This is a genomic window from Nonomuraea dietziae (assembly GCF_014195505.1).
In the GTDB taxonomy this organism is placed as follows: domain Bacteria; phylum Actinomycetota; class Actinomycetes; order Streptosporangiales; family Streptosporangiaceae; genus Nonomuraea; species Nonomuraea roseola.
In genome coordinates, this window is the sequence record NZ_JACIBV010000001.1 from 1,674,229 (window position 1) to 1,730,734 (window position 56,506).

At 70.5% G+C, this 56,506-nt stretch carries 52 protein-coding genes and 3 pseudogenes (2 of these 55 running past the window's edge); 26 read left to right on the plus strand and 29 right to left on the minus strand.

The features are described 5' to 3' along the window. The 3 genes in view from FHR33_RS08185 to FHR33_RS08195 are tightly spaced (each overlapping or abutting the next) and all read right to left on the minus strand, a layout consistent with a single transcriptional unit that may run on beyond the window. A protein-coding gene (locus FHR33_RS08185; RefSeq protein WP_183645375.1) for a dipeptide/oligopeptide/nickel ABC transporter permease/ATP-binding protein crosses the window boundary here: on the minus strand, positions 1 to 899 show its 5' end (the start). It extends 997 nt beyond the left edge of the window; 899 of the gene's 1,896 nt are visible here — the first part of the coding sequence; the start codon lies at positions 897 to 899; the stop codon falls past the left edge of the window. Beyond that, the gene (locus FHR33_RS08190; protein WP_183645376.1) at positions 899 to 1,858 is read right to left on the minus strand and encodes an ABC transporter permease; all 960 of its coding nucleotides are present in this window, start codon (positions 1,856 to 1,858) and stop codon (positions 899 to 901) included. The genes FHR33_RS08185 and FHR33_RS08190 overlap by 1 nt, the downstream gene beginning before the upstream one ends. Then, positions 1,855 to 3,459 carry an ABC transporter substrate-binding protein gene (locus FHR33_RS08195; protein WP_183645377.1) on the minus strand — a complete coding sequence of 535 codons (1,605 nt, stop codon included), beginning with the start codon at positions 3,457 to 3,459 and terminating at the stop codon, positions 1,855 to 1,857. The genes FHR33_RS08190 and FHR33_RS08195 overlap by 4 nt, the downstream gene beginning before the upstream one ends. Positions 3,460 to 3,574: 115 nt before the next feature. Here FHR33_RS08195 and FHR33_RS08200 point away from each other — a divergent pair, with 115 nt between their 5' ends. Then, entirely contained in the window at positions 3,575 to 4,264 is a 690-nt protein-coding gene (locus tag FHR33_RS08200; protein WP_221241001.1) for an FCD domain-containing protein, read from the plus strand. Positions 4,265 to 4,279: 15 nt separating this feature from the next. Here the strand turns inward: FHR33_RS08200 and FHR33_RS08205 are convergent, their stop codons facing one another. Beyond that, the gene (locus FHR33_RS08205) at positions 4,280 to 4,450 is read right to left on the minus strand and encodes a hypothetical protein (protein ID WP_183645378.1); all 171 of its coding nucleotides are present in this window, start codon (positions 4,448 to 4,450) and stop codon (positions 4,280 to 4,282) included. Positions 4,451 to 4,487: 37 nt separating this feature from the next. Between FHR33_RS08205 and FHR33_RS08210 the strand changes: the two genes are divergently transcribed. From FHR33_RS08210 to FHR33_RS08220, 3 genes are read left to right on the plus strand one after another with little or no spacing between them, the layout of a single operon-like run. Then, positions 4,488 to 4,862, plus strand: coding sequence for a BlaI/MecI/CopY family transcriptional regulator (locus tag FHR33_RS08210; protein WP_183645379.1), 375 nt, complete (start codon positions 4,488 to 4,490; stop codon positions 4,860 to 4,862). After that, positions 4,859 to 5,800, plus strand: coding sequence for a M56 family metallopeptidase (locus FHR33_RS52480; RefSeq protein WP_183645380.1), 942 nt, complete (start codon positions 4,859 to 4,861; stop codon positions 5,798 to 5,800). Before FHR33_RS08210 ends, FHR33_RS52480 begins: the two co-directional genes overlap by 4 nt. Before the next feature lie 43 nt (positions 5,801 to 5,843). Then, positions 5,844 to 6,593, plus strand: coding sequence for a hypothetical protein (locus FHR33_RS08220; protein ID WP_183645381.1), 750 nt, complete (start codon positions 5,844 to 5,846; stop codon positions 6,591 to 6,593). Between the two features lie 204 nt (positions 6,594 to 6,797). Here the strand turns inward: FHR33_RS08220 and FHR33_RS08225 are convergent, their stop codons facing one another. The 7 genes and pseudogenes from FHR33_RS08225 to FHR33_RS08255 form a co-directional block, all read right to left on the minus strand. Further along, positions 6,798 to 7,073, minus strand: coding sequence for a GlsB/YeaQ/YmgE family stress response membrane protein (locus FHR33_RS08225; RefSeq protein WP_183645382.1), 276 nt, complete (start codon positions 7,071 to 7,073; stop codon positions 6,798 to 6,800). Between the two features lie 234 nt (positions 7,074 to 7,307). Continuing rightward, on the minus strand, positions 7,308 to 8,201 hold the full coding sequence (locus FHR33_RS08230; RefSeq protein WP_183645383.1) for a PD40 domain-containing protein: 894 nt from the start codon (positions 8,199 to 8,201) through the stop codon (positions 7,308 to 7,310). Beyond that, complete coding sequence (locus FHR33_RS08235) at positions 8,198 to 9,379, minus strand: MFS transporter (protein ID WP_183645384.1); 1,182 nt, start codon at positions 9,377 to 9,379, stop codon at positions 8,198 to 8,200. The genes FHR33_RS08230 and FHR33_RS08235 overlap by 4 nt, the downstream gene beginning before the upstream one ends. Before the next feature lie 3 nt (positions 9,380 to 9,382). Beyond that, complete coding sequence (locus tag FHR33_RS49955) at positions 9,383 to 10,117, minus strand: metallophosphoesterase family protein (protein ID WP_246451709.1); 735 nt, start codon at positions 10,115 to 10,117, stop codon at positions 9,383 to 9,385. A 100-nt stretch (positions 10,118 to 10,217) separates the two neighbouring features. Beyond that, a pseudogene (locus tag FHR33_RS53200) lies at positions 10,218 to 11,054 on the minus strand (discoidin domain-containing protein); the annotation flags it as partial. Between the two features lie 165 nt (positions 11,055 to 11,219). After that, entirely contained in the window at positions 11,220 to 12,806 is a 1,587-nt protein-coding gene (locus FHR33_RS08250) for a Na+/H+ antiporter (protein WP_183645385.1), read from the minus strand. Between the two features lie 133 nt (positions 12,807 to 12,939). Continuing rightward, positions 12,940 to 13,515, minus strand: coding sequence for a TetR/AcrR family transcriptional regulator (locus tag FHR33_RS08255; RefSeq protein WP_312895419.1), 576 nt, complete (start codon positions 13,513 to 13,515; stop codon positions 12,940 to 12,942). A 111-nt stretch (positions 13,516 to 13,626) separates the two neighbouring features. Here FHR33_RS08255 and FHR33_RS08260 point away from each other — a divergent pair, with 111 nt between their 5' ends. Beyond that, on the plus strand, positions 13,627 to 14,415 hold the full coding sequence (locus FHR33_RS08260) for an SDR family oxidoreductase (RefSeq protein ID WP_183645386.1): 789 nt from the start codon (positions 13,627 to 13,629) through the stop codon (positions 14,413 to 14,415). A 153-nt stretch (positions 14,416 to 14,568) separates the two neighbouring features. On the opposite strand, the gene FHR33_RS08265 is transcribed toward FHR33_RS08260, so the two are convergent. Beyond that, positions 14,569 to 15,387, minus strand: coding sequence for a PIG-L family deacetylase (locus FHR33_RS08265; RefSeq protein ID WP_183645387.1), 819 nt, complete (start codon positions 15,385 to 15,387; stop codon positions 14,569 to 14,571). 160 nt (positions 15,388 to 15,547) lie between these two features. Between FHR33_RS08265 and FHR33_RS08270 the strand changes: the two genes are divergently transcribed. The 4 genes from FHR33_RS08270 (at position 15,548) to FHR33_RS08285 (ending at position 19,328) form a co-directional block, all read left to right on the plus strand. After that, positions 15,548 to 15,973, plus strand: a complete 426-nt coding sequence (locus tag FHR33_RS08270) for a DUF485 domain-containing protein (RefSeq protein WP_183645388.1) — start codon at positions 15,548 to 15,550, stop codon at positions 15,971 to 15,973. After that, positions 15,970 to 17,637: a monocarboxylic acid transporter gene (locus FHR33_RS08275; RefSeq protein WP_183645389.1), complete on the plus strand. Its 1,668-nt coding sequence runs from the start codon at positions 15,970 to 15,972 to the stop codon at positions 17,635 to 17,637. The genes FHR33_RS08270 and FHR33_RS08275 overlap by 4 nt, the downstream gene beginning before the upstream one ends. 57 nt (positions 17,638 to 17,694) lie before the next feature. Beyond that, positions 17,695 to 18,609, plus strand: a complete 915-nt coding sequence (locus FHR33_RS08280) for an IS982 family transposase (protein WP_183643426.1) — start codon at positions 17,695 to 17,697, stop codon at positions 18,607 to 18,609. A gap of 92 nt (positions 18,610 to 18,701) precedes the next feature. Further along, positions 18,702 to 19,328, plus strand: coding sequence for a class I SAM-dependent methyltransferase (locus FHR33_RS08285; RefSeq protein ID WP_183645390.1), 627 nt, complete (start codon positions 18,702 to 18,704; stop codon positions 19,326 to 19,328). Between the two features lie 218 nt (positions 19,329 to 19,546). Here FHR33_RS08285 and FHR33_RS08290 read toward each other — a convergent pair whose 3' ends face one another. Next, complete coding sequence (locus tag FHR33_RS08290; RefSeq protein WP_183645391.1) at positions 19,547 to 20,098, minus strand: dihydrofolate reductase family protein; 552 nt, start codon at positions 20,096 to 20,098, stop codon at positions 19,547 to 19,549. A 105-nt stretch (positions 20,099 to 20,203) separates the two neighbouring features. Continuing rightward, a complete protein-coding gene (locus FHR33_RS08295; protein ID WP_376773114.1) occupies positions 20,204 to 20,593 on the minus strand; it encodes a hypothetical protein in 390 nt (129 codons plus the stop codon). A gap of 648 nt (positions 20,594 to 21,241) precedes the next feature. Between FHR33_RS08295 and FHR33_RS08300 the strand changes: the two genes are divergently transcribed. Further along, the gene (locus tag FHR33_RS08300) at positions 21,242 to 22,570 is read left to right on the plus strand and encodes a CHASE3 domain-containing protein (protein ID WP_221241003.1); all 1,329 of its coding nucleotides are present in this window, start codon (positions 21,242 to 21,244) and stop codon (positions 22,568 to 22,570) included. Positions 22,571 to 22,640: 70 nt separating this feature from the next. Then, on the plus strand, positions 22,641 to 23,003 hold the full coding sequence (locus FHR33_RS08305; protein WP_183645393.1) for a response regulator: 363 nt from the start codon (positions 22,641 to 22,643) through the stop codon (positions 23,001 to 23,003). Here the strand turns inward: FHR33_RS08305 and FHR33_RS08310 are convergent. Beyond that, complete coding sequence (locus tag FHR33_RS08310) at positions 22,993 to 23,652, minus strand: response regulator transcription factor (RefSeq protein ID WP_183645394.1); 660 nt, start codon at positions 23,650 to 23,652, stop codon at positions 22,993 to 22,995. The two genes, FHR33_RS08305 and FHR33_RS08310, sit on opposite strands and share 11 nt — an antisense overlap. 501 nt (positions 23,653 to 24,153) lie before the next feature. Here FHR33_RS08310 and FHR33_RS08315 point away from each other — a divergent pair. Continuing rightward, positions 24,154 to 24,870 carry an alpha/beta fold hydrolase gene (locus FHR33_RS08315; protein ID WP_183645395.1) on the plus strand — a complete coding sequence of 239 codons (717 nt, stop codon included), beginning with the start codon at positions 24,154 to 24,156 and terminating at the stop codon, positions 24,868 to 24,870. A 34-nt stretch (positions 24,871 to 24,904) separates the two neighbouring features. Then, the gene (locus FHR33_RS08320; protein WP_183645396.1) at positions 24,905 to 25,867 is read left to right on the plus strand and encodes an alpha/beta hydrolase; all 963 of its coding nucleotides are present in this window, start codon (positions 24,905 to 24,907) and stop codon (positions 25,865 to 25,867) included. Between the two features lie 614 nt (positions 25,868 to 26,481). Here FHR33_RS08320 and FHR33_RS08325 read toward each other — a convergent pair. The 3 genes and pseudogenes from FHR33_RS08325 to FHR33_RS08335 all read right to left on the minus strand — a co-directional run. Beyond that, positions 26,482 to 27,108: pseudogene (locus FHR33_RS08325) on the minus strand (IS256 family transposase); the annotation flags it as partial. A gap of 63 nt (positions 27,109 to 27,171) precedes the next feature. After that, positions 27,172 to 27,378 (minus strand): DUF418 domain-containing protein, encoded by a 207-nt coding sequence (locus FHR33_RS08330; protein WP_183645397.1) that lies wholly within the window; start codon positions 27,376 to 27,378, stop codon positions 27,172 to 27,174. A 41-nt stretch (positions 27,379 to 27,419) separates the two neighbouring features. Further along, positions 27,420 to 27,624, minus strand: a pseudogene (locus tag FHR33_RS08335) (hypothetical protein); the annotation flags it as partial. Between the two features lie 108 nt (positions 27,625 to 27,732). On the opposite strand from FHR33_RS08335, the gene FHR33_RS08340 reads away from it, so the two are divergent. Continuing rightward, a complete protein-coding gene (locus FHR33_RS08340; RefSeq protein WP_183645398.1) occupies positions 27,733 to 28,530 on the plus strand; it encodes an SMP-30/gluconolactonase/LRE family protein in 798 nt (265 codons plus the stop codon). Positions 28,531 to 28,542: 12 nt separating this feature from the next. Here the strand turns inward: FHR33_RS08340 and FHR33_RS08345 are convergent, their stop codons facing one another. Beyond that, complete coding sequence (locus FHR33_RS08345; RefSeq protein WP_246451710.1) at positions 28,543 to 29,664, minus strand: methyltransferase; 1,122 nt, start codon at positions 29,662 to 29,664, stop codon at positions 28,543 to 28,545. 61 nt (positions 29,665 to 29,725) lie between these two features. On the opposite strand from FHR33_RS08345, the gene FHR33_RS08350 reads away from it, so the two are divergent. From FHR33_RS08350 to FHR33_RS08395, 9 genes are all read left to right on the plus strand, one after another. After that, entirely contained in the window at positions 29,726 to 30,478 is a 753-nt protein-coding gene (locus FHR33_RS08350; protein WP_183645400.1) for an SDR family oxidoreductase, read from the plus strand. 25 nt (positions 30,479 to 30,503) lie between these two features. Continuing rightward, positions 30,504 to 31,787 carry a 2'-5' RNA ligase family protein gene (locus tag FHR33_RS49045; RefSeq protein WP_221241006.1) on the plus strand — a complete coding sequence of 428 codons (1,284 nt, stop codon included), beginning with the start codon at positions 30,504 to 30,506 and terminating at the stop codon, positions 31,785 to 31,787. Positions 31,788 to 31,898: 111 nt separating this feature from the next. Then, on the plus strand, positions 31,899 to 32,237 hold the full coding sequence (locus FHR33_RS49965) for a methyltransferase domain-containing protein (RefSeq protein ID WP_221241007.1): 339 nt from the start codon (positions 31,899 to 31,901) through the stop codon (positions 32,235 to 32,237). Between the two features lie 69 nt (positions 32,238 to 32,306). Continuing rightward, complete coding sequence (locus tag FHR33_RS08370) at positions 32,307 to 33,452, plus strand: thiolase family protein (protein WP_183645401.1); 1,146 nt, start codon at positions 32,307 to 32,309, stop codon at positions 33,450 to 33,452. 7 nt (positions 33,453 to 33,459) lie between these two features. Then, the gene (gene pcaH / locus FHR33_RS08375; protein WP_183645402.1) at positions 33,460 to 34,200 is read left to right on the plus strand and encodes a protocatechuate 3,4-dioxygenase subunit beta; all 741 of its coding nucleotides are present in this window, start codon (positions 33,460 to 33,462) and stop codon (positions 34,198 to 34,200) included. Then, positions 34,197 to 34,733, plus strand: a complete 537-nt coding sequence (pcaG, locus tag FHR33_RS08380) for a protocatechuate 3,4-dioxygenase subunit alpha (protein WP_183645403.1) — start codon at positions 34,197 to 34,199, stop codon at positions 34,731 to 34,733. Before pcaH ends, pcaG begins: the two co-directional genes overlap by 4 nt. Beyond that, positions 34,720 to 36,246, plus strand: a complete 1,527-nt coding sequence (locus tag FHR33_RS08385) for a lyase family protein (RefSeq protein ID WP_183645404.1) — start codon at positions 34,720 to 34,722, stop codon at positions 36,244 to 36,246. Before pcaG ends, FHR33_RS08385 begins: the two co-directional genes overlap by 14 nt. A gap of 103 nt (positions 36,247 to 36,349) precedes the next feature. Next, complete coding sequence (gene pcaDC / locus FHR33_RS08390; protein ID WP_221241658.1) at positions 36,350 to 37,441, plus strand: bifunctional 3-oxoadipate enol-lactonase/4-carboxymuconolactone decarboxylase PcaDC; 1,092 nt, start codon at positions 36,350 to 36,352, stop codon at positions 37,439 to 37,441. Positions 37,442 to 37,772: 331 nt separating this feature from the next. Next, entirely contained in the window at positions 37,773 to 40,670 is a 2,898-nt protein-coding gene (locus FHR33_RS08395; RefSeq protein WP_183645406.1) for a hypothetical protein, read from the plus strand. A gap of 204 nt (positions 40,671 to 40,874) precedes the next feature. Here the strand turns inward: FHR33_RS08395 and FHR33_RS08400 are convergent, their stop codons facing one another. The 4 genes from FHR33_RS08400 to FHR33_RS08415 form a co-directional block, all read right to left on the minus strand. After that, complete coding sequence (locus tag FHR33_RS08400; RefSeq protein ID WP_183645407.1) at positions 40,875 to 41,897, minus strand: LacI family DNA-binding transcriptional regulator; 1,023 nt, start codon at positions 41,895 to 41,897, stop codon at positions 40,875 to 40,877. A gap of 67 nt (positions 41,898 to 41,964) precedes the next feature. Further along, positions 41,965 to 42,834, minus strand: a complete 870-nt coding sequence (locus tag FHR33_RS08405) for a carbohydrate ABC transporter permease (protein ID WP_246451711.1) — start codon at positions 42,832 to 42,834, stop codon at positions 41,965 to 41,967. Then, on the minus strand, positions 42,831 to 43,784 hold the full coding sequence (locus tag FHR33_RS08410) for a carbohydrate ABC transporter permease (protein ID WP_183645409.1): 954 nt from the start codon (positions 43,782 to 43,784) through the stop codon (positions 42,831 to 42,833). The genes FHR33_RS08405 and FHR33_RS08410 overlap by 4 nt, the downstream gene beginning before the upstream one ends. Beyond that, positions 43,781 to 45,187 (minus strand): ABC transporter substrate-binding protein, encoded by a 1,407-nt coding sequence (locus FHR33_RS08415; RefSeq protein WP_183645410.1) that lies wholly within the window; start codon positions 45,185 to 45,187, stop codon positions 43,781 to 43,783. The genes FHR33_RS08410 and FHR33_RS08415 overlap by 4 nt, the downstream gene beginning before the upstream one ends. A gap of 190 nt (positions 45,188 to 45,377) precedes the next feature. On the opposite strand from FHR33_RS08415, the gene FHR33_RS08420 reads away from it, so the two are divergent. From FHR33_RS08420 to FHR33_RS08430, 3 genes are read left to right on the plus strand one after another with little or no spacing between them, the layout of a single operon-like run. After that, positions 45,378 to 47,768, plus strand: coding sequence for a glycoside hydrolase family 2 protein (locus tag FHR33_RS08420; protein ID WP_183645411.1), 2,391 nt, complete (start codon positions 45,378 to 45,380; stop codon positions 47,766 to 47,768). 5 nt (positions 47,769 to 47,773) lie between these two features. Beyond that, positions 47,774 to 49,585, plus strand: coding sequence for a DUF8769 domain-containing protein (locus FHR33_RS08425; protein ID WP_183645412.1), 1,812 nt, complete (start codon positions 47,774 to 47,776; stop codon positions 49,583 to 49,585). Between the two features lie 44 nt (positions 49,586 to 49,629). Next, positions 49,630 to 51,195, plus strand: coding sequence for a Rossmann-fold NAD(P)-binding domain-containing protein (locus FHR33_RS08430; RefSeq protein ID WP_183645413.1), 1,566 nt, complete (start codon positions 49,630 to 49,632; stop codon positions 51,193 to 51,195). A gap of 65 nt (positions 51,196 to 51,260) precedes the next feature. On the opposite strand, the gene FHR33_RS08435 is transcribed toward FHR33_RS08430, so the two are convergent. The 6 genes from FHR33_RS08435 to FHR33_RS49970 all read right to left on the minus strand — a co-directional run. After that, on the minus strand, positions 51,261 to 51,902 hold the full coding sequence (locus FHR33_RS08435; protein WP_312895420.1) for an SDR family NAD(P)-dependent oxidoreductase: 642 nt from the start codon (positions 51,900 to 51,902) through the stop codon (positions 51,261 to 51,263). A gap of 65 nt (positions 51,903 to 51,967) precedes the next feature. Continuing rightward, the gene (locus tag FHR33_RS08440; RefSeq protein WP_221241010.1) at positions 51,968 to 52,519 is read right to left on the minus strand and encodes a TetR/AcrR family transcriptional regulator; all 552 of its coding nucleotides are present in this window, start codon (positions 52,517 to 52,519) and stop codon (positions 51,968 to 51,970) included. A gap of 287 nt (positions 52,520 to 52,806) precedes the next feature. Next, positions 52,807 to 54,567 carry an ABC transporter substrate-binding protein gene (locus tag FHR33_RS08445; RefSeq protein WP_183645415.1) on the minus strand — a complete coding sequence of 587 codons (1,761 nt, stop codon included), beginning with the start codon at positions 54,565 to 54,567 and terminating at the stop codon, positions 52,807 to 52,809. A gap of 10 nt (positions 54,568 to 54,577) precedes the next feature. Next, entirely contained in the window at positions 54,578 to 54,853 is a 276-nt protein-coding gene (locus FHR33_RS08450; RefSeq protein WP_221241011.1) for a DUF2160 domain-containing protein, read from the minus strand. Positions 54,854 to 54,855: 2 nt separating this feature from the next. Then, a complete protein-coding gene (locus FHR33_RS08455; protein WP_183645416.1) occupies positions 54,856 to 55,659 on the minus strand; it encodes a carbohydrate ABC transporter permease in 804 nt (267 codons plus the stop codon). Next, positions 55,656 to 56,506 carry the 3' portion of a carbohydrate ABC transporter permease gene (locus FHR33_RS49970; protein WP_221241012.1) on the minus strand. Its footprint extends 85 nt past the window's final position, so the window shows 851 of its 936 coding nt (coding positions 86-936); its start codon lies beyond the right edge, outside the window — the gene reads right to left on this strand; it ends in the stop codon at positions 55,656 to 55,658. Before FHR33_RS49970 ends, FHR33_RS08455 begins: the two co-directional genes overlap by 4 nt.

Consider the following 56,506-nt stretch of genomic DNA (forward strand, 5'->3'; position numbering starts at 1 on the left):
TCGCCAGGGGCGGCCTGCTCGAACGCCTTCCTCGTGGACGGCCGCGCGCGGGCGGCAGGAGCGGCCCACGCGTCCGAGACGCCCTCGGAGAGGATGTTGAGCGCGAGCACGGTCAGGAGGATCAGCAGCCCGGGGAAGACCGTCGCCCACCAGCCGCCGAGCAGCACGAGGTTCTTGCCGTCGGCGATGACGCTGCCCCACGAGGGGTTGGGCGGGCGCACGCCCGCTCCGATGAACGACAGCGACGCCTCGAAGACGATCGCGTCGGCGACCATGACCGTGCAGAACACCAGCACGGGCGCGGCGCAGTTGACCGCGACGTGCCTGATCAGGATGTACGGCGTGCGCGCCCCGATGATCCGCTCGGCCGCGACGTAGTCCTCGCCGTACTGGGCGAGCACGTTGGCCCGCACCACCCTGGCCACCGACGGCATGTACAGGAAGGCGATCGCCATCACCAGCACGGGGACGCTGCCACCGAAGACCGCCACCAGGACCGCGGCCAGCGCGATGCCGGGGAAGGCCATGATCACGTCGAGGATCCGCATCACGGTCTCGTCGACGGCCTTGCGGGAGGTGGCGGCGAAGGCTCCGATGATCGCCCCCGCCACCAGGGCCAGGGCGGTCGCGCCCAGCCCGATGAGGAGCGACCAGCGCGCGCCGTGCAGAAGCCTGGACAGGATGTCGCGGTTGGCGCTGTCGAGGCCCATCCAGTGCGCCGCCGAGGGCCCGCCTCCCGCGGCCTGCTGGAAGTACGGCGAGTGCGGCGCCAGCCAGGGCGCGAGCACCGCGGCCAGGACGACCAGTGCGAGCACGCCCAGGGCGGCCCACGACAGCGGTGAGAGCCTGCGGAAGGCGACGCCGGGGCGGGACAGCCGTTCGGTGAGTCCGTTTCTCATCAGCCCGCGCTCCTGAGCCTGGGGTTGACCAGCAGGTAGAGGACGTCCACGGCCAGGTTGACGACCATGAAGCCGACCGCGATGGTCAGCACGACGCCCTGGACGACCGCGGGGTCTCCGTCGCGCACCGCGTTGATCATGAGCTGGCCCATGCCGGGCAGGCCGTAGATCTGCTCGATGACCACCGCGCCGCCGATCAGGTAGCCGATGCGCAGGCCGAGCACGGTCAACGGGTTGATCAGCGCGTTGCGCAGCACGTTGCGGCCGACGACCACGACGGGAGGCAGGCCGCTGCCGATCGCGGTGCGCACGTAGTCGCGGTCGAGCTCCTCCACCATCGAGGTGCGGATGATCCTGGTCAGCTGGGCGGCCACCGGCAGCGACAGCGACAGGGCGGGCAGCGTCATCGAGCGCAGCCATCCCGGCAGGGAGTCGGCGGGGTTGATGTAACCGCCGGTCGGGAAGAGGCCCTCCCCCACCGACAGCCACTGGATCATCAGCAGCGCCAGCCAGAAGGCGGGGGCGGCCACGCCGATCAGCGACACCATGCGGATGACCTGGTCGGGCCAGCGGTCGCGGAACAGCGCGCCGGTGACGCCGAAGACCAGCGCGAGCACGATCGCGACGCCGAGACCGAGGAAGGTGAGCTGCAGGGTGAGCGGCAGCGCGGTGACGACCGACTCCAGCACCGGCTTCTTGGTGAGCACGCTGGTGCCGAGGTCGCCCTGGACCAGGTCGCCGACGAAGCGCACGTAGCGCAGCGGCAGCGGGTCGAGCAGGCCGTTCTCCAGTTGGAACTGGCGGATCTGCTCGGCGGTCGGGTTGGCGCCCTGGAAGTAGGCGTACTCCGGCTTGTTGTTGGAGAAGCGCATCACGACGAAGACGAACGCGATCACGCCGAGCAGCAGCGGGATCAGGATGAGGACGCGCCGCGCCAGCATCCGCAGGACGACGGTCATGCCCGCCTGGCCTGCAGCAGGCTGATGCCGGGGTAGGCCTGCGCCCTGATGCCCGAGAGCTTCTTCGGGTCCCACGCGGTCATGAGCTCGGTGTGGACGACCGGGTAGAGCACGGCCTGCTCGGCGATGACGTCGAGGTAGGAGTGGATCAGTTCGCGCCGCTTGGCCTGGTCGAGCTCCCTCGTCGCCTGGTCCATGAGCGCGAACAGCTTCTTGGCGTCGTCGCTCTCGGCCCACTTGGTGTACTTCATCCACACGCCGCCTGGCACGTAGTTGTAGTGCAGGATCAGGTCGGCGTCCATGCCGAACTGGTTGGGGTTGGACGCTGCGGCGACGACCTGGTAGTCCTGCGACTGGTCCATCTTGGTGAAGACGGCCGTGGTCTCCTGCGGCTCCAGGGTGGTCTTGACGCCGATGGCCTCCCACGAGGCGGCGATGGTCGGCAGGCAGTCGACGATCCAGCTCACGTTGACCGACATCAGGTTGATCGACAGGTCCTTCACGCCCGCCTCCGCCAGCAGCGCCTTGGCCTTGGCGGGGTCGTGGTCGTAGACGGTGGCGGCCCGCCGGTGGTCGGGGTGCTGCTCGTTGAGGAAGGAGCTGGAGGCGCTGCCGTGACCCTTGAGCGCCACCTCGATCATCTTGCGTTTGTCGATGGCGTAGTGGAGCGCCTGCCGTACGCGGACGTCGTCGAAGGGTTTGGTGGCGGTGTTGAACATCAGGAACATGTGGTTCATGCCCTTGCCGCCCTCGACGGTCAGGCCCTGCTGCCTGAGCTGCTCGATGTTGGCGTAGGGGACGTTGTCGGCGATCTGCGCCTCCGCCGACGAGCCCGAGATCTTGGCGACCCTGGCCGAGGCGTCGACGATGGTCAGCCAGTTCATCTTCTTGGCCGTGGCGGGCCTGGGCCCGTTGTATCCGGCGTAGGCCTCGAAGGTGGTGTTCGACTTCGGGTTGTGCGCGGTCTGCCGGTAGGGCCCCGAGCCGACGGCCTTGCCGCCCTTGGCGGCGTCCCACGCTCCCGGCTGGGAGAAGACGTGCTTCGGCATGATCTTGGCGATCGACAGTCTCGGCGCCGCGTCGGGGAAGGGGAACTTGAAGACCAGCTCGACCGTGCGGTCGTCGACCTTCTTCACCTCCTCAAGGAACGGCCTGAAGAACGAGCCGGTCAGCACGTTGGCCTCGGGGTCGAGGATGCGCTGGAAGGTGAAGACCACGTCGTCGGCCGTGACGGGCTTCCCGTCGTGCCAGGTGGCGCCCTGTCTGAGGGTGAAGGTCCAGCGCGTGGCGTTCACGTCGGACGGCAGCGCGGTCGCCAGCGCGGGATAGGGCTCCCTGGTGATCGGATCGGTCTCCAGCAGGCCCTCGTAGATGTGGTTGTTGGCGGCCATGGCGAAGGCGGAGGCCGTCTGCGTGGGGTCCCAGCTGCCGTCGTTGCCGTAACCGATGACGGCGGTGATCAGGTCGGTGTCGGAGCCCGCGCCCACCGATCCCGTCGAGGCGGGACCGCCGGAGCAGGCCGCGACCGTGGTCGCGATGAACGCCGCGGCGCCGGTCGCCCCGCTGTAGCGAAGGAAGTCGCGACGGCTCAACCTGGACATGGGCGTCTCCTCTCCTAGGACGTGGGACGTCCTACCAATAAGGTAAAGTGGAGGTTAGGCTCCATGAAGGTTCCGGTCAAGAGAAGGTTTCGCCAATGTTTCCTAGGATGCACGCGTGAGACTGAGCCGCGCGGTCGAGGTCCAGCAGGCCGTCAAGGAGATCATCCTGAGCCGCAGGCTCGCGGCGGGCGATCCGCTGCCCACCGAGACCGAGCTCATGGAGGAGCTGGGCGCCAGCCGCAACTCCGTGCGTGAGGCGCTCAAGGCGCTGCAGGCGGTCGGCATCGTCGACATCCGCCATGGCTTCGGCATGTTCGTGGGCCGCATGTCGCTCAACGGCCTGGTCGACGAGCTCGCCTTCCACAGCCGCATCAGGATGCACGACGACGGCCCGCGCCAGCTCGGTCATCTCGTCGAGATCCGCGAGGTGCTCGAGGCCGGGCTGGTCGAGCGCCTCATCGACCTCGGCGGCGAGGCCGACCTGTCTCCCGTGGCCGAGGTGATGGCGAGGATGAGCGCCGAGGCCGAGGTGGGGATCATCTCCCCCGAGACCGACAGACTCTTCCACGACGTGCTCTACAGGCCGCTGGGCAATCCGCTGGTGGGGCAGCTGCTCGGCGCGTTCTGGGACGTCTACCACCAGCTGCGCGACCATCTGGGCGCGCCGGACGAGTCGCCCGCCGACCTGGCCAGGCGTCACCGCGACATCTACACCGCGGTCGCGGCGGGCGACAGGGCGGCGGCGGTGGCGGCCGTCCACGCCCACTTCGAGGGTGTCCGCAACCGCCTGGCCAGGCTCACCTAGCCAAGCCCGCGCGCATCACACCCGCGCGGATGCAGCCTGCGCGTAGACGGGCCTCAGCCTGGCGGCGATGAGGCGGTGGGCCGCGATCAGCCTCGCCCTGTCATCGGCGCCCCGCACCTGGGCGGCGAGCCGGGCGACCAGGGGGTGGCCCCAGTCGAGGATGGGGGTGGCCTCGAGGGTCTTCACCCCTCGATTGTCCTACGATCGCAGGTAGCATGAGCCCATGGTGCGCGCTCTGGGTGACCTCGAATCCACGATCATGGACAGGATGTGGTCCTACCGCCGCCCCGCCTCCGTGCGTGACGTGCTCGAAGACCTGAGGCGCGAGCGCGAGATCGCCTACACCACGGTCATGACGGTGATGGACAAGCTCCACAAGAAGGGCCTGCTGCGCCGTCACCCCGTTGGCAAGGCCTACGTCTACGAGACCGTCAGCAGCAAGGAGGCCTACACCGCGGGCCTCATGCGCGAGACGCTGGCCAGCGGCGGCAACCAGGCCGCCACGCTCGTCCACTTCCTCGAGCGGCTGAGCCCCGAGGAGGCCGCCGCCCTGGAGTCGGCGCTGCGCGTCTACCCGCCGAAGGGCCGTCAGGAGTGACCGACGCCCTCATCCTCGCCGTCTACACCGTCGCCGCCTGCGCGCTGCTGGCGCGCCCGCTGTCGGCGGCGCGCTGGGCCGAGCGGGCGCCGCGGCTCGCGATCGCCATGTGGCTGTCGGCCTGCGCCTCCGTCGTCGGCTCCGCGCTGCTGGCCGTGCTGACCGCCACCGTGCCCGCCGACGCCGTCGGCCACGGGCTCGCCCGCCTGTTCGAGCTGTGCACCATGATGCTGGCCGAAGGGCCGGGGGCGTCCGCGTGGGCGGCGCTCGGCGTCTGCGCGATCACGCTGTCGCGGCTGGCGGCGAGCCTCGCCGCGGTGCTGGTGCGGGCCAGGAGGGAGCGGGGCAGGCACGCCGCGATGCTCGCCCTGCTGGGCCGTCCCGACAGGGCGCTGGGCGCGATCGTCGTCGACTACGCCGAGCCGCTGGTCTACTGCCTGCCGGGGCGCGCCGCCAAGACCGTGATCACCACCGCGGCGCTCCGCTCGCTCAGCACGTCCCAGGTGGCGGCGGTGCTGGCGCACGAACGGGCGCACGTGCGCGGCAGGCACCATCTGGTGCTGGCGGCCGGGGAGGCGTTCGCCAGGGCCTTCCCCTTCGTCCCGCTGTTCGACGTGGCCAGGCGGGAGGTGGCGCGCCTGATCGAGTTGCGCGCCGACGACGTGGCCGCCCGCCGCCATCCGCGCGCGCAGATCGCCGCCGCGCTGGTGGGCCTGGCCACGGGGCGGGTGCCCGCGTTCGTGATGGGCGCCGGCGGCCAGAGCGCGCTCACCAGGGTGCGCCGCATGCTGCGCCCCGCGGCGCCCCTGGCCAGGGGCGAGCGGCTGGCGGGCCTGGCCACCGTGGCGCTGCTGCTCGGCGGGCCCGCCGTCGTGGCCGCCGCGCCCGCGATGAGCGCGTTCATCGCCCACCACTGTCACGCGCTCTCCCTGCTGTGAACTACGATCCTTCGTCGTAGCTCCGTCTCGACGAAGGATTCACATGCACGACGTGTTCGCCAGGCTCGACGCCTTCGGCGAGCGTTACCGGCTCGAGCGCGGCCTGATCCCCCACGACGACTGGATCGACTGCTCGCGCCTGCTCGACCCCGGCTCGCCTGAGCTCACCCGCGTCCTGGAGGCGGAGCGGCACGCCAGCGGCCAGGTCTCCGACCACGCCACCGCGCTGACCGTCATCGCCGTCTACGCCGGCAGGGTCACCACGGCGGCGCTGCTGGCGTGGGCGCTGGAGGGCGTGCTCCTGGACATGCGCCCCTCGAACGTCGCCATCCGCCTGTCGGAGCACCACGGGTTCGAGGCGGTGGGCCTGCGGCAGCCGTCCGCCGTCGAGGGTCCGGTGGAGACGCTGGTCGCGTGGGTGCTGGAGGAGCACCTGCTGCCGCTGGCCGACGCGCTGCGCTCGCGCACGAGGGCGGGGCTGCGGCAGCTCCACGGCGGCATCGCGTACGGCTGCGCGGCGGCGTTCTGCTCGGCCAGCCTGCGCGGCGGCGACGTCGACCTGCTGGAGGCGGCCTACCACCGGTTCATGGCGGCGGCGGGCGGCGGGCTCGACCGGCTCGGCACGGTGGTGCGGCTGAGAGAGGGCGCGCGTGAGGGCCTGTTCTACCTGCGCGACACCTGCTGCCTCTACTACACCTCGGCCGAGAAGACGCTGTGCGCCAGCTGCTGCCTGGACACCAGCCAGGACAGGATCGCCGCCTACCGGGCGGTGCTGAGCGATCTGAGCCGATAGGGCCCCGGTCGGCGAGCCTGTCCAGCGGCGCGGGCTCGGCCACCACGCCGAGCACGGCGCCGCTGAAGACCTTCTCGCGCCTGCCGCGCCACACCTAGGTCTCGGCCACCGCTCTCCGTGACGTCGGCCGAGACCCCGCCCCGGTACGGTCCCGGGACGGGGCAGATGATCCGTGGACGCCGGCGGGTCAGGCCGCGGGACGGGTCATCGGTTCAGGCCGCGCCTGCCGTACACCCCGGCGGTGACGAGGACGGCGACGGCGGCGACGATCACCTGCAGGACCAGCTCCATCCAGTCGACGCCGCGGGTCTCGGCGAGGCCGAAGGCGCCGGCGATGGCGGTGCCGACGAAGGCGGCCACGATGCCGACCACGATGGTCAGCCAGATCGGGATGTTCTGGCGTCCTGGTACGACCAGGCGGCCGAGCGCGCCGATGATGGCGCCGATAACGATGGCGGTGATGATGCCCGTAACCGTCATGTGCGGCTCCTTACTCAGCTCCGAATGGGGGGTGAAGCTGATCGCCGTGTGCCCGGCAGGAGCGGATGCACACCTCATCGCCGCCATTCGGTATCCACGCCGGCGGCGTTGCGCCGGCCGGACCGGACGGCCGGCACCTGTCCACCGAGGTCGCCCCCCGGCCCCCGAGCAGCCCGCCGCCATCACGGGCGCCAGGAGCACGGGCACTGAGCGCATGCGGCGAATGTACTCCGGTCAGCGGACGACGGTCGGCGATGAGGCGTTCGCGACCAGCAGGCGGGGGGCGCCCGTGCCGTCGGCGGGCACCGCCCACACGTCGGGGCCCTTGGCGTACATGACGGTGCGGTCGTCGAGCCAGGCGGCCTGGTCGTCCACGTGGGCCGGCTCGGCGAGCGGGGTCTCCTTCATGCTCGCCAGGTCAAGGCCGTGCAGCCGCCACCGCCCTCCCGGCATGAGCTTCTTGAACACCAGCCGCCTGCCGTCCGGGGAGAGCGAGGGGCACTCGGCGTTCTCGCGCAGCACCCGCGCCTGCCACCTGCCGTAGTCGCCCTCCACGAGATAGGTTCTGCCCCGGGTGGAGACGGTGGCGTAGAAGCGGTTGTCGTCGCCGGCGAAGGTGACGCCCCAGTAGTTGACGTCGGCCGAGTGGTAGCGGCGGCCGTCCTTGGTCAGCGGGATCTCCTCCATGTTGGTGATCGCGTAACCGGTGCGGTTGTCGAGAATGCCGGTCCAGGTGGAGAAGCCGCCCTTGTTGTAGGAGTCGCCGGTCACGAAGACCGTCCACGAGATCATCCGCCCCGTGGGCGAGACCCTGGCGCGGCTCGGGATCCCCGCGATGTGCAGGCGCCTGGTCTGCTTCATGGTCCTGTCGACCACGACAGCGTAGGTCTTGGCGACCTCGGTGACCAGGCAGACCCCCGTTCCCGCCGCGGTGGCGAACCGCTCGCACCGGGTACGGCTGCCGCGCACGAAGCCGCTCGCGTGGTCCCTCACCACGATCTGGCCCGGCCTGGCCAGGTCGAAGGCGGCCTCCTGCGCGGGGGCCACCCTGGCGGCGCGCACCGCGTAGAACAGCGCGCCACCGCCCAGCACGAGCAGCGTGACGGCGAGGATCAGCGCCTTCCTCATCGGACCACCTTCCAGAATGCGAGGCAGGCCACGATGCCCGCGCCCATCACGACCAGCCCCGGCACGGGGCCGAAGAACGTCCACGCGGCGCCGTACATGATCGAGCAGAGCATGCGGGCGACGGCCTGCCCGGTCTGCAGCAGCGCCAGCCCGCTGGTGCGCAGGTGCGCGGGCAGCAGCGGGCCCGCGGCGGCCATCAGCACGCCGTCGGTGGCGGCGTAGAAGAACCCGAAGACGCCCAGGACCAGCCAGTACGGCGCGCCGCCACCGAGGAGCGCGTAGACGCAGACCAGCGCGACGTGGCCGAGCATGAACACGGGCACGCGCCCCCACCTGTCGGCCAGCCGCCCGACAGGTACGGCCAGCAGCAGGTAGACGGCGGCCGTGCCGAGCGGCAGAAGGGGGAAGTGCTCGGGCGCGATGCCCGTGCCCTTCTGCAGCAGCAGGTAGACGAAGGGGTCGCTGACCGTGACCAGGCCGAGCCCTGCGGCCAGCAGGCAGATCCCGCGGAAGCGGGGCTCGCGCAGCAGCGCCAGCGTGACCCGCGGGCGCACGGCGGGAACAGGCACGACGACCGGCGGCTGCTCCCTGACGTAGAGGACCAGCAGCACGACACCGAGGACGGCGATCGCGAAGCTGACCACGAACACCACGTCGTAGGCGCCGGTCGCGCCCAGCACCGCGAAGGCGGCCAGCGGCCCGAGGAAGGCGCCGACGGTGTCCATCGCCCGGTGGACGCCGAAGGCCTGGCCCTGCGTATCGGGCGAGGCGCTGAGCGAGATCAGCGCGTCGCGGGGCGCGGTGCGCAGGCCCTTGCCCGTCCTGTCGGCGGCGACCACGGCGCCGAGCAGCCCGACCGAGCCGCCCGCCGCCATCAGGCCGAGCTTGCACACCGCCGACAGCGCGTAGCCGAGCCCCGCGACCAGCTTGCGGCGCTGCCAGCGGTCGGCGGCGTGCCCCGCGGCCAGCCGTACCACCGCGGTGACCCCGAAGTAGAGCCCGTCGAGCAGGCCGTAGGCCAGCGGGCTGAGCCCCAGCACGAGGACCGCGTAGTACGGCAGGACCGCGGTGACCATCTCCGAGGAGATGTCGGTGACCAGGCTGACCATGCCCAGTGCCAGCACGTTGGCCGGCACGGCCATGGTCAGCCCGCGATACCGGAATCCCGAGATGTACATCAATCAGTGGCAGGTGTAGGTCGGGCTGGTGTCCTTGACCGCGCCGTCGACGCCGATCAGCTGCCAGGAGAAGGTGCTCTCACCGAGGCTGAGCTTCACCACGCCGAAGGTCCCCGACAGCCGCTTCTGGCTGTTGGGCTGCACGTTCTCGATGTTGTACGGCGGAGCGCCGCCCATCCCGCCGAGGATCTCGACGATCCCGTTCGGGTCGGCCTGCGCGCTGGGGTTCTGCGGCCCGAAGCGCTCGTAGTGGTGGTCGTGGCCGTTGAGCACGAGGTCGGCCCGCTTGTCGTAGAGGGCCTGCCAGACCGGCCTGCTGACGGGGTCGTTGCCGTGCTCGCCCGAGCTGAACAGCGGGTGGTGCCAGTAGGCGGCCACGCAGCGCTTGGTGTTCGCGGCCAGGTCGGCCTTCAGCCAGTTGATCTGCGCGCTCTGGTCGAAGGCGTTGGAGTCGAGGGCGACGAAGTGCCAGTTGCCGTGGTCGTAGCTGTAGTAGCTCTTGCCGTTGGGGTAGGCGATCGAGCCGAAGTACGACTTGTAGCCCGCCAGCGAGCCCGCCGGGTCGTAGGTCTCGTGGTTGCCGGGCACGGGCCTGGTCTTGCTCTTGAACGAGCCCCACGTCTTGTCGTAGTAGGCGGTGAAGTCCTGCAGCCTGGCGTCGTCGTACTGGTTGTCGCCCATCGTGATGACGAACTCGGGGTTCATCGACTTGACCACGTTGGCGGTCTTGGGGTGCATGCACGAGCTCGAACTGGCGGTGCACTGGTCGGCGATGTCGCCGGCGGGCCGCCACCACGAACGAGCCGCCGCCTGTGGCGGGGCCGACCGTGAGCTTGTCCAGGTTCGGACCGCCAGTCGCTGCCGTGGCGGTGGCGCGGACGGTGTTGGCGCCCGCGTTCAGTGTCGCGGTGAGCGTGACGTCGGCCCAGGTGCTCCATGCGCCGGTGCCGGGGAAGTCGCGGTTGACGGTGACGCCGTTGACCGCGACGGCCAGCGGGCGGTTGGCCGTGGTGCCGTTGGCGTAGCGCAGGGTCAGGTTGTGGGCGCCCGCGGTGGCCGCGGTGACCGTCCACTCGACGTAGCCGCCCGCCACGTTGACGTAGTCGACGAAGCCGCTGCCGGTGAAGCCCGCGTGGTTGGCGGCCACGCTCGCCTGGGAGAGGGTGGCGTTCTCGGCCTGGTAGTCGGGGCCGGGGTTGCCCGGGCCGCCCTCGCCGTAGACCTGCATCTCGTACAGGGAGTAGCCGTAGGCGGTGCCGCGGGCGGTGCCGTACATGCGGACGTAGCGGCCCGAGCCCGACACGGTCAGGTCGTCGGTGCCGCCGTCGCCGGTGGAGGTGGAGTAGAGGGTGGTCCACGCGGCCCCGTCGTTGGAGGCCTGGATCTGGTAGGCCTTGCCGTAGGCGGCCTCCCAGGTCAGCTTGACGCGGGTGAGCGGGGTGACGGCGCCAAGGTCGACCTGGAGCCATTCGGGGTCGTGGCCCTCGACCGAGGCCCATCGGGTGGTGGTGAGATCGCCGTCGAAGGCGCTCGCGGCGCCCAGGGTGGCGTCCTCGACGGAGGAGGCGGTCGCCGGCTTGCCCTGGGAGAGCAGGGATTCGGCTGCGGTGGCGGCGGCGGGGCCGACGAGCAGCCCTGCCAGGAGGATGAGGGATAACAGCAGCGCACGCGGCATCGAGGGCTCCAAGGCATGGGGGAACTACTCACGACGCACGGCCGGGGCAGAAAGATCACTGAGCGCGTCACGTCGTCGCCGACGCCGCGCCAAGCCGCTTAATCGGCATCCTGGCAAGCGGTTCGGGCGGCTGTCAAGGAAGTTAGGAAACCTTCCTAACTTGAATCAGCGCAGGCTTCTGACATCCAGCTCGCGCAGCACCCTGTCGACCACCTCAGGGTCGACGCCGGGCTCCTTGCGCGCGGCGAGCACGGCCTGGCGCGAGGCCGACAGCATCTCCTCCTGGACCCGGCGCACCCGTCGTCCGCGCTCGACCCGCTGCGCGACGGCCGCCCGCCGCTCCTCGTCGGCCATGTCGGGGCTGATCCGCACCCCCATGTCGAAGGCCCGTCTGACCAGCAGCTCCCTCACCTCCTCAGGCAGCTCCTCCGCCGCGTCGATCTCCTCGAGGCGGCGCCTGGCCGCGCGGGTGGCGCGGATGGCGAGCTCCCGCTCGAGCGACTTCTCCGCCTCGGTGTCGGCGCGCACGCCGAGCCTGCTCACCAACCAGGGCAGGGTCAGCCCCTGCAGGACGAGCGTGGCGAGGATGACGACGAAGGCGATGAAGACGATCTCGTCGCGAGCGGGGAAGGGCGAGCCGTCCTCGGTCTCGAACGGGATGGCCAGGGCCAGCGCCACCGAGGCCACGCCACGCATGCCCGCCCACCACATGACGATCGTCTCGCGCAGGCTGCCGGGGATCTCGGGGTGGTTGTGCGTCGCCTCGCGGATCTTCCTGGCCGCCCACGCGGCGGGCAGGAGCCAGGCCAGCCGTACGAACACGACCACGGCGACGACCGCGGCGCCCCAGCCGAGCATCTGCCACGCCCGCCCCTCGGAGGTGCCGAAGACGGTGTGCAGCTCGAGCCCGATCAGGCCGAAGGCGATGCCCGTGACGAGCGTGTCGACGATCTCCCAGAACGTCGCTCCCGCGAGCCTGCCGGAGACGTCGTCGGGGTTGGCCGTCCGCTCCGACAGGTGGAACGCCGTGGTCAGCACGGCCAGCACCCCCGAGCCCCGCAGCTGGTCGGCCAGCGCGTAGCTGACGAACGGCACCAGCAGCGACAGGCCGATCTGCAGGGTGGCGTCGGCGACGAAGCCCATGAGCCTGCCGGCCGTCCAGGCGACCGCCACGCCGACCACGACCGCGACCACCGCCGACAGCACCAGCTCCCCCACCGCGCCCGTCCAGGTGAACGTGCCGGTGACGGCGGCGGCGATCGCCACGTGGTACAGCACGATGGCGGTGACGTCGTTGAAGAGCCCCTCGCCCTCCAGGATCGACACCATGCGCCTGGGCAGGCCGAGCCTGCCCGCCACCGCGGTCGCCGCCACCGGGTCGGGCGGGGCGACCAGGGCGCCGAGCGCGGCGGCCGCGGCCAGCGGCAGCCCCGGCACGATGGCGTGCGCCACGGCCGCCACCGCCGCGGTCGTGACGAACACCAGCGCGACGGCCAGCAGGAAGATGGGCTGCCAGTTGGCCGCGAACTGCCGCCACGAGGTCCGCTGCACCGAGGCGTACAGCAGAGGGGGCAGCACCAGCGGCAGCACCAGTTCGGGCGGGACGTCCACGTTCGGCACGAACGGCAGCAGCGCCATGACGATCCCGAACAGCGTCATCAGCACCGGCGCGGGCAGCCCGAGCCGCTCGCCCAGCGGTACGGTCACCACCGCGCCGAGCAACAGCAGGAACAGGAGCACGAGCTGGTCCACGATCCGCAGCCTGGCACAACGGGCTCCGCGTGATCGCCAGGCGGAAACACCCGATCAGGAAACAATCCCTCTTCTTGGGGGAGACATGTCGTCGCGACCGACCGACGCCCTGCGCGATCTTCCCCGGCTCGGACTAGGCCAGACCCTTGCCCGTGCCCAGGCCCCGCAGCAGGGTGTCGACCAGGCGCGTGGCCAGGGTGTCGGCGTCGCCGTCGTGGCTCTGCGCCGCCTCGTGGATCAGCGCGTAGTAGACGCGCCTGGCCCAGTCAGGGTCGACGTCGGCGCGGAGCACTCCTGCGGCCTGGGCGCCGCGGAAGAGCCGGTCGCACCGCGCCTCCACCTCCGCGTGCACCCTGCCCACCTCGGGGTCGGACGACAGCGCCCTGCTCATCGCGAACCCCCAGTCGATCTTCACTCGCAGCACGTTCGCCGTGACCTGGTAGAGCGCGACCAGCGGAGGCGTGGTCTCGGGATGCGCGGCCTCCACGGCCGCGGCGAACTGCTTGGTCGCCCATCCCGCCATCGCGTCGACCAGCGCGTCCCTGGAGGCGAAGCGCCGGTGGACGGTCGTGCGCGCCACCCCCGCGGCCTCGGCGATCTGCTCCATGCTGGCCGCCGGGTTCTTGCTGAGCACCCGCTCGGCCGCCTCCAGGATCGTCCGTACGGTTCGCTCCGCGTCGGACCGCAGCGCACGCGTCGTCTCACTCACACCCCTGATGTTACGTCATCGTGGCCAGTCAATTCGAACTTGCGTCATCGGTGTTGCAAGTTGTACGTTAACGGCATCGACATTGACGCAGCTAAGAGAGGTTTCACGACCATGGATATGCGACTGTCCGGCAAGACCGCCGTCGTCACCGGCGCGAGCAGGGGCCTTGGCCTGGCCATCGTCAAGGCGCTGACCGGCGAGGGGATGCGGGTCGTGGCCGCCGCGCGGACGATCTCACCCGCGCTCGAGGAGAGCGGGGCGAGCGTGGTGGCGGTGGACCTGTCGACCGCGCGGGGGCCCGCCGAGCTGATCGACCAGGCGCTGGCCGAACTGGGCGACATCGATCTGCTGGTCAACAACGTGGGCGGCGGCGACGTGGGCGAGGGCCAGCTCGACGGCTTCCTCGGCTTCGGCGACGAGCAATGGCAGCAGGCCTACGAGCTGAACTTCCTCAGCGCCGTGCGCGCCACGAGGGCCGCCATGCCGAGCCTGCTGCGCCGGCGCGGCTCGGTCGTCACCATCTCCTCCAACGGCGCCCGCATGCCGCACGCGGGACCGATCACCTACACCACCGCCAAGGCGGCGCTGACCGCGTTCGGCAAGGCGCTGGCCGAGGAGTTCGGCCCGCGCGGGGTACGGGTCAACACGATCTCGCCGGGCGCGGCGCGCACCTCGATGTGGGAGGACCCCGACGGCTACGGCGCCGCGCTCGCCGCCTCGCTCGGTCTCGAACACGACCAGCTCCTGGCGGCGCTGCCGTCGAGCACGGGGATGACGACAGGCCGGTTCGTCGAACCGGAGGAGGTCGCCGCACTGGTGACCTACCTGGCCTCACCGCACGCGGGAAGCGTCAACGGCGCCGACTACGTCATCGACGGCGGCGCCATCAAAACGGTCTGAGCCGCGAGAGGCTGCGCGGGGGATGCCGGCCCCCGGGCGCGCCCCACGCCCGCGCGCCCCATGCCCACGCGCCCCGCGCCCCATGCCCACGCGCCCGGCGCCCGGCGCATCCCGGCGACAGAGCCGGCGCCAGGGCCGGCGGCTCTGTCGCCGCTAGCCGCGCAGGCCCGCGAACAGGTCGTCCTCGTGATCGGGTGCGGGGACCTTGCAGACCTTCCGCACGAAGGCCTCCGTGGAGAAGACGCGGTGCTGGGCCTCCTGCGGCATCTGCAGCAGGAAGATGCTGTCGCCCTGGCTGGCGTGCGCGCGCAACGCCTTCACCTTGTGCTCGACGTACGGCGAGACGTCGGCCACCGTGGTGATCAGCTCGTCGGGGGTGCCGAAGTCTTCGGGCAGCTCCAGCTCGTCCATCTCCATGCCCGAGGCCCGCATGTAGTCGAACATCTCCTGGACCCCCTTCCTCGACACGGCCGTGTAGTAGAGCTTGTCGGGGATGCCCGTCGACTCGGTGGCCGCCACCGCGATCCTGTGCGCCTGGATGTGGTCGGGGTGGCCGTAGCCGCCCTTCTCGTCGTAGGTGACCACCACCTGCGGCCTGTAGCGCTCCATCAACTCCGCCAACCTGGCCGCCGCGCGCTCCACCGGCACGTTCCAGAAGGAGTCGGGGTGGGCGTTGCCCTCCCAGCCGTCCATGCCCGAGTCGCGGTAGCCGAGCAGCTCGAGATGCTCGATGCCCAGGTGCGCCACCGACTCGCGCAGCTCGGTCAGCCTGCGCTCGGCGACGGCGGCGTCGTCGTGGGCGGGGTCGCCCGGCTTCACCCCGCCAGGCCCGTCACCCTGCTCACCGTTGGTGCAGGTGACCAGGACGGTCCTGATCCCCTCGGCGGCGTAGCGGGCGAGGATGCCGCCGGTGCCGATCACCTCGTCGTCGGGGTGGGCGTGCACGGCCATCACTGTCAACTGTCGATCCATCCCTGCATTCAACCTCACGACGCCGACATTTCCCCGGCAGGAGGGGTGCGCATTGGGAGTTCCCGCATTTCCCGGAAAAAGTGCGGAGCCGTCCGTATCGTTCATCTCACTGTGGAGTCGCACCGCCACAGAGGGTGATCGCGAGCCAGGGGAGGGCCGCATGGTGGGTGGCTCAGGGCGTCACGGACCAGCGGGGCCGTACGCGGATGTCGTCCAGGACCGGAGGTTCCGCCTTCTCAGAACACGCTTCCGCCGTCTGGCGATCGGCATCGTCGCCTCCTTCCTCGGCTGGTACTTCCTCTACATCGCACTGTCGGCCTTCGCCCGCGACTTCATGGCCTATCCGGCCATCGGCAACATCAACGTCGCGCTGCTGCTCGGCATCCTGCAGTTCGTCTCCACCTTCGTCCTGGCCTGGCGCTACACCCGCTACGCGCGCAGAATGCTCGACCCGCTGTCGGCGCAGCTGCGCCAGGAGGCCGAGCAGCGCCAGGCCGACCTCGAGCGGCACGAGCAGATCCTGGCCGAACGCAGGCGCATCGAGAACTGGACACCCCAGCCGCGGCACGGAAGGCGGCGCCGATGAGCGGGACGGTGCTGACCTTCGGCCTGTTCATCCTCTTCATCGTCATCACCCTCGTGGTCACGTTCTGGGTCAGGGGCAACACCCGCAGCGCCGAAGACTTCTACGCGGGCGGCAGGGCCTTCTCCGGGCCGCAGAACGGCCTGGCGCTGGCCGGCGACTACATGTCGGCCGCCTCCTTCCTCGGCATCGCGGGCATCATCGCGCTGTCGGGCTACGACGGCTTCCTCTACTCGATCGGCTTCCTGGTCGCGTGGCTGCTGACGCTGCTGCTGGTGGAGCTGATGCGCAACGCGGGCAGGTTCACGATGGCCGACGTCCTGTCCTATCGCGTACGGCAGCAGCCGAGGGTCCGCGTGGCGGCGGTCGTGTCCACGGTCACCGTCTCGGTCTTCTACCTGCTGGCCCAGATGGTGGGCGCGGGCGCGCTGGTGTCGCTGCTGCTGGGCGTCTCCACCGACACCGCCAAGGTCGTCACGATCGTCGCGGTCGGCGCGATGATGATCTTCTATGTGATGTTCGGCGGCATGAAGGGCACCACCTGGGTGCAGATCATCAAGGCCGTGCTGCTGATGTCGGGCACGATCGTGCTGACGGTGCTGGTGCTGGGCAGGTTCGGGTTCAACCTGAGCGAGATGCTGGGCGCCGCCGCCAAGGCCAGCGGCCAGCCCGACTTCCTGCGGCCCGGGGTCAGGTTCGGCCAGGACGTCGAGGGCGATCCCGTCAGGACGCTGCTGAACAAGCTCGACTTCATCAGCCTCGCCCTGGCGCTGGTCCTGGGCACGGCGGGCCTGCCGCACATCGTCACCAGGTTCTTCACCGTGCCCGACGCCCGCGCCGCCCGCGCCTCGGTCAACTGGGCGATCGGCCTGGTCGGCGTCTTCTACCTGATGACGCTGGCGCTGGGCTTCGGCGCCACCGCCCTGGTCGGGCGCGAGGCGATCACCGCGCAGGACCCCGCGGGCAACACCGCCGCCCTGCAGCTGGCGCAGGTGCTGGGCGAGTACGTCGGAGGGCCCGTCGGCGGCGACCTGATGCTCGCCTTCATCGGCGCGGTCGCCTTCGCCACCATCCTCGCGGTGGTCTCGGGCCTGGTCATGGCCTCCTCCACCTCCCTCGCCCACGACTACTTCGGCCACGTGCTGATGTTCGGCAGGCCGAGAGAGTCGCAGGAGGTCGGGGTTGCGCGCCTGTCCGCCCTGGTGATCGGGCTGCTGGCGGTCGTGCTCGCGGTGGTCGCCCGGCACCAGAACGTCGCCTTCCTGGTGGCGCTGGCCTTCGCGATGGCGGCCTCGGCGAACCTGCCCGCGATCGTGCTGTCGTTGTTCTGGAAGAGGTTCAACTCCACCGGCGTCGTCGCGGGGGTGTACGGCGGGCTGTCCGGGTCGCTGCTGCTGGTGTTCTTCTCCCCCGTCGTGTCGGGGAAGGTCGACCCGGTCACCGGGGCCAGCCTGTCGCTACTCCCCCGTGGCGTCGATTTCGCCTTCTTCCCGATGGAGAACCCCGGCCTGGTGTCGATCCCGCTCGGCTTCGTCTGCGCGGTCGCCGGAGCGTTGCGGAGCAGGGAGCAGCCCGACACCGACAGGTTCGACGAGCTGTCGGTCCGCTCCCTCACGGGGACCGGCGCGCACCGGGCCCCGACGAGGGGAACACGGCGGCAGCACTAGATGAATGAGTCCAAGGCGTAGCTGCGGAGATAGGGCGAGGGCGCCCACCCTCAGTTTGTGACGACCAAGTTGGACACCCTCGCAACCGCACTGTATGTGAAGGTCGATGATCTACTGAAGGCCTCACCAGGCCTGGCCCCGTGGCGGCCGAAGACAGGTATCGGGCCCACGCTCAGCGACGCCGAACTGGTGACCTTGGCGGTCATGTCAGCGTTGCTGGGCTTCGTCTCCGAACGACGCTGGCTGCGCTATGCCCACGCCGAACTGGGCGGGATGTTCCCTTACCTGCCCGGACAGTCGGGGTACGGCAAACGGCTACGGAAGGCATCGGGGCTGGTCCTGCACATCATCAGGATGTTGGCCGCCGACACCACGCTGTGGAGCGACGATGTGTGGGTCGTCGACTCCACCCCGGTGGAGTGCGGCCGCTCCCGCGATACCGCTCGGCGCAGTGACCTGGCCGGGTGGGCCGAGTACGGCTACTGCGCCAGTCACTCCCGCTATTTCTGGGGGCTGCGGTTACATCTGCTGTGCACCCTGGGCGGGCTGCCGGTGATGTTCGCCCTCACCGGCGCCAAGGCCGATGAGCGCCACACCCTGCTCGGGATGCTCGATGCCGCTCCCGAGGTGGTGGCCGGCCATCCGGGCCAGTCGATCATCGCCGACCGGCAGTACTACGGGCGGGACTTCGAGCACGCGCTGACCGAGCGTGATCTGCGCCTGCTGCGACCGGCCCGCCAGGGCGAAAGCGAGCGGGCCGGAGCGCGGCTGTTCAAACCGCTACGCCAGACCATCGAATCGATCAACCAAACCTTCAAGGGCCAGCTCGACCTGGAACGCCACGGGGGCCGGACCCCAGCCGGCGTCCTCATCCGCGTGCTGTCCAGGATCCTCGCGCTGACCACCGTGATCTGGCACAACGACAAGACCAGCCAGCCGATCAAACGATCCCTGATCGCCTACGACCACTGAACGTGACCATACGCCTTGGACTCATTCATCTAGCCCGTCGGCGTTCCAGATCCTAGGTTTCCCTTGAGTGCTTCTCGATCAAGGGAGACAGCATGACGGAACTCGCCGAGCGGATGCATCGGACCTTCTTCCGGATGATGTCCCTGCTCTCCCCTCGGGGGCAGGGCGTCTTCCTGCGCCGTTACTTCGACTGGTGGCACCGCACGCCCGATCCGTGGAGGCTCGGGAGCGACGCCTACGAGCGGCACAAGTACGCCATGACGCTGGAGGCGGTTCCCCGCCTGCCGTACCGGCGGATTCTGGAGGTGGGGTGCGCGGAGGGGGTGTTCACCGACGCTCTGGCGCGGCGCTTCCCCGACGCCGAGATCGTCGGTATCGACATCTCCACGCGGGCCCTGCAGCGGGCCAGGCAGCGGACGGAGAAGGCCAGGTTCGTCCATGCCGACCTCCTGAGCCATCCTCTTGAAGAGCGGTTCGACCTGGTCTTCTGCGCGGAGACGCTCTACTACGTGGGCAGGTCGGGACGGCTTCGCCAGGCCTCGCAGCGGCTGGCGGGGCTGCTGGCCGAAAACGGGGTGCTGGTGCTGGTGCATCCGTGGCCCGAGGCGGCGAGCCTGCACAGGTTCGCCGACGCCGACCGCTCACTGTCGCCCGTGACCGACCGGGTCGACACCGGCACCCATCGGCCCTTCGCCGTCGCCGTCTATCGCAAGGCCTGAAGGTCACCTGCCGCCGGTGAAGGCCGGCTCGCCGGGCTTCGGCGCCCAGACGAGGCGGCGTCGTCGGCGGAGACGAGGGCCACGGCGGCCTCCTGCGGGCCGGCCGCCTCGCGCACGCCGTCGGGCAGGGGCTCGACGAGGGCGCGCCGGTCGGGGTGGGAGATCCACAGGAGCCGCGCCCTGCTTGACGAGCAGCTAGTCGGCGGTGGTTCTGGTGGTCACTTCGGCTCCGTGGAGTAGACGAGGGAGAGGACGCCGGTCTCGAAGGTGGTGGAGGAGACGAGCTTGAGCGGGATCTGGCCGGTGCCCTCGAACAGTCGCTGGCCGGCGCCGACGACGATCGGGTGAACCATCAGGTAGAGCTCGTCGAGCAGGTCGTGCTCGAGCAGCGATCTGACCAGGGTGGCGCTGCCGCTCATCGCGATGGTGCCGCCGTCCTGCCGCTTGAGCGCGGTGAGCTCCTCGACGAAGGAGTCTCCCTTGATCAGCGTGCTGTTGGTCCAGTCGGCCGAGTCGAGCGTGTTCGAGACGACGTACTTCTTGACGTTGTTGATGTGGTCGGCGAAGACGTCGCCCTGGCCGCTCTTGCTGGGCCAGTAGGCGGCCCACTCCTCGTAGTTGACGCGGCCCATGAGCATGGCGTCGGACTCGGCCATCTGCGCGCCGATCGCGGCGCCCATCTCGTCGTTGAAGTAGGGGAAGTGCCACTGGTCGGGAGACTCGACGACGCCGTCGAGGGAGATGAAGAAGGCAGCCGTGATCTTTCGCATGTCGTCTCCTCATGTTCCTTGCGGTGTGGCTCCAGCCTCGCACCGACAACTTTTCTTGTCAAGAGTGCCGGTGTCACTCCGACGGCCGCCGCGAAGCGCCACGTCTCAGGGGCGGAAGCCGGGCAGGTGCGCTCGCAGGTAGGGGGCGGTGCGGCTGCCTGGGACGGCGGCCACCTCCTCGGGCGTGCCCTGGGCGACGATCGTGCCGCCCTGCTCGCCGCCGCCCGGCCCCAGGTCGATGACGTGGTCGGCGGCCAGGATGACGTCGAGATCGTGCTCGACGACGACCACAGTGGCGCCGCCGTCCACGAGGGCGCCGAGCTGGCGCATCAGCACCTCGGTGTCGGCGGGGTGCAGCCCCGCGGTCGGCTCGTCCAGCAGGTAGAGGGTGCTGGCCCGCTCGGTCCCCGACGGTTCGAGGCCGACCTGCTGAAGATGCGCACCCGCGAGGGCATGGCAATCGCCCGCTCGCGCGGCAAACTCAAGGGCAGGCAACCCAAACTCACCGCCCGCCAGCAAGCCGAACTGGTCCGGATGCACGCCACCAGCAGCTACACCATCGCCGACCTGATGGAGCTCTTTCCGTCGGCCGCGCCGCCGTCTACCGCGTCCTGGACCCCCCGGGCCGACCCGACGAACAACTCGACAATCAGGCAGTGTCGTGAACACCTCGCTCGATCCAACCGCACGGTCATCGTCGTGGTGATGGTGGCGTCTTGGGGTTGCTGGTGCCTCGATAGAGGGACGGCGTAAATAGGCCTTTGACCTGCCCGTAACTACGGGTGGATACTTCCCTGCGGGCGCGGTCCACGAGTCCACGGCACGGCAATGAGGGCCGGCCGTCACCTATGATCGATATCGCTCGAACGTCCGTCGTCGACTCGTTCCACGTCCCCGGCTGGGATGCGCGGCGCCGCCCCGACGGGTCGGCGCATATGTCTTTGGCGGAGCGGGCTCCAGAGCGCCCGAGCCGCCGCAGGGGAACGAGGTGGTAAGGGTGCCGCAGCGCACGGTCGTACCGACAGGCGGGCACGCTCCGGTCGGTGAATCCTACGTTGTCTCCCTAGGCGGAGCATGAGGCGACCACGAGGATTCAGGGGCCCGCGACTGGGACTGACGCGCCTCACGATTGCGGCGAGTGCGGTGCTCGCCTTGTTGATAGGTGTCGCGTTCGCGGTCCTGCTGTGGGCGATCGCTGACGCCAACAGCTCCACATCGGCGAGACGGGCTTCTCGGACGGCTCTCGTCGAAGTCGGCAATCTGGAACAACTGGTCCTCGACCTCGAGACAGGGCAGCGCGGCTTCCTGATCACCAAGCGTGAGGAGTTTCTCCAGCCGTGGCAGGCGGCGCGCAAGGAGTTCCCGGCGCAGGCGCGGAGGTTCACCGAAACCGCTACCTCCCCCGAACAGCGGCGCATCGCCGAACAGATCACGCACGGCGCCGACTCGTTGGTGAGCGACTACTCGGTTCCGCTGGTGGAGGCGGTGCGGCGAGGGGATCCCGCCGCATCCGGTCTGGCGGCGACGGCCGAGGGCAAGCGGCGCGTCGATGCCCTGCGCGCTCAGTTCGACCAGTACACGGCGGGCGAACGCGCCCAGCTCGCGGCGCGTGAAGACACCGCAATGGCCAACGGGCGGCGGGCGGTGATTGCGGCAGGTGCGGGGCTGGCGGCATCGACCGCGCTGGTGGCCGCGTTCACGGTGCTCCAGCACCGGGCCGTCGTGCGGCCCGTCCGGGGGGCGGCTGCCGCGGCGGAGCGGCTCGCCGACGGGGACCTCGGAGTGCGGATCGTCCCGAGCAAGGTGGCGGAGATCGGCGCGTTGGGCACGTCCTTCAACTCCATGGCGGCCTCATTGCAGGACAGCCGCAGGCGCATCATGGAAAGCGTCGAGGAGGTACACCGACGCACGGCTCGGGACCTGCACGACGGGGCGCAGCAACGACTCGTCAGCCTGATGATCGGGCTCCGGCTTGTACGGGAGCTGGTCCCCGATGCGGAACCGTCCACCACCGAGCTGCTGGACCAGTCGATCGCCGACGCGCAGACGGCGATCGATGAGCTGAGGGAGCTGGCGTCGGGGATCTACCCTCTCGTGCTGACGGTGAAGGGGCTGGTGGCGGCGGTGCAGGACCTGGCGTCCCGCAGTCCGATCCCCGCCGTCGTCGAAAGCGACTTTGACCAGAGGATTCCCGCGGCCGTTGAATCGAACGCCTATTTCGTCGTGGCGGAAGCCGTGACGAACGCGGTCAAGCACGCCCAGGCATCCCGGATCGACATCTTCCTGGAGTTCGGAGAGGCACTGCAGATTCGGGTCGTCGACGACGGCGTCGGCGGTGTGAACGCCGCCACCGCCGGCAGCGGCCTGACCGGGCTGGCCGATCGGCTGGCCGCCTTCGATGGCACGTTGACCATCGAGTCGCCCCTGGGCGGCGGCACGACGATCCTGGCGCAGATCCCGATACCGCCCTGAGGCCGCTTAAGGACGAACCGTGGGGTTGGCCCCATGGCCTGCACGTGCTCCCGTCGGAGACGCTGGTTTGGTGCCAGTCAACGTGGTGGTCGTCGACGACGACCCCGGATTCCGTCGCATCGCCAGGGCTCTGCTGGCCGCGCGAGGGCTGCGGGTCGTCGCCGAGTCGCCGGACGGGGCATCGGCGATCGCGGCGGTCCGAGAACACCGCCCTGACGGCGTGCTGCTCGATCTTCATCTTCCGGGCGAGGACGGGCTGTCCGTCGCCCGAGCGCTCACCCGAGAGGGGCAATCGCTGAGGATCGTGCTGACCTCCACCGACTCTTGGACGTGGTCGGAGGAGGAACTGGCCAGTGCCGGAATCCTGCGCTTCGTGGCCAAGGACCGGCTGTTCGACACCGACCTGATCGCTCTGTTCTCGCCTACCGCTTGAGGTAGCGCAGCACGGCGAGAACACGGCGGTGCTGTGAGTATTCGGTCTGCTGCAAGCCCAGCTTGAGGAAAATGCCGGTCACGTGGCGCTCCACCGCCGGAACCGTCACCACAAGCTTGTCGGCGATGCCGGAGTTGGAATGCCCCTCGGCCATCAACGCCAGGACCTCACGCTCCCGGGGAGTCAACCTCTCCAGCGGGTCCGCGGCGCGCCGGCGGCTGACGAGCGTGGCGATGACGTCCGGGTCGAGCGCCGAACCGCCGGCGATGACCCGCTGCACCGCGTCCATGAGGACCTGCGGGCTGGCGACCTTCTCCTTGAGCAGGTAACCGACGCCACTCGGATCGTCTCCGACGAGATCGAGGGCGAAGGAGGCTTCCAGGAACTGCGACAGCACGATCACCGGCGTGCCCGGCCGCTCCGCCCGGATCCGGCGCGCCGCCTGAAGTCCGTCGTCGGCCAGGTTTGGCGGCATCCGGATGTCGGCGATCACCACGTCCGGCTTGTGCTCCGCGGCGGCGCTGACCAGTTCCACGGCGTTGGAGACCGACGCGACGACCTCGACGCCGGACCGCTTCAGCATGGCCGTGATGCCCTCACGGACGATTGGCTGGTCTTCTCCGAGCACTGCACGCAGGGGCCCGCTCATGCAGGCATCCTAGTCGGCGGCGCCGACCCGGTCGGATCGGGCGGGGACGCCGGTTCCTCTCAGGCGCACCGTGGGGTTTTCCCCAGGGACGGTCTCGGGGTGGCCGACACAGGGTTTGAAGGCGGCTCGACAGCCGTCCGGATAGCCCCTGACCAGACTGGAAGGCATCCAAGGCGGCTCCCTGCAGAGCTCCGTTCAGTCGTCGCCCCTTTAGTGGAGGAGCATCATGTCTGTGACGTTCACGCCGGTCACCGCCCGTACGAGCGGCCGCGGCGGCCGTGAGCGCTGCACCTCGATGCACTTCGTGCAGGGAGTTGGTTGTGGAGGCGTGACTCCACAACTGTGGCTGGCCGTGCTTTCCGTACCGCCCTCCGGCGCTCGCCGCGCGTACAACCAGTGCGCCGAACTCGTGCTGTCCGGAGAGCACACAGTCCGTGCTGCGTCACGCCCCAAGGCGTGACGGTTCAAGGCTCGACCCAAGGTCTCAAGAAAGGGATATTTATGTCCGAGACTCCCACTATCGTGCTTGTGCACGGCGCCTTCGCCGATGGCGCCAGCTGGGCGCCCGTGACGCTGCGGCTGCTCGACCAGGGCTACAAGGTTCTCGTACCCCCCGTCTTCAACCGCAGCCTGTCCGGCGACTCGGCTTACATCAAGTCGTTCGTCGAGCAGATCGATGGGCCGGTCATCCTCGCCGGCCACTCCTACGGGGGCGCCGTCATCACGGTCGCTGGTGTCGCCGACAACGTCGTCGGGCTGGTCTACGTGTCTGGGTACGCCCTCGAGGAGGGCGAGAGCCTGGGACAACTGCAGGGCGGATTCCCCGATTCTGAGCTCGCGGCGAACCTCGCCTACTCTCCCTACCCGATCGAGAGCGGCGAGCCCGGCACGGATGTGTCGGTGAACATCGACGCCTTCCCCGCCGTGTTCGCCGCCGGTGTCAACACAGACAAGGCGAAGGTGCTCGCGGTATCGCAGCGGCCTCTATCGGCGATCGCGTTCGGAGAGCCCGCATCAGTGGCCGCGTGGAAGACCAAGCCGGGCTGGGGGATTGTCTCCAGCGCCGACCGCACCATCAATCCCGATGTCGAGCGCTTCGGTTACACGCGGGCCGGCTTGCGGAAGGTGATCGAGATCGACGCCCCTCACCTGGTGATGCAGACCCACTCGGCCGAGGTGGCGACGTTCATCACCGACGCGATCGCCGAACTCGGCTGACATCCAACCTGACACAGAAGGAGTAAAGGCGATCATGGCAGGAAACCCCTTGGGCATCTCGCTTGAGAAGGCGGCACAGGAGTTCGTCGATGCGACCTCGGAGCCCCCATTTCTCTACCAGCTTGCTCCAGAGGCGGGCCGCAAGGCCGTCGACGGAGTGCAGGACAGTCCGATCTTCAAACCTGAGATCGACGAAGAGTGGATCACCGTCGACGGCGGCCCCACCGGTTCGGTGAAGGTCCGCATCGTCAAGCCCCGAGGCGCCGTCGGAACCCTCCCGGTGATCATCTACACCCACGGCGCAGGCTGGGTGTTCGGCGACGCGCACACCCACGACCGCCTCGTCCGTGACCTGGCTGTCGGCGCGAACGCGGCCGTGGTCTTTCCCGAGTACGACCGTTCCCCAGACGTGCACTACCCGGTCGCGAACGAGCAGTCCTACCGCGTAGCTCAGTGGGTCACCACCGATGGCGTCGGGAAGGGGCTGGACTCTTCAAAGATCGCTATTGCCGGCGACTCGGTCGGCGGCAACATGGCCATCGCATTGACGCTTATGGCGAAAGAGCGCGGTGACGTCTCGTTCGTGCAGCAGGTGCTGTTCTACCCCGTGACCGACGCCAACTTTGACACCGCTTCGTACGCGGAGTTCGCCGAAGGGTACTTCCTCACCCGCGAGGGGATGAAGTGGTTCTGGGACCAGTACACCACCAGTGAGCAGGACCGCGCACAGATCACGGCCTCGCCACTGCGCGCTACCACCGAGCAGTTGACCGGCCTGCCGCCCGCACTGATCATCAACGCGGAAGCTGACGTTCTGCGGGACGAGGGGGAAGCGTTCGCAGGCAAGCTGCGCGAGGCGGGCGTTCCCGTCACACAGGTTCGGTACGCGGCGATCATTCACGACTTCGTGATGGTCAACTCCATGCATGACACTCACGCCGCCAAGGCTGCCATCGCGCAGGCCGTCGCCGTGCTCAAGGAAGCCCTGCACGGCTGACTCACACGTCAGTGCCGGGTCGACATCGCCGTCCCGGCACTGACTCCACCATTCCCGGCGACGCCGGGACGGCTGTCCTCTCGTTCCTCGACCCCGGCATTGGAGCCGCTGTGGCGTCGAACGATCCGCATCGCGCAGGAGCAGACCAATGACCGTGTGGGGCGTCGCCTGGTCACGTCTTCGTGACGGACAGCACCCCGTAGCCACGGGATCGTCATCGGCCTGGGTGGCTTGGTCGGTCTGGTAGGCGCGGTGGTCGCGTTACGCCGTACCCTGCCGTTGCCCGGCCTGGACGTCCGGCCTGGACGTCCGGCCTGGCCTGGCCGCGTCGACCAACCCGGCCGGCGCGGCGACTGCCGAAGAACGGTCGCCGGTTCGGCTGGTGTCGCTGCCGCGACGGTCTGCCCGCAGCTTCGTCGGCCGCCAGGACGCGATCTCGGCCAGCCGCGCGGCACCGCCTGCGCGTCGTGCACTGCGCTGCGAGCGCCCAGCAGCACCTGTACGGGCACGGACAGCTCACGCACCTACTCGTCGGTATAGGTGGGCGGCATGGGCAGCCGCCGGCGGAAAGACCGGCCGGAGGCTCCCGCCTCCGTCGTGCGGAGGCGGGATCAGATGGTCTCGATCGCCTGCGGCAGCCCCTTCAGACCGTCGCAGACCACCATCAGCGCATCACCGACGCCGCGGTTCTTGATCTCGGTCAGCACGTGCAGCCAGAACGTCGCGCCCTCACCGCCATCGCCGGCCCACAGCCCGAGGATGTCGCGCTCGCCGTCGACGGTGACCGCCATGGCCAGGTAGATGGGCCGGTTGGCGACCTGGCCGTCGCGCAGCTTGACGTGCACGGCGTCGATGAAGATCACCGGGTAGACGGCATCCAGCGGCCGGTTCTGCCACTCGGCCATCCCCTCTAGGACCTTGTCGGTGATGGTGGAGATGGCCTGCTTGGACACCTCGGCACCGTAGACCTTGGCCAAATACGCGGAGATCTCCCCGATGGTCAGCCCCTTGGCGGCCAGAGAGATGACCATCTCGTCCACGCTGGACAGCCGGCGTTGCCGCTTGCGGACGATCTTCGGCTCGAAGCTGCCGTCCCGATCGCGGGGCACGCTGATCTCCACCGGCCCCACATCGGTGAGCACGGTCTTGGCCCTGCTGCCGTTGCGCGAGTTACCCGCCCCGCGACCAGCCGGATCGTGCTTGTCGTGGCCGAGATGGTCGGTGATCTCGCCTTCCAGCGCTGCGCCGCATGGGCCATGAGCCCTGCCAGGACGGCCACGGTCAGATGAGAGCATTGCCGCGGCTCATCGGTAGGCGAGGCGGCGCAGCAGGATCTCCGCAGGCCCCCGGTAGCCGGCTCGGCGCATGAACTCGGCGAGAGCGACGGACACCACCCAGGTGGCCGCGGCCACCCCCGTGGCGCCGGCCAGCCCGAGGTCGTCCTGCAACGCGAACCCGTACGGGTAGAAGACCAGGACGAACACCACGGACTGGAAGAGATAGAGGCTCACCGAGCGCCGGCCGAGCGCCTGGACGGCGGTGGTGAAACGGTTCGGCCGCCCGACTCGGCGTAGAGGGTGCCGAAGGCCAGCGACGACTTGCCCGAGCCCGACACGCCGGTCGGCCGGCCGGGATCGCGATCAGCCCTCCAGGTAGCGGCGGAAGGCGACCAGGGCGTCGCGCGGCATGACGACGTCCACGCCACGCAGGTTGTGCACCCTCGCGCCGCGTACCCGGACGTACTGGTCAGGCTCCATGCGCACGACGTTACCGGGCCCCGTCCAAGATTCTTCCAAGATTTTTCCGGCCGGATGTCGAGAAAGGGGCCCCGGTTTCTACGTCTCCTGTGAAAAGGAGGAACAGTGATGGAAACGCTGGTCAGTGGGGGCGCGTTCTTCGAGGGGGCGCGCTGGCACGAGGGGCGCCTGTGGGTCTCGGACTTCTGGCGCTACCAGGTCTTCGCGATCTCGATGGACGGCACGGCCGAGCCCGTCGCCGAGGTGCCCGGCGCGCCGTCCGGTCTCGGGTGGCTGCCCGACGGCGACCTGCTCGTGGTCTCGATGATGGACAACAAGCTCCTCAGGGTGAGCGAGGGCAAGGCGGTGGAGTACGCCGACCTGTCGCCGTACAGCACGCAGTTCAGCAACGACCTGGTGATGGACGGCCACGGCCGCGCCTACGTCGGGACCATCGACTTCGCCGGGCCCGACACCGTCCTGCTGCGGGTCGACCAGGACGGCTCGGTCACGGTGGTCGCGGAGGGGATGCGCTTCCCCAACGGCATGGTCATCACCGACGGGGGCGCGACGCTGGTCGTCGCCGAGTCGTGGGCGGGGCGGCTGACCGCCTTCGACCTCGCCCCCGACGGATCGCTGGGCGGCAGGCGCACGTGGGCGCAGCTGCCCGAGGGCAGCGCGCCCGACGGCCTGGCGCTCGACGCGGACGGCACGATCTGGGCGGCCGACGCGGGCGGCAACAGAGCCGTCAGGGTCCGTGAGGGCGGCGAGATCGTCGACGAGGTCAGCGCGGGCGAGCTCGGCGTCTTCGCCTGCGCGCTGGGCGGGGGCGACGGGCGCACGCTGTTCCTGTGCACGGCGCCCGACGCGAACAAGGCCGCCGAGCAGCGCGAGGGGAGGATCCTGTCGGTGCGGACGCGGCCATGACGGTCCGCCGGCTCAGCGCTTGACGGCGCGCAGGACGACGAACTTCGGGTCGCTGGCGACGACCTCGCAGTTGCCGAAGAGCCTGCGCAGCTTGGCGTGGTAGCCGAGGTGCCTGTTGCCGATCACCCACAACTCGCCGCCCCTGCGCAGCGCCGTACGGGATCCGGTGAACATCCGCCAGGCCGTGTCGTCGGTGGTGGCGCGGTGGGTGTGGAAGGGCGGGTTGTTGAGCACCAGGTCGACCGAGCCCGGCTCGACGTCCGCCATGCCGTCGCCCGTCGCGAAGCGGGCGGCGGCCCCGGCCTGGGATCCGAGGTTGGCCTGGTAGGTGGCCCGCGCCGAGGCGACCGCCTGGTGCGACTCGTCGACGAACAGCGCCTCGGCCTCGGGGTTGGCCAGCGCCATGGACAGGCCCACCACGCCGTTGCCGCAGCCGAGGTCCACGACGCGCTCCGGGCCCCTGCTGCCCGGCAGGTGGCGCAGCAGGAACCTGGTGCCGATGTCGAGGCGGTCGGCGCAGAAGATGCCGGCGTGGTTGACGACGGTGCGCCCCGAGGCGGGGCCGACGTCGTCGGGCAGGGCGTAGCTGACCGGCCACGGGCTCGGCGTTCTCGGCAGCGAGGGGTCTGGGGCGCAGAAGATGAGGCGCGCCTTGCGCTCGGCCAGGGAGGTCCTGGTGGGGCCGAGGATACGCTCGAAGGCCCGCAGGGTCGAGGTGTGGATCTCGGTGACCATGCCGGCGCCGACCACGACCGTGCCCTCGTGGACGGCGGGCGCCAGGCGGTGCAGCTGGTCCTCCAGCAGCGCGAGGTTCTTGGGCACCCGCACCAGCAGCGCGTCGACGCGGTCGGGCGGGGTGTCCCTGGTGGACAGCAGGCGCACCTGTCCCTCGTCGATCCCGTTGCGCTTCAGGTTGGCCCTGGTGGCCTCCTGGGTGAGGAAGGAGTCGGTGATCTGGGTGGGCCGGTGGGCGGCCAGCGCGGTGACCAGCGCTCCCCACCGGTCGCCGAACACGACCACGTCGCCGTGGAGGGTGTCGCCGAGGTGCCGCAGGAGGTACTCGTCGGCGGCGTCCCACGCGCGCAGCTGGTCGCGGGGGTTGGCGGGGTAGCGGGTCAGGTCGAGCTCGTTCATCGCGCCCCAGGGTAGCCGAGCAGGTGGAGAGGGACGCCGCCCGCTAGAGTTCGTGTCCACCATGATCGAACGAACCGGTTCCGTCGCGCTGGTGACGGGAGCCTCCAGAGGACTCGGCGCCGCTCTCGCCAGGCGACTGGCCGCCGACGGTTGGACGGTGGCCGTCAACTATCGTTCGGGCGCCGAGGCGGCTCGAGCGGTGGTCGAGGAGATCAGGCGAAAGGGCGGCGCCGCCGAGGCGTTCGCCGCCGACGTCACTGACGAGGAGTCGGTCACGACACTGTTCGCCGAGGTCGGCAGGGCGCTGGGCCCCGTGGAGGTCGTCGTCGCCAACGCCACGGGCCCGCAGCCGAGCATCACGGTCGAGGAGCTCACCTGGCAGGGGCACCTGGACCAGCTGCTGTTCTTCGTCAAGAGTCCGACCCTGCTGCTGCGCGCCGCGCTGCCCGCGATGAAGGCGAGAGGGCGGGGACGGCTGATCCAGATCGGCTCCGACAGTTTCGCTCGCGCCCTGCCCGGCATGTCGGCCTACGTCGCCGCCAAGGGGGCGCAGCTCGGCCTGACCAGGTCGTGGGCGCGCGAGCTTGGCCCCCACGGCATCACCGTCAACCTCGTGGCGCCCGGCTGGATCCCGGTCGAGCGGCACGCGGACCTGCCCGCCGATGAGCTGGCCGCCTACGTCGCGGAGACGCCGGTGCGCAGGACGGGCACCCCTGAGGACGTGGCCGCGGTGGTCTCCTTCCTCGCCTCCGACGCGGCGGGGTTCGTCAACGGCGAGCAGATCACCGTCAACGGCGGTCACACCGTCACCTGACCGCGCGAGGAGAGGAGCGAACGGCGTGGAGCGCTTCGAGGTGGGCCAGACGGCCCTGGTGGTGAACGTGCCCGCGGCCGAACCCGTCGTGGGGCGCTGGCGCGGGCTCTACGACTCCTCCGCCCGCTACGGCGTGGGCGCGCACGTCACGGTCCTCTACCCGTTCCTGACGCTCGGGCGGATCGACGCAGGGGTGCGCGACGAGCTCGCACGCCTGTTCGCGGCCCGCAGGGCGTTCGACCTGACCTTCCGCGCGACCGGCCGCTTCCCCGGCGTGCTCTACCTGGCCCCCGAGCCCTCCGGGCCGCTGCGCGAGCTCACCGAGGCGGTCACCGCCCGCTGGCCCGAGGCCCGGCCGTACGGCGGGCGCCACCCGGACGTGGTCCCCCACCTGACGGTCGCCGACGGCGCGGAGGCCGACGTCATGGCGCGGATCGAGGCCGACCTGGTCACGCGGCTACCCTTCACCGCCCAGGTGGGAGGGGTCACGCTGGCGACCTTCGACGGCACGACGTGGCGGGCCGAGCAGTTCTTCCCCCTCGGCGACGGCGACTACGGGATGCCGGGCTCGTTGGCCGCTGTGCTGGCCGACGTGGCCGCCGAGCGGGTGGCACAGGACGCGATGTGGGGCGTCCAGGAACTCCCCGACGGCACGGGCCCCGAGCGCACCGCGGCGGCGGCCCAGGCCAGGGCCGAGCTCGAGGCGGCCGCGAGGCAGGGCGAGCACACCTGGCGGCACGTGCTGCTCGAGGAGGTCATGGAGGCCTTCGCCGAGGACGACCCCGACCTGCTGCGCGCCGAGCTGGTGCAGGTCGCGGCCGTGGCGGTGAAGTGGGCTCAGGCGCTGGAGCGGCGCGGCGGGGCGGTCGCGCCACACGAGGTGAAGAGGGCCAGGTTCAGGACGATCGTGGACGTGCACGTGCTGTTCGTCCGCGAGGGGCGGGTCCTGCTCGGACGGCGCGCGAACACCGGCTACGCCGACGGCCTGTGGCACCTGCCCTCAGGACATCTGGAGGAGGGCGAATCGGCGCTCGAGGCCGCGGTACGGGAGGCCAGGGAGGAGGTAGGCGTGGTGATCGACCCCGCCGACCTGACCTTCGCGCACGCCATGCACCGGGCGCCCGACAGGATGGGGCTGTTCTTCCGCGCCGAGCGGTGGACCGGCGAGCCGTACAACGCCGAGCCGGGAAAGTGCGCCGCGCTCGACTGGCATCCGCTGGACGCGCTGCCCGACGCCCTGGTGCCCTACCCGCAGGCGGCGCTCCTGGCGATCCTGCGCGGCGAGCCGTTCGCGCAGTTCGACTTCTGACGGATTAGGACCGCGACGGAGCCGGGCCCCACTGACCGGGGCTCCGACCGACCGGGGCTCCGACCGATCGGGGTTCCGACAGGGAGGAGGCGCGGGTGCTCGACTACGACAGTGAGGCGGCCCACTACGACGCCACGCGCGAAGGAGAGGTCAGGGGCGCGGGCGGCGGCGGAGGCGGTCGAGAGACTCCTTCCCGGCTCGGCGGCGGTGATCGCCGATGTGGCCTGCGGGATCGGTATCGTCACCGCCCTGCTCAGGCGCCTGGGACGGTGGATCGTGGGCGTCGACAGCTCGCCCGGCATGGCGCGGGTGGCCGCCTCCCGCCTGGAGGCGTCCGTGGTGATCGGCGACGCGCGGCGGTGCGCGCCCGGCCGAGCTGGAGGAGCTCGACGCCCTGCCGGCCGCGCTGCCCGAGCAGGATCGCCCGCGTCCCGACCCCGTCTACGCTGATCGCGCTGGCTTCCACTCACCGGAAGCCGGTGCGTGCGGGCGGGGCGATCGCGCCCTAGCGTCGTCGCTGTGAACGAGGTCTTCGTCGTGGACGCGGTCCGCACGCCCATCGGCAGGTACGGCGGGGCGCTGTCCGGCGTCCGCCCCGACGATCTGGCCGCGCACGTCATCAAGGAGCTGCTGGCCCGCTCCCCCGCCCTCGACCCCGCCGCGATCGGCGACGTGGTGTTCGGCAACGCCAACGGCGCGGGCGAGGACAACCGCAACGTCGCCAGGATGGCCTCGCTGCTGGCGGGGCTGCCGGTCGGCGTGCCCGGCGCGACGGTCAACAGGCTGTGCGGCTCCGGGATGGAGGCGGTGATCCAGGCCTATCGCGCCATCGCCCTCGGCGACGCCTCGGTGGTGGTCGCGGGCGGCGTCGAGTCGATGAGCCGCGCTCCGTGGGTGCTGCCCAAGCCTTCGCGCGCCTTCCCCGCGGGCAACCAGGAGCTGGTCTCCACCACACTGGGCTGGCGCCTGGTCAATCCGCGCATGGCCCCCGAGTGGACGGTCTCCCTCGGCGAGGGCGCCGAGCTGGTCGCCGACAGGCACGGCGTCTCGAGGCAGGCGCAGGACGCCTACGCGCTGGCCAGCCACCAGAAGGCGGCCGAGGCCGATTTCGGCGCCGAGGTGGTGGCCGTCGGCGAGGTCGTCAGGGACGAGTCCATCCGCGAGGACACCTCGCTGGAGGCGCTGGCCAGGCTGAAGCCCGCCTTCCGCGAGGGCGGCACGGTAACGGCGGGAAACTCCTCCCCGCTCAACGACGGCGCCGCCGCGCTGCTGCTGTGCGACGCGGACGGCCTGGCCGCCGTCGGGCGTGAGCCGCTGGCCAGGATCACCGGCAGCGCGGTCAGCGCGATCGAGCCGCAGTACTTCGGCCTCGGCCCCGTCGAGGCGATGAGAAAGGCGCTGAGGGGACGCGAGCCGTCCGTCGTCGAGCTGAACGAGGCCTTCGCCGCCCAGGTGCTGGGGTGCCTGGCCGAGCTGCCCGACCTCGACCCCTCGATCGTCAACCCGCGCGGCGGGGCCATCGCCCTCGGCCATCCGCTCGGGGCCTCGGGCGCGCGCATCACCGGCGCCGTCGCCCACCAGCTGGCCTCCGCGGGCTCGGGCCTCGGCCTCGCGGCGTTGTGCATCGGCGTCGGCCAGGGCCTGGCCGTCGTCCTGGAGCGCTGAGGAATTCATGACCCAAGAACGCATTTCCGCCGAGATCGCCGACCTGCACGAGGCGTACCTGAAGGAGGGGGTCGAGCGGCACCATGCCGCCCGCGACTTCGCCCCCTACCGCAGCAGCGCCCTGCGTCACCCGCACCAGCCGCTCGTGGTGGTGGACGACCCCGAGGCCGCCGAGCTGACCGGCCCGGTCTTCGGCGTCACGGACGTGACCGCCCTCGACGCCGACCTCACCCGTCAGCATCAGGGTCAGCCGCTCGGCGAGCGCATCACGGTGACCGGAAGGGTCCTCGACAGGGCGGGGCGCCCCGTACGCGGCCAGCTGGTCGAGGTGTGGCAGGCCAACGCCTCGGGACGCTATCTCCACCAGCGCGACGACCATCCGGCGCCGCTCGACCCCAATTTCACCGGCGTCGGCCGCTGCCTGACCGACGACGAGGGCCGCTACGCGTTCACGACGGTTAGGCCCGGCGCCTACCCGTGGCGCAACCACCGCAACGCCTGGCGGCCCGCGCACATCCACTTCTCGCTGTTCGGCACGGCCTTCGCGCAGCGGTTGATCACGCAGATGTACTTTCCCGGCGATCCGCTGTTCCCCTACGACCCGATCTTCAACTCCGTCCTGGACGAGCGGGCCAGGCAGCGGATGATCGCGGCCTACGACCACGACCTGTCGGTTCCCGAGTGGTCGCTCGGCTACCGGTGGGACATCGTGCTGGACGGCCCCTCCGCGACCTGGATGGAATCATGATCAAACCCACTCCTTCGCAGACCGTCGGCCCGTTCTACGGCTACGCGCTGCCGTTCGCGGGCGGCGGCGACCTGGCCCACGGCGGCATCGTGCTCCACGGCAGGGTCTACGACGGAGCGGGCGAGCCCGTCCCCGACGCGCTGCTGGAGTTCTGGCAGTCCGACCCCGACGGCGGGCTGCGCGGCGCGCCCGGCTCGCTGCGGCGTGATCCGGTGACGGGGGCGATCATCGGCAGGCACGGCCTCGACTTCACCGGCTTCGGCAGGGTCGCCACCGACGCCGACGGGCGCTGGATGCTGCGCACGCTGATGCCTGGACTGCCCTACATCTCGGTCTGTGTCTTCGCGCGCGGCCTGGGCCACCACCTCTACACTCGCGCCTATCTGCGTGACGAGCCCGGCGACCGGCTGCTGGCCGCCCTCGAGCCCGGCCGCAGGGCGACGCTGATGGCGGCCGAGGAACGGGAGGGTGTGTACGTGTTCGACGTGCGCCTGCAGGGTGAGCAGGAGACGGTCTTCCTTGACTTCGGCTGATCTCGGGCTGCTGTCGGCGGGCCACGCGGGCTCGGCGGTGGCGGCCGCGACCAGCGACGAGGCCTTCCTCCAGGCGCTGCTCGACGCTGAGGCGGCGCTCACCAGGGCGTGGGCGTCGCTCGCCGGAGGCGGCTTCCACGTCCCTGAGCAGGCGGGGCTCTGGGTGACCGAGGCCGCCCGTGCGGAGCGTTTCGACCTGCCCTCGCTGGTTCTGCGCGCCCGCGAGGGCGGCAACCCGGTGATCCCCCTGGTCGCCGACCTGACCGCCGCGGTCGGCGACAGGGCGGCGCCGTACGTGCATCTCGGCGCGACCAGCCAGGACATCATGGACACCGCGCTGATGCTCGTCGCCCACCGCGCGCTCGGCGCCGTCCTGTCCGACCTGGCCCGTACGGCGGGCGCGCTCGCCGTCCTGGCCGCCGAGCACCGCGACACGCCGATGCCGGGGCGGACGCTGACCCAGCACGCCGTCCCGACCACGTTCGGGCTCAAGGCGGCGGGGTGGCGGGCGCTGGCCCTGGACGCCCACGACCGGCTGCTGGCCGTACGACGCTCCCTCCCCGCCCAGCTCGGCGGCGCGGCCGGCACCATGGCCGCCTTCTCCGCCATCTCGCAAGCCCCTGCGACGTCGGCGGTGCCGCCTGGTTCGCCGGGACCCGCCGTCGTGGAGGTTCCGGAGAGCTCGAAGTCCTCGCAAGGCCCGGGCGGCCCGGGCGGCTCGGAAGGCTCGGCGGGGTCGGGCAGTTCGGAAGGCTCGGCGGGGTCGGGCGGCTCGGAAGGCTCGGCGGGGTCGGGTGGGGAGCCTGCTGGGGTGGGGCCGTCGCTGGTCGCCGGGTTCGCTCGCGAGACCGGGTTGGCCGAGCCCGTCCTGCCATGGCACGTGCTGCGCACGCCGGTCGCCGACCTCGGCGGCGCGCTCGCCTTCACCGCGGGCGCCCTCGGCAAGATGGCCGCCGACGTGCTGGTGCTCTCGCGTACCGAGATCGGCGAGGTGAGCGAGGCGGCGGGGGGCGGCTCGTCGGCCATGCCGCACAAGAGCAACCCGGTGCGCGCCACCTGGATCGCCGCCGCCGTGCGCAGGGCCCCCGCGCTGGCCGCCGTCCTCTACGGCTCGCTGGCCGCCGAGGACGAGCGTCCCTCGGGGGCGTGGCATGCCGAGTGGCAGACCCTGCGTGACCTGCTGCGCCTGGTCGGCGGCGCGGCGAGGGACGCCGCCGACCTGGTGGAGGGGCTGCGGGTCGATCGGGAGCGGATGCGCGCGAACCTCGACCTGACGGGCGGCCTCATCGTCTCTGAACGTCTCGCCGCCGCGCTGACCCCTGTGCTCGGCAAGGAACGCGCCAGGGCCCTGCTCGCCGGGGCATCCCCCGGTCAGGGGCTCAGGGAGGCGCTCGAGCAGGCGGTGGGCGACCGGCTCGCCCTGGACGACCTGCTCGACCCGACTCACTACCTCGGCTCGGCGCCCGCCCTCGTCGATCGAGCCCTGCGCCGCACCCCAGGACAGACCCCGTGACCCGCCCCGCCACCACGCCTCGCCGTACCCGAGAGAAGTCTGTGAGCCGCCGTGCCGTCGGCGGGACCGTGAGCCGCCGCACCCTCGGGGAGAGCGCGTGAGTCTGCCGCATCATCGTCTGGACGGCGGGGAGGGCGGTGTCCCGCTGATCCTCGGGCCCTCGCTCGGCACCTCGCTGCGCGTATGGGAGCCGCAGATGGGGGCGCTCGCGCTGCGTCACCGCGTGCTCCGCTTCGACCTGCCCGGGCACGGCGGGTCGGAGCCAGGCGAGGTGGCGACCGTCGGCGGCCTGGCCGAGCTGGTGCTGCGCCTGGCCGACGCCCAGGGATGGGACGACTTCCACTACGCGGGCATCTCGCTCGGCGGCGCGATCGGCGCGCACCTCGCGCTCCATCACCCTTCGCGGGTGAGGTCGCTGGCCATGGTGTGCTCGTCCGCGCGTTTCGGCGAAGGGCAGCCCTGGCTGGAGCGGGCCGCGCTGGTGCGCGACAAGGGCACCGCCCCGCTGCTGGAGGGCGCGCGGTCGCGATGGTTCGCGGGCGAGCCCTCCCCCGCCCTCCTCGACGACCTCGCGACCACCGATCCCCTGTCGTACGCGGCCTGCTGCGAGGCGCTCGCCCGCTACGACCTGCGCGCCGACCTCGGTGAGATCCTTCAGCCCGTCCTGGTCGTCGCGGGCCGCGACGACCCCGCCACCCCACCCTCCCATGGCAGGGAGCTGGCCGACGGGCTGCCCGACGCCACGCTCATGGAGATCCCCTCGGCGGCCCACCTGGCCAACGTGGACAGGCCCGCGGCCGTCACGGCCGCCCTCGAGGCGCACCTGCGCGCGCCTGTCACCGGCATGAGCGTACGGCGGGACGTCCTCGGCGACGCCCACGTCGACAGGGCGATCGCGGCGACCACGCCGTTCACCCGCGACTTCCAGGACCTCATCACCCGCTACGCGTGGGGCGAGATCTGGACCAGGCCAGGGCTCGACCGCCGCACCCGCAGCTGCATCACCCTCACCGCCCTGGTCGCGCACGGTCACCTCGACGAGCTGGCCATGCACGTGCGGGGCGCGCTGCGCAACGGGCTCACCCCCGACGAGATCGGCGAGGTGCTGCTCCAGACGGCCGTCTACTGCGGCGTGCCGGCCGCCAACTCCGCCTTCGCGGTCGCCCAGCGGGTGCTGAGGGAAGAGGGGCGCTGACCCGCCCGTCTCCACGCGGGCGGCCACTGACCCGCCCAGCCGCCGCCCGGGCGTCCCGCCAAGGCGGTCGGTGCAGCACCGCCACCTCATGACGCCGCACATGGAGACTCACACACAATCCGACTTTAGCGCTTAAGCAATTTAGCGAACAAGTCGTTGACATCTCGTGAATGTTTCGTCATCGTGACGTCTGCAAGAAGCAGGCCACCCAGGTGTACGCACCGGCGACTAGCGCGGATGAGCAGCGGGAACAGAGAAACACTCGGGGGAGGTCCTGCCATTTTCCGATGAAGCCCCGATGCGGAGCCACAGCACTGAAGGGTTTCAGCTCGTGTTATCCAGGCTTCTGACCGCACTTCTCGTGCTCGTCGTCCCGCTGCTGGTCTCCCTGCCCGCGCGGGCCCAGCCCCAGCCCGCTCTGACCACCGGCGCCTACGCCTACGACCAGGCGCCCGACTCCGGCGCGGGCCCCGACCTCAACCAGAGCGGGCTGCTGGCCTTCGGCCATGGCGCGCTGGCCGACGCGTCGGTCACCACCAGGGCCCAGTGGGCCGGCGACGGCTCGGCCAGGTACAAAGAGGTCTCCATCGTCATCGACCTGCTGAGAGACCACCCGCTCGAACAGATCACGATCGTCAGCAACGCCCCCAACCGCTACTTCGGCATCGCCGCCGTGTCCGTCCGCACCCGCGCCGAGGCCGACGACGACTACACCTCGATCAAAGCCCAGCCCTGGTACGGCACCGCCAGCCCGCTGCCCGCGGGCGTGCCGCTGAACAACACCCTCACCGTGGACCTGGGAAACCGTACCGCCCGCCTGGTCATCGTCACGATCACGCGCCTGCACGAGTACCAGCACATGGCGCTGAACGAGATCTCCGTCCACCCGGGCACCGGCGAGCCGGGGGCCTCCCCCGCGCCGCCGTTCTCGGCGGACGCGCTGCGCACGGAGATCACCAAGCCCGTCAGGCAGATCCCGCGCCCGGGGATGGTGGACGCCGGCAACTACTACGCCGAGGTCACCCCGCACGACGGCGTGCCGGACAACGGCGGAGGGGTCGTGCCGTTCAGCCACGGCGAGCTGTTCGACCGCGACCTGGCCCGCTACGTGGGATGGCGAGGCAGCGCCAGTGCGCCCAAGACGGTGTCGGTGGTCTTCGACCTGCTGGCCGACCACCCGCTGGACACGATCAAGATCTTCAGCAAGGCGCCGAACCAGTTCTGGGGCTTCGACGAGATCACCGTCACCTACCGGGCCGAGGCGGAGACCACCTATCGGATCGCCACCCGCGGGGTACGGGCCCGCACCGAGCTCGACTACCGGCTCGAGATCCCGATGACCGGCAGGTCGGCCCGCTTCCTTCGGATCCAGCTCAGCAGAGGCAACCAGTACCTGCACATCCCGCTCTCGGAGATCGAGCTGACCAGGGGCAGCGGACAGACGGGCCCGAACCCCGCGCCGCCGCTGGACGCCGACGGACTGCGGCACGAGCTGAGCCGCCACACCAAGCTGGCCGACCAGTACGGCCAGTACCTGTACGAGGACTGGCCGGGCAAGGTGACCTCCGACGCCCGGCTGAGCGAAGACCGCGAGCAGGAGTGGGAGCGGCTGGAGGAGGTGTCCCTGGACCGGGCCGTCCACGACCGGTACGGAGGCGTCAAGGCGCTGGGCAAGCAGCCCGCCGAAGGGTTCTTCCGGCTCAGGAAGATCGAGGGGAAGTGGTGGTTCGTCACCCCCGACGGCTACCCGTTCCTGCTCAAGGGCGTCGACTCGGTCTCCCACGACGAGTGGGGGTACGGCACGCTGTACAAGGAGCCGGGCGGCGGCCCGCGTGAGGTGTTCGAGTCGCTGCCCGACCCCGTGCGCTACAGGCAGGCCTACGCCACGACCGAGCGCGGCGACGTGGTGAGCTTCGTCAAGGCCAACCTCATGCGCAAGTACGGGCGAGGCTGGGAGCGCGAGTGGCGGAAGGTCACCACCCGGCGGCTGGTCGACTGGGGGTTCAACGGGCTGAGCAAGTGGGCCCGCGATCCGGGGCTGCGCCTGCCGTACATCGACCAGGTTCCCGCCCCCGCCGATGTGATCAAGGTGTTGTGGGCGATCGACCCGTTCGACCCCGAGTTCGCCGCCAAACTCGACCGGCACATCGCCGCCCGCGGCCTGGCAGCGCGGAGCACCGATCCCTGGCTGATCGGCTACTTCTTCGACAACGAGCGGGGCTGGAACGCCGACGTGGTCAAGGAGATCCTGCTGAAGGACGCCACGCTCCCGGCCAAGCGTGCCTTCGCGACCTACATGGCCGGCGCCTACGGGCAGGACCTGGCGCGGGTCAACGCGGTCCTCGGCGTGACCGCCGACTCCTTCGAGGCGCTGGCGGCGACCCCGATCGACGTCGCCAAGCTGCCCGCGCAGGACATGAAGGGGTTCATCCGCCTGGCGTCCAAGACCTACTACACCGCTGTGCGCACCGCCATCAGGAAGCAGGATCCCCATCACCTGTTCCTGGGCTCCGCGCTGGTTCCCACCTGGCGGACCAGCCTCGACTGGAACATCGGCGGCATCGACCAGTTGGACGCGGTGTCACTGGACGTCTACAGCGACAGCGCCGCTTACCTGTCCGAATACGAGGCGCTCGACAAGCCGGTGCTCAACCTCGAGTACTCCTTCAGCACCACCGAGCGCGGCCTGCGGGCGATCAACGCCTCCACCCGCTCAGCGACGATCGCCGAGCGCGGCGCCAAGTACCGCTCCTTCGTCGAGGCGCAGGCAGCCAGCCCGGTCTTCGTCGGCTCAGGCTGGTTCGTCTACTACGACCAGGCCGTCACCGGACGGCCCGGCGACGGCGAGAGCTTCAACTTCGGCCTGCTCAACCAGCAGGACCAGCCCTACACCGAGATGACCGACGTCATGCGGGACGCCAACCTCACGCTGGAACTGGTGCACCTGCACGGCACCCGTGAGCTCACCGCCCCGATGGTCGCCGGCTCCATCACCCGGCTCGGGCCGGTGACCGGCGGGCACGAGCCCGCGCTGACCCTGCCGCGGCTGCCGCGGGCGTTCACCCTGGAGATCGCCTCCTCCAGCAGGCCCGACATCGTCGCACCGGACGGGACGGTCCGGCTTCCCTCCCGCGCCACCACCGTCACCCTCGTCCTCAAGGTCAGCGGCACGAGCGGCGGCGGCACGGCCACGACCGCGCCGCTGCGGGTGAAGGTGCCGCGACGGTAGGGCTCGGCCCGCGGTCACAACGAACCTGAAAGGAGCGGGAGCGGGACAGGGCGGCGCCGATCCGGCGCCGCCCTGTCCTTCAGCGGTTCTGTCCTTCGGCGGTTCTGTCCTTCGGCGGTTCTGTCCTCAGCCGCCCTGTCCTTCAGCGGTTCTGTCCTTCGGCGGTTCTGCCCTCAGCCGCCCTGTCCTCCAGCGGTCCTGTCCTCAGCGGTCCTGAGCCAGCGGGCCCGTGCTGCCCCGTGGGGCGAGCTGGGCCGGTTCGGTCTCCAGGTCGGAGACCGTCTCCCCTCCGATGAGCGACAGCAGCAGGCGGGCCGCGGCCGTGCCGAGGGCGGGCACGTCGCGCCGCATCGCGGTCAGGGCCGGCCGTACCACCTGCGCCAGCTGCGAGTCGTCCCACGCGACCAGGGACAGGTCGTCGGGCACGCGCAGGCGCATCTCCTGCGCCACCGACAGGCCGGCCACCGCCATGATGTCGTTGTCGTAGACGATCGCGGTCGGCCGCGTGGGGGAGCTGATCAGGCGCCGGGTGGCGCGCGCTCCCTCCTCGCCGGTGTAGTCGGTGTGCAGGGTGGCGCATTCCTCCAGGCCCAGCCTGGCGCAGGCCTCGGCGAAGGCCTCGTCCCTCACCTTGGTGTGCACGAGGTGGGGAAGGCCTGCCACGCGGGCGATCCTGCGATGGCCCAGCGCGGCGAGGTACTGCACCGTCTCGTGCACAGGCGCGCTCTCGTCCGAGCGCACGGACACCAGCGAGCCGCTGCCCGGCAGCCCGCCGATCACCACGGCGGGCATGCCGAGCGCCTCGAGCACCGGGGTGCGGCGGTCGGCGACGTGCACCTCCACCACGATGGCGCCGTCGATGCGGCCCTCCGCCCACCAGCGGCGGTAGACCTCGATCTCGGCGTCCTGGTCGTCGGCCATCTGCACCATCAGCGCGTAGGACTGGGGCTTCAGCGCTGTCTCGATCCCGCTGAACAGCTCCATGAAGAACGGCTCGGCGCCGAGGACGCTCGGCGGTCTGGACAGCACCAGGCCGATGGCGCCGGAGTGGGCGCCGGTGAGGGCGCGGGCCGCGGCGCTGGGCCGCCAGCCCAGTTCGTCGGCGACCTTCAGCACCCGTGCTCGTGTCGCCTCCGACACGCCGGGGCGGCCGTTGAGGGCGTAGGACACCGCGCCCTGGGAGACCCCCACCCGCTGGGCGATGTCGGCGATGGTCGGCCGCTTCACGCTCGCACCTTACCCGCTGGTACGGCGGGCCTGGCGCCGGCCCGCCGTACGGGAGCGATCACTCCGGTCACCCCTTGAGCCCGGTGAAACCGATGCCGCGGATGATGTGCCGCTGGAAGACCAGGAAGAGCAGCACCGGCGGCACGATCGCGACGAGCATGCCGGCGATCACCTGGTTCTGCTCGGCCGTCTCGGCCAGCCTGGGCAGCGCGACAGCCAGCGGGTGCGCCTCGGCGTCGGAGATGGCGACCATCGGCCACAGGAAGTCCTTCCACGCGTCCATCACCGCCAGCAGCGACACTACCGCCAGGATGGGCCGCGACATCGGCAGGACGATCTGCCAGAACAGCCGGAATGGACCCGCCCCGTCGACCTGGGCGGCCTGGTACAGCTCCCGCGGCAGCGCGTCGAAGAACTGCTTCATGATCAGCACGTTGAAGGCGTGCGCGCCCGCGGGCAGCCACACCGCCCACGGGGTGTCCACCAGAGACAGGTCGAGCACCGTCAGGTACAGCGCCACCAGCGACACGGTGGACGGGACGAAGAGGGTGACCAGCACCGCGCCGTAGATCAACCGGCCGAACCTGGGCCTGAGCACGGAGAGCGCGAACGCCCCGGTGGCGGCCACGAACAGCTGGACGAACCACGAGCCGCCGACCAGGACGACGGTGTTCAGCAGGTAGTGGCCGACTCTCAGCTCCGTCCAGGCCGCCGCCAGGTTCTCCCACCGGACATCGGAGGGCCACAGCCGCAGCGGCTCGCGCAACAGCTCCTGGGTGGAGGACAGCGCCCCCTTCGCGGTCCACAGGATCGGCCCCAGCCCGACCACCAGTGTGGCCAGCAGCAGCACGCCCTGGGTCAGCCGCAGGGACCAGCGCATGGCGGGCCGCCGCCGGTCGAGGTCGGAGACGATGCCCCGGCCGCGGTCGTCACTCATGCACGGCTCCATTTCCTGGTCAGACGCAGGTAGACGGCGGAGACGACGCCGAGCGCGATCGCCAGCAGGACGCCGAGCGCGGCGGCCGTGCCGTAGTCGCCGTAGATGAACGCGTAGCGGTAGATCAGCAGCAGGATCGTCACCGTGGAGTCCTCGGGCCCGCCGTCGGTGAGCACGAACGGCTCGGTGAAGACCCGGAAGGTCCCGATGATCTGCAGCAGCAGCATGATGAGCAGGACGCCCCTCAGGTGCGGGAGGGTCACGTGCCACAGCCGCCGCCAGATGGAGGCGCCGTCCATCTCGGCCGCCTCGTACAGCTCACCCGGCACCGAGGTGAGCGCCGCCAGGTAGATCAGCACGGTCGAGCCCGCGGCGGCCCAGGTGGCCTCCAGCACCAGGCTCGGCATCGCGGTGGTGGTGTCCTGCAGCCAGAGGAAGGGGCCCAGCCCGATCGTGGCCAGAGCCTGGTTGAACAGACCGTGGTCCGGATCGTAGAACCACTTCCACATCAGCACCGCCACCACGGGCGGGACCGCCACCGGCAGGTAGACCAGCACCCGGAACAGGCCGCCGAACCTGCGCAGTTCCGACATCACCACGGCCAGCAGGATCGGCAGCGGGAAGCCCAGGATCAGCGCCAGCCCGACGAACCAGAGCGTGTTGCGGACCGTGATCCACAGCAGCGGGTCGGCCAGCAGCGCGGCGAAATTGTCCGCCCCCACCCACACGGGGGCCTCCACCAGGTTGGTGCGCTGGAAGCTCAGCACGGCGCCGCGCACGATCGGCCACCACGCGAAGCATCCGAACACCGCCACCATGGGCAGCACGAACAACCAGCCCGCCGGACGCGGCCGGCGGCGCGGCAGGCCGAGCCTGCGGCCGTCCCGTACGGGACCGGCCGACGCCTCCCGCGGCCGATCCCGTGCGGGGCGCCGGTGCAGCGTCGTCATCGGCGCTCCCGTCCTGCGGTCACTGCCGGGCCCGATCCAGCGCGGCGGCGGCCTTGTCCTGGGCCTTGCGCAGCTCCTCGGCCGGCTCGGCGTCCTCGCGCGTCAGGATCGCCTGCACCGCTGTGTCCAGCGCCGCGTACATGTCCTGGCCCGCGACGGCAGGCTCGGTGACGAACTCCTGGGCGGCCACGCCCTTCTCGTACGGCTCGAAGTTGGCGACCGGCACGTTGGCGTGCTCGCGCTCGGCTCGCAGGACGGGGTCCGCGACCGCGGGGCCGTACAGGGAGACGTAGGGGAAGCCGACAGGGACGTCGTCGGCGGCCTTGGCGGCGGCGACCGTCGCCGCGGCCTTGGTGTCGTATCGCGGCTTGAGGAAGAAGAAGTCGATCCACTTCACCGCGGCGGCCCCGCTCGGCCGCGGTGGCCTTGGGGCTGACCACGGCCACCTTGCCGCCGAGCAGCGTCGCTGGCGTGCCGGCCGAGGGAAGCGCGGCCATGCCGAACACCTCGGCGGCGCCGCCGAACTGGGTCGCGAACTCGGTGTAGGAGCTGGGCGTGGCGATCATCATGGCGACCTTGCCCGCGGCGAAGTTCTTGGCCAGATCGGCCGCGTTGCGCAGGTGCTGGGTGCCCATGGAGCCGTCGGTCCAGCGCATCCCCTTGAGCAGGCCGAGGACGGCGCGGGACTGTTCGGTGTCGAGCGTGGCGACGGCCTTGCCGCCACTGTCCTGCTGGACGCGGCCGCCGTAGGTGTAGGTCATCGTGGTGAAGATCCAGCCGCCGGTGTTGTTGGTGGCCGGTACGCCGAAGCCGGGCACGCCGGTCTTGTCGGTGATCGTCTTGGCCGCCGCGCGGACCTCGTCCCAGGTCGTCGGCGGCTTGGCGACGTCGAGGCCCGCCTTGTCGAACAGCTGCCTGTTGTAGACGAGGCCGAGGGCGAACTGGCTGGTGGGCAGGCCGTAGATGCGGCCGGCCTGGTCGGTCGCGGGCGCCAGCGCGCGCTTGTCGAACGTGGCGGCATGCGGCAGCGCGCTGACCTCACCGCTGATGTCGGCGACCTGGCCCCGCTTGATCAGCCCCTGCGGCTCGGTGAGCGGGACCTGGAAGACCGTCTCCACCTGGCCTCCGGCCAGGCGGGTGGCGAAGGTCTTGGCCTCCCACTTGGACTCGCGCGGTTCGATGTCGATGTCGGGGTTGGCCTTCTCGAAGGCCGCGACCTGGTTGAGAAACTGCTGGCGCACGTTCTGCTGGGTCGTGGGCGGCAGGTCCGCGACGGTGATCCGGGTCCGCCCGCCCGCGGCGGGCTCGGCGGGTCCACCCGAGCAGCCGGCGACGGCGGTGAGGGCAGCGCCGGCGAGCGCGGTGAGGGCGGCGGCGTACAGGCCCGGCGGTCGTTCTCGCATGAGAGCTCCGTTCAAGGGGGTGGGCCGTCACTATGGGTGGCAATCCGCCCCGTTGTCAATACTTCGCTGAAGCGCCTCATAAAGCGCGATCACGGATCGCATGCCAGCTCGATTACGGTATTGACCTGAAGGAGCGGCGGCCATATCGTCCCCATTGCTTATGCGCTTAAGTGCATCCAGAGGAGACCATGTGAGTGTGTACCGACCGCTGGATCACGGGTGGACCGTGACCGCAGTCTCGTCCGAGGTGGCCATCGAGAACGTGCCCGCCACCGTTCCCGGCTGCGTGCACACCGACCTGCTCGCGGCTGGGCTCATCGCTGACCCCTACCTGGACGACAACGAGGACGGACTGGCCTGGATCGGCCGTACGGCCTGGCGGTACGAGACCGACTTCGCCGTCGACGGCGACGACTTCGACCGCGCCGACCTGGCCTTCGACGGTCTGGACACCGTCGCCACGGTGACCCTGAACGGCGAGCGGGTCGGCGCGGTCGCCAACATGCACCGCTCCTACCGCTTCCCCGTCCGCGAGCTGCTGCGTCAGGGCCGCAACACGCTGGCCGTGGAGTTCGAGTCCCCGTACCACCACGCCGAGGCGCAACGGGCCGTCAGCGGCGGACGCCCGAGCCCTTATCCCGAGCCCTACCAGTTCATCAGGAAGATGGCCTGCAACTTCGGCTGGGACTGGGGCCCCACCCTCGTCACCTCCGGCATCTGGCGGCCGGCCGCCCTGCACACCTGGAGCACCGCCCGCCTCGCCCAGGTCCGCCCGGAGGTCACCCTCGACGGGCGCGACGGCCTGGTGCGGGTCCACGTCTCGGTGGAACGCGCCGCAGACGTCCCGATCACGCTGACCGCCACCGTCGCAGGGGCCTTCGCCCGGGCACGGCTGGCGCCGGGCGCGTGCGAGGCGGTCCTGGAGATGCGCGTGAACGAGCCCGACCTGTGGTGGCCCCGCGGCTACGGCCCGCAGCCGCTCAGCCCGCTCACCGTCGTGCTCGAGGAGACGGGACAGACCTGGCGGCGCGACGTCGGCTTCCGCTCGATCCGGCTGGACACCACCGCTGACGAGCAAGGATCGGCTTTCACCCTCGTCGTCAACGACGTGCCGGTGTTCGTGCGCGGCGCCAACTGGATCCCCGACGACTGCTTTCCCGCAGGCGTGACCCGCGAGCGCCTGGCCGAGCGGTTCGCCCAGGCCTGCGAGGCCAACGTCAACCTGCTGCGGGTGTGGGGCGGCGGCCTGTACGAAAGTGACGACTTCTACGACCTGGCCGACGAGCTCGGCCTCCTGGTCTTCCAGGACTTCCTGTTCGCCTGCGCCGCCTACCCCGAGGACGACCCCCTGGCCGCCGAGGTCGCCGCCGAGGCCCGCGAGCAGGTGGTCCGTCTGGCGCCGCACCCCAGCCTGGTGCTGTGGATCGGCAACAACGAGAACTTCATGGGCCACGCCGACTGGGGCTGGCGCGAGCAGCTGGCGGACCGCAGCTGGGGCGCGGGCTACTACCTGGACGTGCTGCCCGGCATCGTCGCCGAGCTCGACCCCTGCAGGCCGTACTGGCCGGGCACGCCGTACTCGGGCGACGACAGCCGCCATCCCAACGCGCCCGAGCACGGCACCGTCCACATCTGGGACGTCTGGAACGAGCGCGACTACACCGGCTACGCCGACTGGCGGCCACGCTTCGTCGCCGAGTTCGGCTTCCAGGGCCCTCCCACCCACGCCACCCTGCGCCGCTCCGTCACGCACGGCCCCCTCACCGCTGACTCCTCCCACCAGAAGGCGGTCGACGGTCAGCGCAAGCTGCTGCGCGGCCTGGACGGGCACCTGCCGCCGCCCGCCACCTTCGACGACTGGCACTTCCTCACCCAGCTCAACCAGGCCAGGGCGGTGAGCTTCGGCGTCGAGAGGTTCCGCTCGCTCATGCCGTCCTGCATGGGCACGATCGTCTGGCAGCTCAACGACTGCTGGCCGGTCACCTCCTGGTCCGCGATCGACGGCGACGGGCGCCGCAAACCCCTCTGGTACGCGCTGCGCCGCGCCTACGCCGACCGCCTGCTGACCGTCCAGGACGGCGCCCTCGTCGCCGTCAACGACAGCCCCGAGCCGTGGTCGGGCGAGCTGGAGCTGGTGCGCCGCAGCCTCACAGGCGAGCCGCTGGCCAAGGAGTCGGCGCGGGTGCGGGTGCCGCCGAGGAGCGTGAGCAGGATCGCCCTGCCTCCTCACGTGGCCACCGCCGCCGACCCGTCGGCCGAGCTGCTGGTGGCCGCCATGGACGAGACGCGCGTCATCCGGTTCTTCGCCGAGGACGTCGACCTGGCGCTTCCCTCCGCAGGCTTCGAGGCGGGCGTGCGGCCCGTGGCCGACGGCTACCTCGTCACCGTCACCGCCAGCACCCTGCTGCGCGACCTGACGCTCCTGCCCGACAGGCTCGATCCGGACGCCACCGTGGACGACATGATGATCACGCTGCTGCCTGGCGAGCGAGCCGTCTTCCACGTCCGCAGCTCCCGCGACCTCGATCCCGCGTCGCTGATCTGCGCCCCGGTGCTGCGCTGCGTCAACGACGGGAGGTAGGGCGGATGCGACTCGAGGAGTACGTGGCCGAGCTCGACGCGCGATACGACGCCGACGTGCGGATGCCCTGGTCGCCCGCCACCGGGCCCGGCTATCACACCCGCGTCCCCGAGGGCGCCCGGGCGCACCAGACCAAGCTGGCCGCCGACTACGCCATCGCGCTGCTGCGGCTGGGCAGGGCCGATCGCGCGGGCGAGGTGCTCGACGCCCTGGCCGACCTGCAGGTGACCGACCCGCTGTCGGCTCACTACGGGATCTGGGGATGGTTCATGGAGGAGCCGCCCGAGCAGATGAACCCGGCCGACTGGAACTGGGCCGATTTCATCGGGGTACGGCTGGCGCAGGTCCTCGCCGTCCACGGCCGGCTGCTCGAGCCTCGCGTGCGGCGGCGGGTGCGGGCCGCGCTCCACCACGCGGCGATGTCCGTCTTCCGCCGCAACGTCGATCCCGGCTACACCAACATCGCGGTGATGGGCGCCGTGACGGCCGCCGCGGCCGGACAGCTGCTGCGCCCCGGGCCTCCCCAGGCCCCTGCCTCCGCTCCCCGTGACGTCGACGACGCCCTGGAGTTCGTGGATGGCGAGCTGCTGCTGGATTTCGGCAGGCGGCGGCTGCGCGCGGTACTCGCCCTGCACAACGAGGCCGGCGGGTTCACCGAGTACAACTCCCCCGCCTACGGGAGGGTCGTGCTGGAGGAGCTGGAGCGGGCCGCGCTGATCGTGACCGATCCCGCTTTCAGGGCCGTCGCCGAGCAGCTGAGGGAGCTCACGTGGGCGGCGCTGGCCGAGCGGTTCCATCCCGGCACCGGCCAGCTCGCCGGCCCGATGAGCCGCGCCTACCACGACAGGATCCAGCCGGACCTGGCCGCGTACCTTCGCGCGCAGACGGGCGCGCCCGTCGTGGCGGCCGGGCAGTCGGGCCGCCAGGCCGAGCCGCACGTGCCGTCGCAGGAAGGGCCGTCGCAGGAAGGGCCGTCGCAGGAAGGGCCGATCCAGGAGCGGCCACCGCAGGCGCCACCGCCGGTGGTCGCGTCGGTGGTCGCGCCGCTGCTGGTGCCGCCGCTGCCCTGCCCGCGGCCCATCGCCGAACGCTTCCGCGCCCTGCCCTCGGTGCCCTACCAGGTGCGCACCCGATTCAGCTCCGACACGACCGGCACGTCCTGGTTCGCCGAGGACGCCTGCCTCGGCTCCGCCGACGAGGAGTTCGCCTGGGTCCAGCGCCGCCCCCTGCTCGGCTACTGGCGCACCCCCGACGACCCGGCCGTGGTCCTGCGGGCCCGGATGTCGCTCAACGGCCACGACCTGAGCGCCGCCTGGTGCCGCCAGCATCAGGAAGGCCCGCGCGTGCTGTCGGCCTGGTGGCTCAGCTACGACTCCGGCGACTTCCACCCCGTGCTCGACCGGCCCGCCGGCAGCGTCTTCCACGTCGGCGACCTGCGACTGAGCGTGACCCTGCGGGGCCGCGGGGTGGAGGCCCGCGAGCTGGGCGACGGCGTGTTCGCCCTGCGCGCAGGGGAGCGGCAGGCGGTCGTGCACACCGCTCCCGCGCGCTTCCTCGACCGGACCAGAACCTGGCAGGCCGTCAACGACGACGGCGAGGCGCGGGTCGAGGTGCGGCTGCACCAGGGGCCGAGCACGCCGCTCGACTTCCACCAGGCCAGGCTGCGGGCCGCCTTCGCCCTGGAACTGCTCGCCCCCGGCGAGCGGCCAGGCACCGCCGCCGTGACCGGCGACCACGACGGCGACGGCCTGCTGCGCTGGCGCTGGGACGGCCTGCGGGTGAGCTCACCGGCCGAACCCACGCCCTTCGACAGGTAACTCCAGGACACGTTTCACTCCCCCACAAGAAGGAGTCCACACCCATGTCCCCGATATCACGACGACGCCTGCTCCTGGGCGTACCAGCCCTCGCCGCGGCCGGCGTGCTCGCCGAAGGCCGGGCGGCCACGGCGGCACCGGCGAACGCTGCCGGCACCGCGCTCGTCGACCGCTACGGCCAGTACCTCCACCAGAGCTGGCCAGGCAAGGTCACCTCGGACGAGCAACTGCGGCGCGAGTACGCCGAGGAGGCGGCGCGGCTGGCCGACGTCGCCTTCGACACCACCACCTATGACGCCTACGGCGGCCTGAAGCGGCTGGGGCGGCGCGAGGCGACCGGATACTTCCGCCTGGAGAAGGTCGAGGGCCGCTGGTGGTTCGTCACCCCCGACGGCCACCTGTTCTTCCTCAAGGGCGTCGACGCCTTCTCCGCGGAGGAGTGGGGCTACGGCACCCTGTACCTCAACGCCGACGGCAGCCCTCGCGAGCTGTTCGAGGAGCTGCCCGACCGTGACCGGTTCGCCGCCGCGTACGCCGTCGTCGAGCAGGGGCTGCACACGGTGAGCTTCCTGAAGGCGAACCTGATGCGCAAGTACGGCGACGACTACAAGGACAGGTGGCGCGACATCAGCCGGCGCCGGATGATCGACTGGGGGTTCAACGCCCAGGGCAAGTGGCACAGGGACCCAGCCGTCGTCATGCCCTACATCGAGCGGGCGCCGACGCCCACCGACGTCATCAAGGTGGGCTGGGGCATCGACCCGTTCGACCGTGACTTCTCCGCCAAGCTCGATCGCGCCTTCGGCGACTTCGGCATGCGCAGGATGCGCGACGACCCGTGGCTCATCGGCTACTTCTTCGAGAACGAGCGGGGCTGGAACAGGGAGATCGTGGCCCAGGTGGTGCGGAGAGGTTCTGACCTGCCGGCCAAGAGGGCTTTCGTGCGCCACCTCGAGCAGGCCTACGGCGCGGATCTCGCCCGCGTCAACGAGATCCTGGGCACTGATGCCCGCTCCTTCCGCGCGCTGGCCGACGAGGTGATCGACATCGGCAGGGTGCCGGACGGCGACGTGCGGGCCTTCATCACCCAGGCCTCCGCGACCTACTTCCGCAAGGTGCGCCAGGCGATCAAACGGCACGACCCGCACCACCTGTTCCTCGGATCCTCCCTGGTGCCGACCTGGCGGACGAGCCCGGAGTGGAACGTCGGCGGCATCGAGCACCTGGACGCGATCTCCTTCGACTGGTACTCCGACAGCGCCGACTACCTGCGGCAGTACGAGACCCACGACAAGCCGATCATCAACATCGAGTTCTCCTTCTGCTACCCCGACCGCGGCCTCACCTCCCACAACCCCTCGATCACTGCCACCGGCATCGCCGACAGGGGCGAGAAGTTCAAGGCGTTCGTCGAGGCGCAGGCCAAGAGCCCGGTCTTCGTGGGCTACGCCTGGTTCGTCTACTACGACCAGGCGGTGACCCGCAAACCCGGCGCCACCGAGGCCTTCAACATGGGCCTGGCCAACCAGCAGGACCAGCCCTATCACGAGATGACCGACATCATGCGCGCGACGAACAGGAACGTCGAAGCGGTCCACCTGAACGGCTAGGAGAGTCCAGGCTCACGCGGGCGCACCGGCACGCGCCGGTGCGCCCGGCCCCCCGGCGCCGGTGTTCAGGAGCCCTCGTGTACGACCTCGTGCTCCCACTGCTCGCGGGGCTGGGTGTGCAGCCGCCAGTAGTGCTCGGCGATGTCGTCGGGGTCGAACGCGGTGCCGGGGGCGACGGCCCCCGCCACGGTGACGCCTGCCACGTGCACGCCCGCGGCGCCGTACTCCTGGTCGAGCAGGCTCACCAGCGTCCTGACCCCCGCCTTGCCCAGCGACAGGCTCACGTAGGCCGCCTTCGGCTGCGGCATGCCCCCGGTGATGAGGATGGAGCCGCTGCCGCGCCGTGCCATCGCGGGCGCGACGTGGCCGGCGGCGGTGAGCGCGCCCACCACGTTGACCGCCCATGCGTCCAGGTGGGCGCGCGCGGGCAGCTCGCCCGGCCTGTCGGCCTGGATGATCGCGGCGTTGTACACCACCACGTCCGGCAGGCCGAACTCGTCTGCCGCCCTGTCGAGCGCGGCGCGCAGCGCGACCTCGTCGGTGCTGTCGGCCGTCAGGGCGAGCACGGGCACCCCGCCCGGCTCGGCGCCCTTCAGCGTCCCTGCCCCTCGCGCGATCAGCGTGACCGGCATGCTCTCCCTGGCGAATCTGCGCGCGACCGCCTGCCCGATCCCCGGTCCCGCTCCGATGACCACCGCTCCTGCCACCTTGCCTCCTCCGTTCGTCCAGATTCGCGACAACGGGAGGTTAAAGCGTCACATCGGTGTGAGGGTCAACCGCGCGCGCCGGGACGGTGGCCCGCCTGCCTGAGCACCGCGGCGAGAAAGGCCTTGATGTCGGCGGCGCTCGTGGTGTCGGGGTAGGAGCCGAGGTGGTGCAGCACCGCCCCATTGAGCACCTGCTGGAGGATGTCGAGGTCCGTGTCGGCGGGCAGCTCGCCGCTGTCGCGCGCGGCGGCCAGCGTGGCGCGCTCGGCCGCCGCCCTGCGCAGGCCGTTGGCGCCGCGGTAGGCCTGGAGCAGTTCGGGGTGGTCGTCCACGGCGCCGTACAGGCGGCGCAGCATGCGGCGGTTGCGCGGCTCGCTCAGGTAGAGGGCCCAGTCGTCGAGCATGCTGGCGATGTCGGGCCAGTCGATGGCGCCTGGCTCGTGGTCCTGGTGGACCGACTCGATCGCCTGGACCAGCAGCGCAGTCTTGCCGGTGAAGCGCCGGTAGACGGTGGCCCTGGTCACCCCCGCCCGCTGGGCGACCTGCTCGATGCTGGTCTGGCTGGCGCCGTACTCGATCAGCAGGTCGAGGGCGGCGGCGAGCACGGCCGCGTCCACCTCCTGGCTGCGCGGCCGTCCCGGCGCCCTCACCGCTGTCCCGCGGCGGTGGTGGCGACGCCCGTCGCGCGGCCGGCGGTCACGTGCACGATCAGCCCCCTCGGTCGATCCCGGTCGGGGGCGCGACGAGGCCGGAGAGGATCCGGGCCCGCCTCGCGGCGCGCCCCCGCAGGTAGCCGACAGGGTAGCGCGGCCGCGGCCGGCCCGCGCCTTGGTGATCGCGCACTGCCGGCCTCAGCCGCCGCCACGGCCCTTCGCGGGCCGGTGGCGCCGAGGCCGGGCGGCCGTCAGTCGGTGCCCTTCCACTGGGCGAGCAGCTTGTCGTAGTCGAGCGTCTCCGGCTTGCCTCTCTCGTCGGCGAGCTTCGGCGCGGGGGCGCCGGGCTGGTCCAGCCAGTACTGGGCATCCCTCTCCTGGTTCAGCTTCGGCGCGCACTCCCCGCCGTAGCCCCGCCGCTCCAGCCTGGACAGGATGTCGTCCTGCTGCTTGGCCAGGTTGTCCATCGACTGCTGGGCCGTCGTCTCTCCCGTGACCGCGGTGGCGACGTTCTGCCACCACAGCTGGGCCAGCTTCGGGTAGTCGGGGACGTTGGTGCCCGTCGGGGTCCACTGCTTGCGGGCGGGCGAGCGGTAGAACTCGATGAGCCCGCCGTACTTGGCGGCGTTCTCGGTGAAGTAGTCGCTCCTGATGTCGGAGTCGCGGATGAAGGTGAGGCCCGTGATGGACTTCTTCAGCGAGACCGTCTTGGACGTGACGAACTGGGCGTACAGCCACGCCGCCGCCCGCCGCTCCTGGGGGGTGTTCTTCAGCAACGTCCAGGCGCCGGCGTCCTGGTAACCCAGCTTGTTGCCGTCCTTCCAGTACGCGCCGTGCGGGCTGGGGGCCATGCGCCACTTCGGCGTGCCGTCCGCGTTGACCACGGGCAGGCCCTCCTTGGCCAGGTCCGCGGTGAAGGCGGTGTACCAGAAGATCTGCTGCGCGATGGCGCCCTGCGCGGGCACGGGCCCCGACTCGCTGAAGTTCATGCCCGCCGCCTCCTTCGGGGCGTATTTCTTCAGCCAGTCGACGTACTTGTTGAGCGCGTAGACGGCCGCGGGGCCGTTGGTGTCGCCGCCGCGGGTCACCGACGAGCCGACGGGGCGGCAGTTCTCCACCCTGATGCCCCAGTCGTCCACCGGCAGCCCGTTGGGGATGCCCGCGTCGCCGTTGCCCGCCATGGACAGCCAGGAGTCGGTGAAGCGCCAGCCCAGCGACGGGTCCTTGCGGCCGTAGTCCATGTGGCCGTAGACCTTCTTGCCGTCGATCGTGCCGTCGCCGTTCACCTTGTTGGTGAAGAAGTCGGCGATGTCCTCGTAGGCCGCCCAGTTGACGGGGACGCCTAGGTCGTAGCCGTAGGCGTCCTTGAACTGCTTCTTGATCTTCTCGTCGGTGAACCAGTCGTAGCGGAACCAGTAGAGGTTGGCGAACTGCTGGTCGGGAAGCTGGTAGAGCTTCTTGTCCGGGCCTGTCGTGAAGCTGATGCCGATGAAGTCCTGCAGGTCGAGCGTGGGCGAGGTGACGGCCTTGCCCTCTCCCGCCATGTAGTCCGACAGGGGGAAGACGTAGTCGCCGCGGGAGTGGGTGCCGATGAGGTCGGAGTCGTTGACGTAGGCGTCGTAGATGTTCTGGTTGCCCTGGATCTGGGTCTGCAGCTTCTCGACGACGTCACCCTCCTGGATCAGGTCGTGCTTGAGCCTGATGCCGGTGATCTCGCTGAAGGCCTTGGCGAGCTTCTGCGACTCGTACTCGTGGGTGGTGATCGTCTCGGAGACCACGTTGATCTCCATTCCGCGGTACGGCGCGGCCGCCTTGATGAACCAGTCCATCTCCGCCAGTTGCTGGTCGCGGGAGAGCGTGCTGGGCGTGAACTCCTCGCTGACCCATCGGCGGGCGGCGGCCTTGCCGTCCTCCTCCCTGAAGTCACTCGTGCCCCCACCTCCCCCGCCGGTGCTGCAGCCCGCCACCAGCAGGATGAGTACGGCACCTGCCCGTTTGAGCGTTGACGACATCGTCCCTCCTTCATCCCCATATGCCGATGACCAGTGCCACCAGCAGCGCGCAGCCCAGCGCCAGCCACATCGACAGGTCGGTGAGGGCGATCCACCCGGCCAGCACGACGGCCGCGCTGATCAGCCCGATGTACAGGCGGTCGCCCCTGTCGGTCTCGATGCGCAGGAATCCGCGGCGCGCGACGGGAGGCGAGAGCCTGCCCCACACCGCCATCCCGGTCAGCAGCAGGACCAGCCCCGCGAACACCAGTGCCGTGGGCGGGGTCCACACCATCCACTCGAGCACGGTCAGACCCTCCCCATGGAGAAGCCCTTGGCTATGTAGTTCCTGACGAACCAGATGACGATCGCACCCGGGATGATCGTCAGCACGCCCGCCGCGGCCAGCAGTCCCCAGTCGACGCCCGCCGCGCTCACCGTCCTGGTCATGGTGGCCGCGATGGGCTTGGCGTCGACGGAGGTGATGGTCCTGGCGATGAGCAGTTCGACCCAGCTGAACATGAAGCAGAAGAAGGCGGTGACGCCGATCGCCGAGCGGATCATCGGCAGGAAGATGCGGATGAAGAAGCGCGGCAGCGAATAGCCGTCGATGGCCGCCGTCTCGTCGATCTCGCGCGGAATTCCCGACATGAAGCCTTCGAGGATCCATACGGCGAGCGGCACGTTGAAGAGCATGTGCGCGATGGCGACCCCGAGGTGCGTGTCGAAAAGGCCGACGCTCTGGTAGATCTGGAAGAAGGGCAGCAGGAAGACGGCGGGCGGCGCCATCCTGTTGGTCAGCAGCCAGAAGAACAGGTGTTTGTCACCGGCGAACCTGAAGCGTGAGAACGCGTACGCCGCGGGAAGCGCCACGATCAGCGACATGACCGCGTTCATGGACGTGTAGAGAATCGAGTTGAGATAGCTCGAATACCACACGTCGTTGGTGAAGAACGTCTCGTAGTTCTCCAGCGTCACCCGCTGCGGAATGAGCGAGAAACTGCCGAGGATGTCCTCGTTCGGCCTGATGGACATCCCGAACATCCACAGCAGCGGCAGCATGAGGGTGGCGGCGTACAGCCAGAACACCGTGCGCGCCCATGGCAGCCTCATCGCCCGCTCCTCGTCAGCACGGTGAAGAAGACGTAGGAGATGATCTGCACGATGAGGAAGTAGAGCAGTGAGAACGCGCCCGCGGGGCCGAGGTCGAACTGCCCGACGGCGATCTTCGACAGCAGGATGCTGAGGAAGGAGGTGGCGTTGCCGGGCCCGCCGCCCGTCACCACGAAGGGCTCGGTGTAGATCATGAAGCTGTCCATGAAGCGGAGCAGGACGGCGATGGTCAGCACACCGCGCAGGCGGGGCAGCTGGATGTGGCGGAAGGTGGCCCACGCGGAGGCGGCGTCGATCTGCGCGGCCTGGAAGTAGGGGTCGGGGATCGAGCGCAGGCCCGCGTAGGCCAGCAGCGCCACCAGCGGCGTCCAGTGCCAGACGTCCATGAGCAGGACGGTGATCCATGCGTCGGTGGAGTCGAGCGTGTAGTTGAACCCGATGCCCAGCACGTTGTTGATCGTCCAGCCGCCCAGGCCGATGTCGCCGCGGGCGAAGATCTGCCAGATGGTGCCGACCACGTTCCACGGGATGAGCAGCGGCAGCGCGACGACGACCAGGGCCACCGACACCGACACCCCGCGCCGCGGCATGCACACCGCGATCGCGACGCCGAGCGGGATCTCCACCAGCAGCACCTGGGCGGAGAACAGCAGGGTCCTCAGGAAGGCGGCGCGCACCTCGGGGTCGCGGGAGATGGACCTGAACCAGTCGAGCCCCACGAAGATCCGGTCGGTGGGGGTGAAGATGTCCTGCACGGAGAAGTTGACGACGGTCATCAGCGGGATGACCGCGGTGAACGCGACCGACACCACGACGGGCAGCACCAGGAACCAGGCGCGGTTGTTCT

Excerpts from the sequence above, each read along its gene's own strand:
- FHR33_RS08190 (WP_183645376.1), bottom strand. The coding sequence starts at position 1,858 with ATGACCGTCGTCCTGCGGATGCTGGCGCGGCGCGTCCTCATCCTGATC.
- FHR33_RS08195 (WP_183645377.1), bottom strand. The coding sequence starts at position 3,459 with ATGTCCAGGTTGAGCCGTCGCGACTTCCTTCGCTACAGCGGGGCGACC.
- FHR33_RS08210 (WP_183645379.1), top strand. The coding sequence starts at position 4,488 with ATGGTGCGCGCTCTGGGTGACCTCGAATCCACGATCATGGACAGGATG.
- FHR33_RS08220 (WP_183645381.1), top strand. The coding sequence starts at position 5,844 with ATGCACGACGTGTTCGCCAGGCTCGACGCCTTCGGCGAGCGTTACCGG.
- FHR33_RS08225 (WP_183645382.1), bottom strand. The coding sequence starts at position 7,073 with ATGACGGTTACGGGCATCATCACCGCCATCGTTATCGGCGCCATCATC.
- FHR33_RS08230 (WP_183645383.1), bottom strand. The coding sequence starts at position 8,201 with ATGAGGAAGGCGCTGATCCTCGCCGTCACGCTGCTCGTGCTGGGCGGT.
- FHR33_RS08235 (WP_183645384.1), bottom strand. The coding sequence starts at position 9,379 with ATGTACATCTCGGGATTCCGGTATCGCGGGCTGACCATGGCCGTGCCG.
- FHR33_RS49955 (WP_246451709.1), bottom strand. The coding sequence starts at position 10,117 with ATGCACCCCAAGACCGCCAACGTGGTCAAGTCGATGAACCCCGAGTTC.
- FHR33_RS08260 (WP_183645386.1), top strand. The coding sequence starts at position 13,627 with ATGGATATGCGACTGTCCGGCAAGACCGCCGTCGTCACCGGCGCGAGC.
- FHR33_RS08265 (WP_183645387.1), bottom strand. The coding sequence starts at position 15,387 with ATGGATCGACAGTTGACAGTGATGGCCGTGCACGCCCACCCCGACGAC.
- FHR33_RS08270 (WP_183645388.1), top strand. The coding sequence starts at position 15,548 with ATGGTGGGTGGCTCAGGGCGTCACGGACCAGCGGGGCCGTACGCGGAT.
- FHR33_RS08275 (WP_183645389.1), top strand. The coding sequence starts at position 15,970 with ATGAGCGGGACGGTGCTGACCTTCGGCCTGTTCATCCTCTTCATCGTC.
- FHR33_RS08285 (WP_183645390.1), top strand. The coding sequence starts at position 18,702 with ATGACGGAACTCGCCGAGCGGATGCATCGGACCTTCTTCCGGATGATG.
- FHR33_RS08290 (WP_183645391.1), bottom strand. The coding sequence starts at position 20,098 with ATGCGAAAGATCACGGCTGCCTTCTTCATCTCCCTCGACGGCGTCGTC.
- FHR33_RS08310 (WP_183645394.1), bottom strand. The coding sequence starts at position 23,652 with ATGAGCGGGCCCCTGCGTGCAGTGCTCGGAGAAGACCAGCCAATCGTC.
- FHR33_RS08315 (WP_183645395.1), top strand. The coding sequence starts at position 24,154 with ATGTCCGAGACTCCCACTATCGTGCTTGTGCACGGCGCCTTCGCCGAT.
- FHR33_RS08320 (WP_183645396.1), top strand. The coding sequence starts at position 24,905 with ATGGCAGGAAACCCCTTGGGCATCTCGCTTGAGAAGGCGGCACAGGAG.
- FHR33_RS08340 (WP_183645398.1), top strand. The coding sequence starts at position 27,733 with ATGGAAACGCTGGTCAGTGGGGGCGCGTTCTTCGAGGGGGCGCGCTGG.
- FHR33_RS08345 (WP_246451710.1), bottom strand. The coding sequence starts at position 29,664 with ATGAACGAGCTCGACCTGACCCGCTACCCCGCCAACCCCCGCGACCAG.
- FHR33_RS08350 (WP_183645400.1), top strand. The coding sequence starts at position 29,726 with ATGATCGAACGAACCGGTTCCGTCGCGCTGGTGACGGGAGCCTCCAGA.
- pcaH (WP_183645402.1), top strand. The coding sequence starts at position 33,460 with ATGACCCAAGAACGCATTTCCGCCGAGATCGCCGACCTGCACGAGGCG.
- pcaG (WP_183645403.1), top strand. The coding sequence starts at position 34,197 with ATGATCAAACCCACTCCTTCGCAGACCGTCGGCCCGTTCTACGGCTAC.
- FHR33_RS08405 (WP_246451711.1), bottom strand. The coding sequence starts at position 42,834 with ATGAGTGACGACCGCGGCCGGGGCATCGTCTCCGACCTCGACCGGCGG.
- FHR33_RS08410 (WP_183645409.1), bottom strand. The coding sequence starts at position 43,784 with ATGACGACGCTGCACCGGCGCCCCGCACGGGATCGGCCGCGGGAGGCG.
- FHR33_RS08415 (WP_183645410.1), bottom strand. The coding sequence starts at position 45,187 with ATGCGAGAACGACCGCCGGGCCTGTACGCCGCCGCCCTCACCGCGCTC.
- FHR33_RS08425 (WP_183645412.1), top strand. The coding sequence starts at position 47,774 with ATGCGACTCGAGGAGTACGTGGCCGAGCTCGACGCGCGATACGACGCC.
- FHR33_RS08430 (WP_183645413.1), top strand. The coding sequence starts at position 49,630 with ATGTCCCCGATATCACGACGACGCCTGCTCCTGGGCGTACCAGCCCTC.
- FHR33_RS08445 (WP_183645415.1), bottom strand. The coding sequence starts at position 54,567 with ATGTCGTCAACGCTCAAACGGGCAGGTGCCGTACTCATCCTGCTGGTG.
- FHR33_RS08455 (WP_183645416.1), bottom strand. The coding sequence starts at position 55,659 with ATGAGGCTGCCATGGGCGCGCACGGTGTTCTGGCTGTACGCCGCCACC.